Genomic DNA, 57,671 nt, shown 5'->3' on the forward strand with positions numbered 1-57,671 from the left:
TCAACATTGGAAGCCATAATGACGGAACAACAAAACCAATCCGCCGTGGTTGAAGAGACCAGGGAGGCCGTGGACAAGACGCCACAGCCAGAGAATAGCGGAAAGAAAAACGGCGGTAATAAAACCAGCCTCGTCCTTAGCGCGGTGGCTATCGCCATTGCCCTCGCCGCTGGCGTGGGCCTGTTTAGTTTGAATAAACAGCAAGTCTCCCGGCAGAACGAAACCAGTACGGTGCTTGGCGACCAGGTCGCCGCGCTGCTTAAAGCGCAAGAGAGCCAGAAAAATGAATTCGAAAGTCTGCTTAAACAGCAGGCTGACCAACTCGCCGACGCAAAACATCAGCAGGAAGCACTGACGAAGCAGCTGGAAGAGGTGCAACAAAAAGTAGCGGTGATTTCCGGCAGCGATGCCAAAACCTGGCTGCTGGCACAGGCCGACTTCCTGGTGAAATCCGCCGGGCGTAAACTGTGGAGCGATCAGGACGTCACCACCGCCGCCGCGCTGCTAAAAAGCGCCGACGCCAGCCTCGCCGATATGAACGATCCCAGCCTGATTAGCGCCCGCCGCGCCATCACCGACGATATTACCTCGTTGTCAGCGGTCAGCCAGGTGGACTATGACGGTATTATCCTCAAGGTCAACCAGCTCGCGAACCAGATTGATAACCTGCGTCTCGCCGACAACAATGACGACGACTCCCCGATGGATTCCGACAGCGAAGAGCTCTCCAGCTCCATTGGCGAATGGCGCGTCAATCTGCAGAAAAGCTGGCAGAACTTTATGGACAGCTTTATCACCATTCGTCGTCGCGACGAAACGGCGGTACCGCTGCTGGCGCCGAACCAGGACGTCTACCTGCGCGAAAATATTCGCTCTCGTCTGCTGGTTGCTGCCCAAGCGGTCCCGCGCCATCAGGAAGAAACCTACAAGCAGGCGCTGGATAACGTCTCGACGTGGGTGCGGGCGTATTACGATACCGAAGATGCCACGACCAAGGCCTTCCTTGAGGATGTCGATAAGCTGAGCCAGCAAAGCATCACGATGAGCGTGCCGGATAATCTGCAGAGCCAGGCCATTCTTGAGAAGCTAATGCAAACGCGGGTCCGCAGCCTGATGGCACAGCCTGCCGTCACCCAGAGCAGCGCACCGGCTCCAGCAGCCCCTGCCCCATCGGCACCTGCGCCAGCATCTGAACCGGCACCTGCACACGCGGCACAAGGAGAGTAACGCATGTTGAAAATTCTCTTACTGTTCGCGCTGTTGATCGCCGGGATCGTGGTCGGTCCGATTATTTCCGGGCACCAGGGATACGTGCTGATCCAGACCGATAACTACAATATTGAAACCAGCGTCACCGGGCTGGTCATCATCATGATCCTCACGATGGTGGTGTTGTTTGCTATCGAATGGCTGTTCCGCCGTATTTTCCGCACCGGCGCGCATACCCGCGGCTGGTTCGTTGGTCGTAAGCGCCGTCGCGCACGTAAACAGACCGAGCAGGCGCTGCTCAAACTGGCGGAAGGCGACTACCAGCAGGTTGAGAAGCTGATGGCGAAAAACGCCGATCATGCTGAACAGCCGGTGGTGAACTACCTGATGGCGGCGGAAGCGGCACAGCAGCGTGGCGATGATGCCCGGGCCAATCAGCATCTGGAACGCGCGACTGAGCTGGCCGGGGACGATCTCATCCCGGTTGAGATCGCTCGCGTACGTCTGCAGCTGGCCCGCAATGAGAATCTTGCGGCGCGCCACGGCATTGATAAATTGCTGGAAATTACCCCCAGACATCCGGAAGTACTGCGTCTGGCTGAGCAAGCCTATACCCGCACCGGGGCGTGGAATTCCCTGCTGGATATCATCCCGTCCATGGCGAAAGCCAACGTCGGCGATGAAGAACACCGCGCTGCGCTGGAGCAGCAGGCCTGGGTTGGCCTGATGGGGCAAACTCTGGCCGACCGCGGTAGTGATGGGCTGCGTGAATGGTGGAAGAGCCAGAATCGCAAAACCCGCAGCCAGGTGACGTTGCAGGTGGCGATGGCGAACCTGCTGATTGAGAGCGACGATCACGATACCGCACAGCAGATTATTATCGACGGTCTGAAAAAGCAGTATGACGACCGCCTGGCGATGCTGATTCCGCGCCTGAAGACCAATAATCCTGAGCAGCTGGAAAAAGTCCTGCGTCAGCAGATCAAAACCGTCGGCGACCGTCCATTGCTGTGGAGCACCCTGGGGCAATCCCTGATGCGTCACGGCGAGTGGCAAGAAGCCAGCATTGCGTTCCGTGCCGCGCTGAAACAGCGTCCGGATGCGTTCGATTATGCCTGGCTGGCCGATACGCTGGACCGGATGCATCAACCGGAAGAGGCGGCATTAATGCGCCGTGATGGCCTGCTGTTGACCCTGCAGAACAATCCGCAAGCGTAACCGCCCTTTTGCTATCGCCTCTTCTGGGGGCGATAGCGCTCTCCTCAGCACCCGCTTTTTACTCTCTCTTGCTTGATTCTTGCTTTTGCCATCGGCTGCCAATCCCTGAAATAAAAAAACGCCTGCACTGAAATCAGGGCAGGCGTTAAAACAGGTCTGTTTGACAACAAATTGGGTGCTTCACTCAACGTAATGTCCATGGTGTTTGATGAGGCTAAACGCGACATCTGTCAGTGGACGATAAGCACCATTAAACGGCTCTGCATCATTCCTGAGTTTATGAGGCACTAAGGCGAACATAAGAGATGGAATGAGCATCTACCCGGTTATTATCGCACAGGATCGGGGGAAAATGTATCTGTCCGCACAATGAATTGAGACTATTCCGGGCAATAAGTCGCATCACGATAAGTGAAATATAGATAGCGATATCATGGGGATAGATGATTTTTCTGCGAGCGCAGAAAACAAAAAACCCCGCCGAAGCGGGGTTCAAAATTGGTCGGCGAGAGAGGATTCGAACCTCCGACCCACTGGTCCCAAACCAGTTGCGCTACCAAGCTGCGCTACTCGCCGATGTACTGCTTTTTTGAATTTTTAGTTCAATTCTTTAAAGTCGTGGTGCGAGGGGGGGGACTCGAACCCCCACATCCTAAGGACACTAACACCTGAAGCTAGCGCGTCTACCAATTCCGCCACCTTCGCAATTCACAACTCTATCAAATAATGGGGTGGCTAATGGGATTCGAACCCACGACAACTGGAATCACAATCCAGGGCTCTACCAACTGAGCTATAGCCACCACTACAAATCTTTTCACGCGGCCCTGTTGAAACAGTCCACCGCAGCTCAAGCACCGGGTTAAATGGTGCGCCCGACAGGATTCGAACCTGAGACCTCTGCCTCCGGAGGGCAGCGCTCTATCCAGCTGAGCTACGGGCGCTTAGCGCCGTTGCGGGGTCGGATATTACGGACTTCCCCCCCCGCTGTCTAGTGCCTTTTTAAATAAAATTACTGTTTGGTCACGCTTTGTTCATTTTGGCGTTTATTCCGCCGTTTTCTCGGTATTCCCCTGCCTGGCGAAGCCAAATACCCGATAAATGAGCGTCACCAGGGCGAGGAAAAGAATACCGACGAACAGCGACATACGGGTATCGTCGTTAAAACCCATGCCGATCAGCACACAAATCAGAAACGCCATCGTGAGATAGTTCGCCCACGGGAACAACAGCGAACGGAAAGGATGGCTGGCGATAGCCTCCTGATGGGTGTGGCGGAAACGGATCTGGCTAATCAGGATCACGAACCACGGCACCATCCCCGGCAGCACGCTGGCGCTGTAGACATAGACGAACACCCGCTGCGGGTTAGGGATAATATAGTTCAGGCAGGAGCCGACCAGCAGAATCAGAATCGACAGCGCGACGCCCACGGCCGGTACGCCGTTGCGTGAGACTTTACCAATAGCCGCCGGCAGCTGACGGTTCTTCGCCAGCGCATAGAGCATCCGTCCACAGCTGTACATACCGCTGTTACAGCCGGACAGCGCTGCCGTCAGCACCACAAAGTTGATAATCCCTGCGGCAGCCGTAATGCCGATTTTCGCGAAGGTCAGGACAAACGGACTGCCGCCCGTACCAATCTGGTTCCACGGGAAAATAGTGACAATAACGAAAATGGCACCCACATAAAAAATCAGGATCCGCCACAGGACTTTCCCCACCGCGCTACGCAGCGTGACCTGCGGGTTCTTCGCCTCACCTGCGGTGATACCAATCAGCTCAACGCCCTGATAGGACGCCACCACAATACACAGTGCCGTCAGAAAGCCCTTCCAGCCGCCGGCGAAGAATCCGCCGTGCTCGCTGAGGTTCGAGAAACCAATGGCGTGACCGCCGTTACCGAAGCCAAAGAAGATCACCCCCAGCCCCACCACAATCATCACGATAATGGTGGTGACTTTGATCATCGCAAACCAGAATTCGATTTCACCGTACAGGCGCACCGCTGCCAGGTTCGCCAGCGCCACCAGCCCGACGGCAATCAACGCCGGTATCCATTGCGCCATCTCCGGGAACCAGAACTGCACATAGACCCCGATGGCCGTAATCTCCGAGATCCCCACCGCCATCCACATAAACCAGTACGACCAGGCGGTAAGGTAGCCGAAGAACGGACTCATATAGCGGTGCGCGTATACGGCGAATGAACCGGTCACCGGCTCAAGGAACAGCATCTCGCCCATCGAGCGCATGATAAAGAAGACAAATATACCGGCGATGATATACGCCAGCAGGACGGAAGGACCGGCCCACTTCAGCGTACTTGCTGCTCCCATAAATAACCCTACGCCAATCGTCCCGCCAAGGGCGATCAGTTCAATATGCCTGGCCTCCAGCCCGCGCTGGAGTTCCACTTTTTTCTCTGTCATATAGCCTCTTGTGTTTGCCTTGCCTCCGGTTTTTATCCCTCATCCAGCGTGCTGGATAGCGCCGCACAAATGATCGACGCCACCGGGGAGTGACGGGTTTGTCACCTTGATAGCTCCCCAATGGTGTGGTGCATATACCGGTTATTTTTATGAATGAGTGAAAGGAAATAGCCTTGCCAGCGCGATGGCACCGGGTGCCCGTCGCGCGTTAAGCCTGCGAATGGTTAATGAATTTTGAGGAAATGGCAAATAAAGTATCAGACGAGTTAACTATTCACGCAGAATATGTACACAAACTCGTCGGACAGTGGTGGAATATCAGAGTTGACCGGTGTAATACCAACGTAAATATCGCAGCAGGCGGATCTGTCGTTTAATTCGGCTCGGCTGGGATACCAGACGATAAAACCACTCCAGGCCAAGGTTCTGCCAGAACCGCGGCGCCCGCTGGACATGGCCGGTGAAGACGTCATAGGTGCCGCCTACGCCCATGTACAACGCCTCGGGATAAACTTCACGGCAGTCACGCATCAGGATCTCCTGGCGCGGTGAACCCATCGCGACGGTGACGATTTTGGCTCCGCTGTCGCGGATCTGCTCAAACAGCGCCTGACGTCGATCGGCGGCGAAATAGCCATCCTGACTGCCCACGATATTGACGTTCCAGCGTGCACGCAGCTGTGCTTCAGTCTGGGCCAGTATTTCCGGCTTGCCGCCCACCAGGTAGACCGGTGTGCCCTGCGCGCCCGCGCGCTCCATCAGCGCTTCCCACAGGTCGGCCCCCGCCACGCGCGACACCTGCGCCTGGGGGTATTTTTTCCGCAACGAGCGTACTACGCTGATGCCGTCGGCGTATTTAAACTCCGCGGCCTCAATCAGCGCCCGGACCTCGGGGTTGTCCTCAACCGCCAGCATTTTCTCCGCATTGATCGCCACCAGCGTCCCCTGGCGAATCGTGCCGTCGGCGTAAAGATAATCCAGAGCGTGCTGCATATTACGCCAGCCGATAAGTTGTAAGCCTCTCAGCAGATACAACGGTGCCGAAATGGTCTCAGTCATGTCCATCCTTATCTGACCTGAGGTTGTGAAAGCGGTTTGACCCGCCGATGAATCAACCCCGCACTATCCAGCAGCCAGTACAGCAGTTTCGCCGCCAGTAAACAGATGCCAAAGATCACGAGGAAAAACACCACGCGTGAGCCAAATGAATCCAGCCCTTCGCGCGCCAGCACTATCATGTTGAAGATAGCGCCAAAACAGAAGCTATGCAGAATGGCCGCTTTATAGCGGTTAGTCTCCCGGTTGCCCAGTTCATACAGCCAGTCGAACCATTTGATGATAAGCCCGACCGCCACCGCGCCCAGCGGCACAAACCATACGCCGCCCATCACCACCAGCGAGCCGATCAGCGTGGGGGAAATAGCCAGGCCAGAGTGGTTGTTCAGCACTTCCCAGGTAAAGTAGTTGGCGGTGTTGAGCACCATCGATGGCCGACCATGCCACATCCAGCTGGGAATAAAGACGTAGAAGTCGCGGATCATCGGCGCCAGCCCCTGGAATTCGATCTTATCGTAGTTCTGCAGCAGCAGCGCCAGGTTCTCCCACGGCGAGAAGGTATCGCGGGTCAGGTACAGGAAGGTATAAAACGCCTCATCGCCGCTGACGTTCATCCCATAGCGTTTGAGCGCCAGCCAGAACATCCCCACAATCCCCAGGACGCCTGCCGCCGCCAGCATCCACAGGCTTATCCAGCCACGAATGATGCCGATAAATAAGAAGATAGCGAAAGCGATAATAATGTTGGCGCGGGTGCCGCCGACAATTGCGTAGGTCAGCAGGCCAAACGCCACGGTGCTGATCAGGAAGAAAATCCACGCCTTATAATCCTGGCGCAGGAAGTAGACCACCAGCATCGCCGGAATAAAGAAATAGAAAAATCGCTTCAACGCCACACCGGAGACTTCGCTGGAGAAGATCTGGCTGTAAGAGTTGAGCCGGAACAGCAGGAAGCCGTTATGGGCAAAGAAAATCCCAAGGCATAACAGGGCAATACCCAGCAGAATGCCCCAGGCCAGATGGGTTTCCACGCGGTTCATGGTAAACAGCGGGCGGCGCTGGCTATCGTCGGTGGCCGAGCGCAGACGGGTCTTATAGGTCACGTAGTAGACCGCGTAGAAGCACACCGACACCAGCAACGTTTGCAGCAGCACGTCCGGCGGGGCGACGCTCACATCAAAGCGGAACACCAGAATGCTGGTCAGCGGGAAGCCAAAGAAGAACGTCAGCAAAAACAGCAGCGAGAAAAACACGTTGAAGTTAAAGCGCACGCGGCGAAACTCAAAGTAGGTCAGGGTAGCGATAAACAGCGTCGACAGTAGCCAGACCACCAGCAGTCCGCAAAATGGCATTAATGTCATGAGTTGACCCCCGCCGCAATCCGCAACGCCTGCTGCCAGCCCGCGAGATAGTTCGGCCGGAAGAAAGCAATCTGGTTCTTATCAACGCCAGCCAGCTGGCGCTGCGCCTCGCGTACGACGGCGACATCCAGCGTATCGCCGGTAAACAGTACCGGGATATGCTGCTCCGTCATATCCTGCCAGAACGGATTTTCCCGGTTCAGTACACAGGGGATACCCGCCTGAATCAACAAACATAATGTCCCGATACCTTGCTGGCGGGCAAACAGGAAGTAGCCCAGATCGCAGCGACGCAGCAGGTCCAGATAATCATGAAATTCTAGCTTTTCGCTCAGTATCTGCAGGTGCGCGGCGCAGAACAACGCCGCCCCTTCCGCCTGCACTTCACGAATATAGTCCGCATTGTTTTCCGGATACCCCATCGGCAGGATCACGTTCACCGTATCGCCAAACTGCTGATGAATAGCCCGCAACGCTGCAATATGCTCGTTGCTGCGATCGCCCGAGTTACCCACCAGGATGGTCAGCGTCTGGGACTGCGGCGCGCTATCGGCCAGCGAATTAAGCGTCGGGTCCATACGCGTCGGGAAATAGAGCAGCTCGCCAGGCACGCGCGGATGGCGGCGGGCAAACCAGCTCAGATCGCCCCGGGTGGCAAACACACGCCCGACTCTGCCCTGCGCCAGGCGTCGCAGCGGGTAGAATAGACGGAACTTCAGGCTCGACGAATTCTCATACAGATCGGCGCCCCAGATATGCCAGTTAAACTGGGCGGGACGGATGCCTCCGCTCAGCAGAGCCAGCCACAGCCCGGTATTAAACTGACCGTGGAAAAAAAAGCGCTGCTGACGATTGGTCTTTGCCTTAGCAATGACCGCCTGCGCCAGCGACTTTTTCCCGGAATAGCAGGTGATCGACAACGCCGGATACGCCTCGCGCATTCCTGTTGCATCACCGACGACCATAAACTGACGCGCCTGCTCGTCATGCGCGGCCAGCTCGTCGTTAAAAAACCGCAGAACGGTCTGGTTGTGGTGCGGGATATCCGATCCCAGTACATGTATCAGTGCTGTCATGCCCGTCTACGCCAGAGTAAAAACACGCCACTACAAAGGGCGAAATAAACAATATAAGTTGCCATATACGCCTGCGCCGCGCCAATTGCACCATTCGCTGGGATCAGCCAGTGCGAGAAGGCGGTCAGCAACGTAAACTGGCTGATTTCCGTTAGTATATAAAAGCGCAGTGATGCTTTCGCGATCACCAGATAACCATAAACATAGGCACCCACCTTAAGCACATCGCCCACCAGTTGCCAGGCAAACAGGTCGCGCATCGCCGTAAAGCGGTCTGAAAATAGCAGCCAGATGGCAAAATCGCGTAGCAACCAGACGGTTAAGCTCGCCGCAGCCACTGCCGGGAGGACAAATTTTAAGGATTTGCCGATCTCGCGGGTAATCGCCGATTTGTCCGTCAATCGCGAGAGCGTCGGCAGCAGGTAGACGCTAAACGATGCGGTAATAAACTGCAGATAGGCATCGGAAATGCTGCTGACCCCTTGCCAGATCCCGACCGCTTCCCAGCCATAGCGCTCCGCCAGCAGATTACGCATCATCACGTAGGCCACCGGCAGCGTCACCGAGGTCATCAGCGCCATCAGGGTAAATTTGGAAAGCTGTCCCGCCAGGCTGTTATCCCAGCGTGGCCGCAGCGCGCTGAGCGGAATGGTCCCACGCCGCCATAACACAATGGCCGCCGGCACCACCACCAGCGCCGGTACCAGTGCCAGCCCAAGCAGCGCTCCCTGATAGCCAGCAAAATGGTAGCAACCATAGTAGGCCACGACGCCAATCAGGCTACCGGCGATCAGCGACAGGGCATTCCCCGCCGCATCGCGAAAACCTTTCATCAACGCCAGCAGCAGGTTGGCCCACGCAATCCCCATCTGAACCAGCGCCACAAGGCGAACCAGCCCCTGGTATTGGGTGTGGCCAAACAGCCCCTGGCTAATCGGTGCCGCCGCCAGCAAAAAGATGAGTGCCAGCAGCGTCGAGAAGCCGAGCACCATCGCCGAGGCGGTGCCGACCACGTTATTGAGCTGCTGCCGATCGTCGTGGTGTTGCGCGACCAGTTTGGTCACGCCATTGAAAATACCTGCCCCTGCCAGCACGCCAAGCACGGTGACCAGCTGGCGGAAGTTACCCGCCTGGCCGACCCCTGCTGGTCCATAGGAGACCGCCAGCAGTTTAACCACCAGCAGCCCGGCGCCAATTTTAACCAGCGTAGACGCGGCGGTCCACAGTGAAGCTTTAGCCAGCGACATATCAGGAGAAATAGCTCAGGAGCGAGTTAATCACCGTACGTTGGTTGGTCGACGTCAGGTTGTAGAACAGCGGCAGGCGCAGTAGACGCTCGCTTTCCTGAGTGGTATGACGATCCTCACCGCGGAACTCGCCGAATTGCTCGCCCGCCGGGCAGCTATGCAGCGGAATGTAGTGGAACACCGCCAGGATTTCCGCCTCTTTCAGCCAGGCAATCAGGTTGCTGCGATCGTCGATATCGCGCAGCTTAATATAAAACATATGCGCGTTATGCCCGCAGTCAGCAGGAATGACGGGCAGATCGATGCGACCGGCCTGGGCCAGCGGCAGCAGCGCGTCGTAATAGCGTTGCCATAACGTCAAGCGCTGCTGGTTAATCTGTTCAGCCGCCTCCAGCTGCGCCCACAGGTAGGCCGCCTGCAGATCGGACATCAGGTAGCTGGATCCGATATCGCGCCAGGTGTACTTATCCACCAGCCCACGGAAGAACTGGCTGCGGTTAGTGCCCTTCTCGCGGATAATTTCTGCGCGCTCGATCAGCTGACGATCGTTGATCAGCGTCGCCCCGCCTTCACCACCGGCGGTATAGTTTTTGGTTTCATGGAAGCTGAAACAGCCGATATGGCCGATGGTACCCAGCGCGCGACCTTTATAGGTCGACATCACACCCTGCGCGGCATCTTCAACCACGAACAGATTGTATTTGCTGGCAAGGGCCATAATGGTGTCCATCTCGCAGGCCACGCCGGCATAGTGCACCGGCACAATCGCCCGGGTTTTCTCGTTAATCACGGCTTCAATCTTCGTTTCGTCGATGTTCATGGTATCGCGACGAATATCAACGAAGACGATTTTTGCCCCGCGCAGCACAAAGGCGTTGGCGGTCGAAACGAAAGTGTAGCTTGGCATAATCACTTCATCGCCCGGCTGGATATCCAGCAGCAGCGCCGCCATCTCCAGCGAAGCGGTGCAGGAAGGCGTCAGCAGCGCTTTTGCCGTTCCGAAACGTTGCTCCAGCCATTGCTGGCAGCGACGGGTAAATCCGCCATCGCCACACAGCTTGCCGCTGCCCATCGCGGATTGCATATACTCAAGCTCGGTACCGACGACCGGCGGCGCGTTAAATGGGATCATGTTGTCACCTGTATAACCAGTACGCGGTGTTTTCCACATTCGCACCGCTGAGAATATAACGTTTAAGCGCGGCGGTATTGCCCATCTGGGTTGCCACCCGCAGTGTAGAGAGTTGACGATGTTCAGCCCAGCGCCGTGCGGCCTGCATCAGTTCCGCGCCGGCACCGCGACCGGCCAACAGGCCAATCCGGGCGTCCGTCTCGTTGAGTTGTCGCAGTGAAACAAAAGCGCGAATATCGCCATCGGCGGCGCGAAAAATCAGGCACTGGTTATCGAACGTGCCGCGTACCGCGTTTTCAATCCATTGCGCATAGAACCGGCCGCTGACGTCTGCCGCGTACCAGGGCGCGCGAAAGCGGCTTTGAGAAAACGCCTGGGCCGCCAGCTCGCGCAACCGGGGAATGTCCACCACGGTCGCCACATCACCGCATGCGCCGTCAGGAGCACCGACCGGCAGCGCCAGATCGATCTCGCCTTCCACCAACTGGAAGCCCAGTTGCTGGAGCGCATCCAGCTGTTCGCTGTTATCTGCCGCGATCTTTGCTTGCAGACGTGACCAGCCCGCCAACGCTTGCGCGGTCAGCGGTGGGGCATCGTCACGGAAACGGACTATCGCACTATGAATGCCAAAGAAGCGATTTTCCCATTCCAGGGGTTCAATACTGGCATGGAGAGACATGAGAGGTATCCCGGACAGGGTGGTCAGGGCCAGCGCCCGAAAGACAACGCAGACTGCCGTCGCTGACCAGTATTGGACTCACCGCCATACCCCTTTGGTATCGACAATATAGGTCTGCGTCACGCTGTCGCCGCTGATGGCTTTAAACTCATTATGGTCCACCAGCATCACCAGCACATCGGCACTGGCTAACGCATCCTCCAGCAAGGCCAACGAACACAGGCCATCCAGCTGCTTCGGCAGCTGGTGAATATTGGGTTCAACCACCCAGGTGTCACCGCTGTGCCAGTGGGCAATTTGCTTCGCGATAGCCATCGCCGGGCTTTCACGCAGATCGTCGATGTTGGGCTTAAACGCCAGGCCAAAGCAGGCGATTTTCAGTTCGCTGGCACGCTTGTTACTGGCTGCCAGGCAATCCGCGACCTGCGCTTTCACCTGGTTGATAACCCAGTCAGGCTTATGATCGTTGACTTCACGGGCGGTGCGGATGAGTCGCGCCTGCTGCGGGTTCTGCGCCACGATAAACCACGGGTCGACGGCGATACAGTGCCCACCAACTCCCGGGCCCGGCTGCAGGATATTGACGCGCGGATGGCGGTTCGCCAGGCGAATCAGCTCCCAGACGTTAATTCCCTGATCGGCGCAGATCAGCGACAGTTCGTTGGCAAAGGCGATATTGACATCGCGGAAGCTGTTTTCGGTCAGCTTACACATCTCGGCGGTGCGGGAGTTGGTCACCACGCATTCGCCTTCAAGAAAGATTTTATACAGTTCGCTGGCGCGCGCAGAACACACCGGTGACATACCGCCGATAACACGGTCGTTTTTGATCAGCTCGACCATCACCTGCCCCGGCAGAACGCGCTCCGGGCAATAGGCAATGTTGACGTCTGCAGCTTCACCGGCCTGCTGCGGGAAGCTCAGGTCCGGGCGCATTTCTGCCAGCCAGGCGGCCATCTGTTCGGTGGCCCCTACCGGAGAAGTCGACTCCAGAATCACCAGCGCCCCTTTCTGCAGCACCGGCGCAATAGATTTTGCCGCCGACTCCACAAAAACCATATCCGGCTCGTGCAGGTCTTTAAATGGCGTAGGAACCGCAATCAGGTAGGCATCCGCCGCAACCGGCGTGGTCGTGGCGCTTAAATAGCCCTGCTCGACCGCGGTTTTGACGACGCTCGCCAAATCCGGTTCAACGATATGAATCTCCCCACGGTTAATGGTCTCCACGGCATGTTGATTAATATCAACGCCGACCACCCGCTTCTGCCGGGAGGCGAACGCGGCAGCGGTTGGCAAGCCAATGTACCCAAGGCCAATCACTGAAATGGTAGAAAAACTCATAGCGTTACCTGATTATTATTTTTAAGTGCGGACAAAATTCGGTGACATGCCTGACCATCGCCATAAGGATTATGTGCCCGGCTCATGGCCTGGTATGCGGCATCATCCTCGAGCAGATGCGTGACTTCAGCAACGATGCGCTGACGGTCGGTCCCCACCAGACGCACGGTGCCTGCGGCAACCGCCTCCGGGCGCTCCGTCATGTCGCGCATCACCAGCACCGGTTTCCCCAGAGAGGGTGCTTCTTCCTGAATACCGCCTGAGTCGGTGAGGATCAGCCAGGCGTTATCCATCAGCCAGACAAACGGCAGGTAATCCTGCGGTTCAATCAAAATCACGTTATCAACGTGGCCGAGAATACGGTTTACTGGCTCACTGACGTTCGGGTTCAGGTGAACCGGATAGACAATTTGTACTTCGGGATGACTGGCGGCGATCTCGGCCAGCGCCTGGCAGATTTGCTCAAACCCGCGGCCAAAGCTCTCCCGACGATGGCCGGTGACCAGAATCATCTTCTTGCCATTCGCCAGGAAAGGATAACGCTGCATCAGCGTAGTACGCAGCGCTTCATCACCCAGCGCCCGATCGCGAACCCAGAACAGTGCGTCGATCACCGTATTACCGGTCACCGTGATCTGGCCCGGCGCGATGTTTTCTTTAAGCAGGTTTTCCCGCGAGGTTTCCGTTGGCGCGAAGTGCCAGGTCGCCAGGCGCCCGGTCAACGTACGGTTGCCCTCTTCTGGCCAGGGTGAGCTCAGGTCGCCAGTACGCAGACCGGCTTCAACATGCCCGACCGGGATCTGCTGGTAAAAAGCGGCCAGACTCGCGGCCATTGTCGTGGTGGTATCGCCATGCACCAGCACGACATCGGGTTTAAACGACTCCAGAACCGGCTTCAACCCCTCGAGGATACGGCAGGTAATTTCAGTCAGGCCCTGGCCTGGCTGCATGATATTGAGGTCATAATCCGGAACAATAGAAAAAAGTTTTAGCACCTGATCGAGCATCTCGCGATGCTGCGCGGTGACGCACACTTTGGCCTCAAAGTGAGGATCCTTTGCCAGTGCGTGAACCAGAGGTGCCATTTTTATGGCTTCGGGTCTTGTGCCAAATACCGTTAGTACTTTCACATCGATTCTCTTCGATTAGGTGATGAAGTCCATTTACCCTTCATCACTGGACCCGGCGACGCGATAATGCAACGCCTGCACCAATGAGCGCCCCTACGATTCCCCACATCACCATGAGGAATACACGCCGCGGGCTATCACGTTTTACAGGTTCTTCCGGCGTTCGCAAATACCGGTAAGTCTGAAAACGTGGGTCTAAGGTCGGCCCAACGTTGAGCGTATTCAGCATGGCACGACTTTGGTCATAGTCGAGATCGTATTCCGGACCAACCGCCTGCAAATTTTCCAGTCGAGCCTGCAGCATCGGCCTGCCGAGTAAAAACAGTTCGGAATCCGGCAGCTGGTCCGCCGGAATATCCGTTTCGCTACGGGAAATATTGTGCTGCTGTGCGACTTTCAACGCCTCTTCCACGCTGTGGGTGCGGCGGTTGAAAATTTCACGCGCCACTTCTTCCTGGCGTTTCACCTGCGCTTTCATCTGTACGGTACGAGCCGCCCAGGCACCGCGTAGTTCATCGTTCAGATGCCCTGCGGCACGTTGGCTGGCGAACGCGACATACTGGCGCAGCAGATTATTGGCATCCGGCGCGGTTTCCGCCGTCAGCTTCACGCTGTCGTTGACGTTTTTCAACGGGTCGCCGGGCATAAACTGAATGTTATTGATCAGCTCATCCAGCAGTGCGGCATCGGCACGGGCATTGCCCGACTGACGCTGCTTGTAGTAATCCGTTTGCAGCCAGAAATCGCGGCGGGTATCCCAGGAGCCCTGCTGCATGATGAACTCTTTGTAGGCCTGATCCATCGCCGAAGGCTGGTCGACCGGTACAAGGTTGGCTTTAATATCCAGATTGCGTAAGAACTGCTGCTGAGAATAGTAACCACCCAGCATATTGACGGTCGGCCGATCGGTTATCGCCGTTGCACTCCACTCCTGGCGAGCAAAGAAGGCGTAAACCAGAACGATCAGCGCAAATAGCACGGCCATGCCGACTATCCAGATTTTTTCTGCCCATAAGGCGCGAAACAGCCCGCGAATATCCAGCTCATTCTCAACGTTCACTGCTTGTGCTCCCGGTAATGGTTGAGTCATCACGTCCCCAGTTCTACTTGGTTAATTTTGGATTATTGCCGCTGTGCCGCCGAATTCTACGTCTGATGCGCTTAACCAGTCGCGCCACTTTCCATGCGCGTTTGATACAGTAGCCATAAAGGAAAAAGGCCAATAAAAAGAGGATTAACATCACCCATTCAGGAACGATGCGGGTGTATTCCGCCGCTACGCCCACCAGCGCCAGTATTGCCGCTGCCAGAGTAATCAGGACAAACGCCTGCCGGGAAGTAAACCCGGCACGCATGATCAGATGATGAATGTGCTGGCGATCCGGAGAGAACGGACTCATGCCCTTACGCAGGCGACGATACATAATCGCCACCATATCCATGAGCGGAATCGCAATAATCCACAGCGCGGTCACCGGGCTTATCGGGTGCGTTTTGCCCTGGGTTGTTTCCAGCAAAATCCAGATAATGGTGAAGCCAATCATGGTGCTGCCGGCATCACCCATAAAGACTTTATAACGACGGCCAAGGGCACCGAGGTTCAGTAAAATATAGGGCAAAATGGCGGCAATCATCGCAAAACACCACATTGCCAGGCTGTACTGACCGTCGAACCACAGAATCATACCGGTAGCGGCGAAGGAGACCGATGACAAACCACCGAGCAGGCCGTCGATGCCATCGACCATATTAAACGCGTTGATCGCCGCCCAAACGGCGAAGAGGGTGAGGAAGAAGCCAAACGGGCCAAGGACCAGCTCCCACGAGCCGAAGATAAAGCCCAGGCTACTCAGATGCAGATTTCCTGCCATCATCATCACGACGGCAATGGCGGCCTGGATAACCGCGCGAATTTTTACGCTGATATCAAACCGGTCATCCAGCGCCCCCACCAGCACAAGGATCCCGGCACATGCCAGGTATAAGGATGCATGGGGAATGTAATAATCGGCGATAGCAAAGGTAAAACAAATGCCTGCGTAAACTGAGATGCCACCCACTAACGGAACCAAACCCTGGTGCCGTTTTCGATAGTTAGGTTTATCCACTAACCCGACTTTTTTTGCCGCTTTGCGAGCAACAAAAATAAAAAGGGTAGTGAATAAAAAAATACTGATTAATTCAGTAATAGCAGTGAGTAAATTCACAACACATGTGCTCTCAGCATGGTTAATCCGGGAAGTATAACGACGATGTCTCAACTCCTGAAGGGGTAAAGCAGAACATTACAAATTTATTGTATAGATTTTAGTCTGTTAAAGTTGTCTCTGCCTGGAGTGGTACGCTAATCATACGATAATACCAGTTTTATTTTCCCTTCCTGGATCATACAAATCCCAAAAACAAAACGCCACGCGGTTGCGTGGCGTTTTTTTGGCTTTGTTAACTTACGAACGCTTCATCATGTCAAAGAAGTCATCGTTAGTTTTGGTCATCGCCAGCTTATTGATGAGGAACTCCATCGCGTCGATTTCACCCATTGGATGGATGATTTTGCGCAGGATCCACATCTTCTGCAGCTCTTCCTGAGTGGTGAGCAGCTCTTCTTTACGGGTACCGGAACGGTTGTAGTCGATAGCCGGGAAGACGCGTTTTTCAGCAATCTTACGAGAGAGGTGCAGCTCCATGTTACCGGTGCCTTTAAACTCTTCGTAGATAACTTCGTCCATTTTGGAACCGGTATCGATCAGGGCCGTCGCGATGATGGTCAGGCTACCGCCCTCTTCAACGTTACGTGCAGCACCGAAGAAACGCTTCGGACGGTGCAGGGCGTTGGCGTCCACACCACCGGTCAGCACCTTACCTGATGCCGGGACCACGGTGTTGTACGCACGGGCCAGACGGGTAATGGAGTCGAGCAGAATGATTACGTCTTTCTTATGCTCAACCAGGCGTTTCGCCTTCTCGATAACCATCTCAGCAACCTGAACGTGGCGAGATGCTGGTTCGTCAAAGGTCGAAGCTACCACTTCACCTTTAACCAGACGCTGCATCTCGGTCACTTCTTCCGGACGTTCGTCGATCAGCAGCACCATCAGCACACAGTCAGGGTGGTTGTACGCGATGCTCTGCGCGATGTTCTGCAGCAGCATGGTTTTACCCGCTTTCGGCGGCGCGACAATCAGACCACGCTGACCACGACCGATCGGCGAGGCCAGATCCAGTACGCGAGCGGTTAAGTCTTCAGTAGAACCGTTACCACGTTCCATACGCAGGCGAGAGTTGGCATGCAGCGGCGTTAAGTTCTCGAACAGGATCTTATTGCGCGCATTTTCCGGCTTGTCGTAGTTAACTTCGTTAACTTTCAACAGAGCAAAGTAACGCTCACCCTCTTTAGGAGGACGAATCTTACCGGAAATGGTGTCACCAGTGCGGAGGTTGAAACGGCGGATTTGGCTAGGGGATACGTAGATGTCGTCGGGACCGGCGAGGTAGGAGCTGTCTGCTGAACGGAGGAAACCAAATCCATCCTGCAGTATCTCCAGTACGCCATCGCCAAAGATATCTTCGCCACTCTTCGAATGCTGCTTGAGGATGGCAAAAATAATATCCTGCTTACGCATACGGGCCAGGTTTTCCAGCCCCATATTTTCGCCGAGAGTAATCAGCTCAGAAACCGGCGTATTCTTTAATTCGGTAAGATTCATAATGGTGTGGGTTCTTAAACTCGGGGTAGAACTCGAACTTAATGTTGTGAATGGTATGGCAGGAACTTCCATGCCTGTTAACGGCCTTCATCTCGTGCCTGTACGTTGCCTGGTCACAGGAAAGAACACAGAGCTGGAACGACAAACGGAAAGAGTGATAAGCCCGGAATTTGTAGCTTCTCGCGCATTGCTGCGGGACGCTTTGGGTAAAACAAGATTCAAACAAAGGTATGTTTAAAACGAAGTCTGAAGTTAACTTAGCACGACTCTAGCCGGGCGTCCAGAGTTCCGCTAAAAATAGGGCCCCGGACGCCGGAATGGCAAACCGCTTACGCCAGGTTGGCGTCGAGGAAATCTTTCAGTTGGCCTTTAGACAGTGCGCCAACCTTGGTTGCCGCGACTTCGCCGTTCTTAAACAGCAGCAGGGTTGGGATGCCGCGAATGCCATATTTTGGCGCCGTACCCGGGTTCTGATCGATGTTCAGTTTAGCAATGGTCAGTTTGCCCTGATACTCTTCAGCGATCTCATCCAGAATCGGGGCGATCATTTTGCACGGACCGCACCACTCTGCCCAGAAATCGACGAGGGTTAGCCCGTCAGCCTTGAGTACGTCCGTGTCAAAACTGTCGTCAGTCAGGTGAATAATTTTATCGCTCATATTTAACTCCACAGGAATAAGCCTGGTGTGTTGGTGTCGCAGACATCAACGACGTGCCGATGCTACGTTATACACGTTAATCTTCAGGATGCCTCTTTATACTGGCAGCTGTGCGACCCGGTCCCTCATGGACTTCGTCTCGCAGGCGCCAAAACAAACCGTCATCAACCCGTTTCGGGTAGATTAATCCTCCTCGGCTCGCTGAGTAGTCTAAGCTTTCGAGGATTCATTCGGTTGCCGCAGATGCAGCCTAAGTCATTTCGCGTATAGCCAACGAAAGGTTGACGTTATTTCAACGGATACGCTTTCTTAATGCAATAGTAAGCTGATATTCTACCACACTATGAGCAAAACACATTTAACAGAACAGAAGTTTTCCGACTTCGCCCTGCACCCGGCAGTGATTGAAGCCCTTGAAAAGAAAGGCTTTCATAATTGTACGCCCATTCAGGCCCTCGCGCTTCCACTAACACTGGAAGGTCGTGATGTCGCCGGGCAGGCGCAAACCGGTACCGGTAAAACAATGGCGTTCCTGACGTCAACGTTTCATTATCTTCTCACTCACCCGGCTAAAGAAGACCGCCAGGTCAACCAACCGCGCGCGCTGATCATGGCACCGACGCGTGAGCTGGCGGTACAGATTCACGCTGACGCAGAACCTCTGGCGCAGGCGACAGGCCTGAAGCTGGGTCTGGCGTATGGCGGCGACGGCTACGATAAGCAGCTGAAAGTCCTGGAAAGCGGCGTCGACATTCTGATCGGCACGACCGGTCGTCTGATCGATTACGCAAAACAGAATCACATTAACCTTGGGGCGATTCAGGTCGTCGTACTGGATGAAGCCGATCGCATGTACGATCTCGGCTTTATTAAAGATATCCGTTGGTTGTTCCGTCGCATGCCGCCAACCAACCAGCGTCTGAACATGCTGTTCTCCGCGACCCTTTCTTACCGTGTCCGCGAACTGGCGTTCGAGCAGATGAACAACGCCGAGTATGTTGAAGTCGAGCCGGAACAAAAAACGGGTCACCGTATTAAAGAAGAGCTGTTCTATCCTTCCAACGAAGAAAAAATGCGTCTGCTGCAGACGTTGCTGGAAGAAGAGTGGCCGGACCGCGCTATTATTTTCGCTAACACCAAACATCGTTGCGAAGATATCTGGGGTCATCTGGCCGCGGACGGTCATCGCGTTGGCCTGTTAACCGGCGACGTCGCACAGAAAAAACGCCTGCGTATTCTTGAAGATTTTACACGTGGCGATATCGACATTCTGGTGGCGACAGACGTTGCTGCACGTGGTCTGCATATCCCGGCCGTTACGCATGTCTTTAACTTTGACCTGCCGGACGACTGCGAAGATTACGTTCACCGTATCGGCCGTACCGGTCGCGCGGGCGCTAGCGGTCACTCCATCAGCCTGGCCTGTGAAGAGTACGCGTTGAACCTGCCGGCGATTGAGACCTACACCGGTCATTCCATTCCGGTCAGCAAGTACAACCCGGACGCACTCATGACCGACTTGCCTAAGCCGCTGCGCCTGTCGCGCCCGCGCACAGGTAATGGCCCGCGTCGCAATGGTCCGCCTCGTAACCGTCGTCGTTCAGGTTAAAGATTTATGCCATACACAAGATCCTTCAGGATGCATCAAGGCGGCAAGAGAGTGAATCCCGATGCGCTTACACCGGTAAGTGATTCGGGCGCGAAAACGCCGTCAACACAGAGGCAACTTGAAGGATGAAGTGTATGAGTTCCACCTCGCTTTATGCAGCTATCGATCTTGGTTCCAATAGCTTTCATATGTTGGTTGTACGCGAGGTGGCCGGGAGCATCCAGACGCTCAGCCGCATCAAGCGCAAAGTGCGTCTGGCCGCTGGCCTGAACAGTGATAATGCGCTCTCCGCAGACGCGATGGAGCGTGGATGGCAGTGCCTGCGCCTGTTTGCCGAACGCCTGCAGGATATCCCTCCGGCTCAAATTCGCGTGGTGGCAACCGCCACGTTACGCCTGGCCGTCAACGCCGATGAATTTTTAGCAAAAGCGCGGGAAATCCTCGGCTGTCCGGTACAGGTGATCAGCGGTGAAGAAGAAGCACGACTGATCTATCAAGGCGTGGCGCATACCACCGGCGGTGAAGATCGCCGACTGGTGGTCGATATCGGCGGTGCCAGTACCGAACTGGTGACCGGCACAGGCGCCCAGACCACGTCGCTCTTTAGCCTGTCGATGGGGTGCGTGACCTGGCTGGAACGCTACTTCGCCGATCGTAACCTGACGAAAGAAAACTTCGAACTTGCAGAAGATGCCGCACGCGAGGTTCTGCGCCCGATTACCGACACCCTGAACTACCACGGCTGGAAGGTGTGCGTTGGCGCATCCGGCACCGTGCAGGCGCTGCAGGAAATCATGATGGCGCAGGGCATGGATGAGCGCATCACCTTAGCCAAACTGCAGCAGCTCAAACAGCGGGCGATCCAGTGCGGGCGTCTGGAAGAGCTGGAAATCGAAGGCTTAACCTTAGAGCGTGCGCTGGTTTTCCCAAGCGGCCTGGCCATTCTTATTGCCATCTTCAGCGAACTGAATATTCAGTGCATGACCCTCGCGGGCGGCGCACTGCGTGAAGGTCTGGTCTACGGCATGCTGCATCTGTCCGTCGATCAGGATATCCGCAGCCGTACGCTGCGCAATATTCAGCGCCGCTTTATGATCGATACCGAGCAGGCCCACCGGGTGAGCCATCTCGCGGCCCATCTGGTGAATCAGTTGGACGACAGCTGGGAGCTGGAATCATTGAGCCGCGAGCTGCTGGCCAGCGCCTGCGCGCTACATGAAATCGGCCTGAGCGTGGATTTTAAACGCGCGCCGCAGCATGCCGCCTATCTGGTGAGCAATCTTGATCTGCCCGGCTTCACTCCGGCACAAAAAAAGCTGCTCGCCACGTTATTGCTCAATCAAACCAACGCCATCGACCTCTCTTCACTCCACCAGCAAAACGCGGTAAAGCCGCGAGTGGCAGAGCATTTATGCCGCTTGCTGCGTCTGGCGATCCTGTTTGCCAGCCGCCGTCGCGACGATCTGCTGCCGATGATTACGCTGGCTGCCAAAGATGAAAATCTGACACTAACCATGCCGCAGGGCTGGCTGGAGAATCATCCGCTGGGCCGGGAGATGGTAGAACAAGAGTGCCAGTGGCAAAGCTACGTTCACTGGCCGCTGCTGGTCAAAGAACAGTAATTGGGTCTTGTCCGGTCTCGCATAAAGCGATAGCTCATTTCAGAGACCGGCCACATCCTGAGCGGCACTAAATAGTCACCGACCTGTCAATTTCACTCTGAAATCAAAATTAAAGTAATTACTCAGGCAAAACGCGGTTCCATGCTCAAGCACCTCCCCATGAGCGTTGCGGCTTTTCAGCGTAATTTGCATCAACGGTACCCCGTGCGGTAAGTCGAGCAAATTTAGCTCCTCACCCGAAGGGATATGCACCGTCAAGGAGTAATCCTGAAGATCGGGAAAAATATTGTTTTCAGCCCAGTAGGCATACAGCGAGCCTTCGAGTAAATCCGGGCGAGGCAAGAAACGTTCAGGGATAAACATGGTTTCGATGGAAACCGGTAGGGCATCGACTAAACGCACGCGCTTTATTTTCGCCACTCGATCTCCAACAGCGATCTCCAGCTCGCGGGCCAGAAACTCATCAGCCGCCAGCTTTTCCCTCACCAGCCACCGATTGGATACCGTTCCTGAATTTTGTAGCTGAGCAGAAAATCCGCCGCTGGCAAGGTTATAGCTTACCGGCAAATTCACCTCGGTACCTTTTCCGTGTCGCTTAATAACCAGTCCGGCTTCCAGCAGCGCATCGAGTGCCTTAACCACCGTCACCCGCGATAGCTCGAGGGTCTGCGACATTTTGCGCTCGGAGGGCAAAATACTTCCGTGAGTCAGCAAACGATCCGTCATTGCGGCTTCAATAGCCTGTTTTAATTGAATATAAAGCGGCGCAGGCGCCTCGGCATTCAGGCGGCCTTTTATATACTCAAGCAGCGGTTGCGACATAATTTAGTGGCCTTAAGGGATTAATCACCAGTGGATTTATCATAGTGGATCCATACTGGAATCTATACCCTCATCATAACCCCTCTCCACACTCTCCCGGATCCCAATTTGCGATCAGAATGCGCCATCGATCACAGAGTGACTATAAAGGACTTTAACTGGACTTAATCTGGATCTATTTTTAGTGCAAATTTTATTCATTTATGACCGGGAGTCGTCGATGTCTGATATTCGCCCTACCTATACAGCCGAACGCCGCATCCTTGGCTGCCTTTATGGGCAAGCCATAGGAGATGCGATGGGAATGCCTTCCGAGCTGTGGCCCAAACGTCGAGTCATCAACCATTTTGGCTGGATTGAACGCTTTCTTCCTGGACCGAAAGAGAATATAGCGGCCTGCGAATTTAGCGCTGCGGAGTTCACCGATGATACGCACCAGTGCATCGCATTAATGGATGCGCTGAATGAAACCAACGGCGTAACCGATCCACTAGTCATCGCCAGACATATTCTGTTGTGGGCCAGACGCTGTCAGGCGTTTGAGAAAAATATACTCGGCCCGACCTCGAAAGCCTCCTTACTTGCGCTTGAACAGGGGCAGCCGCTTGATGAGATCGCGGCGAACGGCGTGACCAACGGAGCGGCGATGCGTGTAGCGCCGATGGGTTGCCTATTGCCAACCCGAGACAGGGCGTTTTTCATTACGCAAGTACGGCTATCCTGTCTACCGACGCACAAATCAGATATCGCGATTGCCGGCGCGGTGGTGATTGCCTGGGCCATCAGCCGCGCCATTGAAGGTGCCGGATGGCCGTTAATCAAAACGGAGCTGGCATCGCTCGCAAATGAAACCCAGCACCAGTATGAGTCCACTTTTAGTCCACTCCTCGGAAATCGTCTCCGTTTAGCGTTAGAGATGATGAGCAGAGAGACTGACCACCTGACTGGTATCGAACGTATTTACGAAGATATCGGTGCCGGCATGGATATCATTGAATCCGTCCCGGCCGCGATTGCGCTGGTTGAGTTGGCCAAAACACAGCCCATGAAATGCGCCATGCTGGCGGCAAACTTAGGCGGTGACACAGATACCATAGGCGCGATGGCAACCGCCATCTGCGGCGCGCTGCACGGCATAGAATCTTTCCCTGAAGAACATATACAACAGATTAATCAGGCCAACAGCATTGACTTCGCGCCTTACGCACAGCGGCTTGCAGGCTACCGCTTCGCATAATTCACAGAGGGCATCAATATGGACAGCAAAGCTTCATACGATGGCAATATCCAAACTGCGGATCCCGGAATGGCGGAGTTAGGGATCGATTTGGTTCCCCCGGTCCACCAGACCCAAAAGCCGGTACAGCTATTTTTCGTCTGGTGCGCCGCGAATATCGGTATTCTGGGGGTCGTTTACGGCGCAGTTATTGTGTCATTCGGCCTCTCATTCTGGCAGTCGATTCTTGCCGCCGTGGCGGGTGTTGCCTCCTTTGCGCTGGTCGGCGTCACCAGCATTGCGGGAAAAATCGGACGAACGACAACATTGACGCTGTCCCGCGTCATATTTGGCAAACGCGGCAATATCGCGCCCACCAGCTTTTGCTGGGTCAACCTAATGGGCTGGGAATCGGTCAACATCATTACCGGTACGCTTACCCTCGTCGCGCTGTTCGCCGCCATGGGTTTTGAAGAGAGCCTGACCACCACAGCACTATCGCTTTTCCTGTTTGGCGGATTGACCGTGCTGGTCAGCGTGCTTGGCCAAAATGCCGTGCTGATGATGCAAAAATGGATCACCCGTATATTTGGCGCCATGACGCTACTGGTAGTGATTTATTTGCTGTTCACCGCGGACTGGCAGGCTATCCTCGATCTGCCTTCAGGTAGCTGGTTGACCGGTTTTCTCCCGGCAGTCTCTATTATCGCCGCAGGCACCGGCATTAGTTGGGCTATCGCCGGTGCTGACTATAGTCGGGATCAGCGTCCTGATTCCGGTGAAAAGCGCATTTTTCTCGCCGTTGTTAGCGGTGCCGCCCTTCCCTTACTGCTGCTGATGCTCACCGGGATACTGCTTACCGCCCAAATCCCTGATTTAGCGTCCAGTGAAAACCCGATTTCCGCGATCGGCAAACTGCTGCCTTCGTGGATGGCAATCCCCTATCTTGCCGCGGCTACCGCTGGGGTCGTGACCATCGCAGTATTGAGCCTCTATTCCGCTAGCCTTAATCTGTTAAGTATGGGTATTAAGCTACAGCAGCGTACCGCCGTAGCCATCGACGCCGTGCTGGTTCTGGGGGTCGCGCTCTACGTGCTGTTTGTTTCGAAAGATTTTCTCGGGCCGTTTATTGCGTTTCTGATTTTCTGCGGGGTATTTCTGGCCGCCTGGGCCGCTATTTTTATTGTCGACTTCTACCGGATTCGCCGCCATGTCGGATACTCGGAAGCTGATTTATTCAGGGAAAGCGGCGCGAACCGAACCGCGCTGAGCTGCTGGCTTGTCGGCGCGCTGGCTGGACTAATGGTATCCAAAACCGGGTTTATCGACGGGCCTTTTGCGGTCGGGATTTTCGCAGACTCCAGTCTGGGATTATTCGTCTCTTTTGTTCTGAGCCTGGTGCTGTATCTCGCTTTTGGAACCAGGAAGGAGGTTTGCCATGACAATAACCGCTGATCAGCTATCGCCACAGCGGCCGATCGTCGTTATTGGCGCTGCTTTTGGCGACATTATTCTCCATCTCGATGCGCTGCCGCAAAGCGGTGGCGATGTCTCAGCCCGGGACGGCGGACGGCAAATTGGCGGCTGCGCGTTTAACGTCGCCCGGGCGCTCGCACGTCTCGACCTGGCCCCGGTTAATGCGATACCGGTAGGCAATGGCGACTGGGGGCAAGCCGTTGCGCAAAAAATGGCGCTGGAGAATCTACCTGTCCTACTACGCCACCCTACCCACGATAACGGCTGGTGTCTGGCTCTCGTCGAGGCCAATAAAGAGCGGACGTTTATCACCGTTGAGGGCTGCGAGCAGCACTGGAGCGCCGGATTACTGGCGCAAATTCCGCAGCCAAAGGAGGCGATTATTTACGTCTCGGGCTACGAGCTGGCCAGCGAAGCGCTGCGCCAGTGGATTCTGGGCCTTACGGAAGATAAAACCCTGTTTGTCGATTTTGGCCCTCGTCTGGGCGATCTGGATATTGGCTTTATTAAGGCGCTGTTGCGCAAACGTCCCGTGCTTACCCTGAACCGCGGCGAACTCAGTATACTAAGCGCACGTTTGTATGGGCAGGATAGCGTCACGCTTGATTCAGCCTCGCGGCTCGCCAGCGACTGGTGGCTTCGGGCCATTTGTCGGTTTGATAAAGACGGCGCGTGGGTGGTTGAACCCAACGTGGAGCCGCTGCATATCCCGGCATGCCGCGTGGAAGTTCACGATACGATTGCCGCAGGAGACAGCCACTGCGCGGGAACGATTGCCGGGCTGGCCTGCGGGATGAGCCTGCGTCAGGCGACGCGGCTAGGCAATGAGGTGGCGGCTATCGTCGTGACCAGGCCTGGCTCAGACGGCGCGCCTACCCGCCAGGAGCTACGCCAGTTCCAGCTTCGACAGGAAAATAACCGCTAACCGCTATTTACGCGCTTTCGCCAGCATCGCCCGGATGTTGGCGACGTTCGCCTGACCTTTATGCATACGCTCTTCCGCAGAAATAACTTTGCGTTCCTGCTCCCAAATCAGGTCGTCCTGCGGCAGTTCCAGCAGGAAGCGACTCGGTTCCGGGCGCACCAGCTCTCCGTACTGACGGCGTTCTTTGCACAAGGTAAAAGTCAGCTCTTTCTGCGCACGGGTGATACCAACGTAGGCAAGGCGACGCTCTTCATCTACGTTATCTTCATCGATGCTGCTCTGATGGGGAAGCAATCCCTCTTCCATGCCTACCAGGTACACATAGGGAAATTCCAGCCCCTTCGAGGCATGCAGGGTCATCAGCTGCACCTGATCAGACTCTTCATCTGACTCGCCGCGTTCCATCATATCGCGCAGCGTGAAGCGGGTGACGACCTGAGTAAGCGTCATCGGCTCATCAATATCGCTGCCTTCCAGCATTTCGGTCATCCACGTGAACAGGGTATTGACGTTTTTCATCCGCATTTCAGCGGCTTTCGGGCTGGGCGAGGTCTCATAAAGCCAGGATTCATAATCCACACCGCGTATCAGGTCACGGACAGCCGCAATTGGCTCACGCTCTGAAAGCTGCTGGATCTCCCGCAGCCACTGGGTGAAGCGGGTTAAAGACTCATAGCCGCGCCCGCTCAGCGTCTGGGTCAGCCCCATATCGAAGCTGGCGGTAAACATGCTTTTATTGCGCCCCATCGCCCATTCGCCCAGCTTTTTAAGCGTCGCCGAACCAATTTCACGCTTTGGCGTATTCACTATGCGCATAAAAGCGCTGTCATCATCAGGGTTGGTCAGCACGCGCAGGTAGGCCAGCAGGTCTTTAATTTCCGGGCGCGAGAAGAATGACGTGCCTCCAGAAATTTTGTACGGGATGCGGTTTTGCATCAGCATCTTTTCGAAAACCCGCGACTGGTGGTTGCCGCGATAAAGGATCGCGTAATCCTTATATTCGGTTTTATTAATAAAGTGGTGAGCGATCAGTTCACCGGCGACACGTTCCGCTTCATGATCTTCATTGTTAGCGGAGAGCACCTTCAGCTCTACTCCATAGCCCAGCTCGGAAAACAGTCGTTTCTCGAAAACATGCGGGTTATTGGCAATCAGGATGTTAGCCGCCTTCAGGATACGCCCGGAAGAACGGTAGTTCTGCTCCAGCTTGATCACCTGTAGCGCCGGGAAATCCTGGCTAAGCAGCACCAGGTTCTGTGGCCGCGCGCCGCGCCAGGAGTAGATCGACTGATCGTCATCTCCCACCACGGTAAAGCGTGCCCGCTGCCCCACCAGCAGTTTCACCAGTTCATACTGGCTGGTGTTGGTGTCCTGGTATTCATCCACCAGCAGATAGCGAATTCTGTTCTGCCAGCGCTCCCGCACCTCTTCGTTGCGCTGCAGCAGCAACGTCGGCAGCAGAATCAGATCGTCGAAGTCGAGTACATTACAGGCTTTCATATGCGCGTCGTACAGCCCGTAGCAGTGAGCAAAGATCCGATCCCGCTCTCCTTTTGCGCCAGCAGCCGCCTGTGAAGGCGTTTGCAGATCGTTTTTCCAGTTGGAGATCGTGGAGATCAGCTGCTGAAGCACCACTTTATCGTCTTCGATAATCCCTTCGGTGAGCTCTTTTAACAGCGCTACCTGGTCGGTATCGTCGAACAGCGAAAAGTTAGATTTCATGCCTAACGCGGCGTACTCACGTTTGATGATATCCAGCCCCAGCGTGTGGAACGTAGAGATCATCAGGCCGCGCGCCTCTTTGCGTCCCAGCGTTTGCCCGACGCGCTCTTTCATCTCACGCGCTGCCTTGTTGGTAAAAGTCACCGCCGCGATATGGCGCGCCTGATAACCGCAGCCGCGGATCAAATGGGCGATTTTATTGGTTATAACGCGGGTTTTACCGGAACCGGCACCCGCCAGCACCAGGCACGGTCCGGTAACGAATTCGACGGCTTGTTGTTGGCCAGGGTTTAAACGCATGGGAGTATTTTGCTCAATCTTCGAACGGGGTGGGGATTGTAGCAGAAAGAGGGGGAGAAGGAGTAACAGACTACCCTTGCGGGTAGCCTGAAAATCGGTCTATCAGGAAGCCGTCGCGGCTAGTGGCGTATAGCCGTTGCGCTGCGCGCTCTTGATCCAGCTGTAGGATCCCATCACCGCAATCGCCGTCAGCAGGACATATTCTAGCGACATGGCGTAAACGCCCTGCACCGCGTAGATAACCACGCTAATCACGTCGACAAACACCCACAGTAGCCAGTTTTCGACGAACTTGCGCGTCATCAGTACCATGGCCGCAATCGACAATACCAGCATGGTCGAATCCCAGAACGGGAAGGCGTCGGGCTGGAGGTCAGGCATAGCGACCTGCATACCAAATGTTTGCAGCAGGGCAATCATGATGCGGGTAAGCGCCGAGAAAACAGGGTCGATAAACAGCGTCATCAGAACAATCGCCACCGCGCAAACGCCTGCTAATACGAGGGTTTGCTGGCGGGAAAGCCAGCGTACCTTGAGCGCGGCTTCCTGCGCCTCGTTTTGCCGACTCCATGCATACCAGCCGTATATGTTGGCGGCGAAGAAAAATACCTGCAGCAACAGGCTGGCATAGAGCTGAATCTGAAAGAAAATCGCCGCAAACAGCGTGACGTTAATCAGGCCAAACAGATAGTTGATAATTTTTTCCCGACTAGCGCACCAGATGCACAGCAGACCAAACACGGTACCAATGGCTTCAATCCACGATAGCGCGTAGCCGCCTTCGCCAAGAGGAATATTGACCATCACATTGTTAATGCTAAAAAAGTCCATCACTGACCTCCTTGCTGGCTAGCGGAATAAATGACGCGGAGCGCCAGGGTAATTTGCCGTTCTTCGCCCTGCTGACACAGCGCTTCCTGCTGAACATAATCATTAATACTGCTATCCAGACAACCGTTGTGCGCAACCACCACGTTGAGTAATGACGCCGTACGTAACCCACGCAGTGCGCCGATAGTCATCAGAGCAGCGCTCTCCATATCCGCCCCAAGAACGCCCAGCGCCGACCACTGCGCATCAAGCACCTCTTCCCGGTCGGTATAAAAACTGTCGTGGCTGCGCACCAGACCGCAGATAGCGGGGATATTCATCTGGCGCGCCTTCGTCATCAGTTCCCAGGTTAAATGCGGGTCGGCGCAGGCCGGATAGCCCGCGGGCGCATAGGTACGGCTGGTTCCGTCATCCATAACCGCGGCATGAGCGATAATCACGTCGCCGAGCGCAAGATTATCCTGCAATGCTCCGCAACTGCCGATGCGAATTAGTGTCGTTACGCCGATCTGGCGTAGTTCTTCAATAGCAATCGCCGTGGACGGTCCACCGATTCCGGTAGAGAGTACTAAAATCTCGACGCCCTGATACCAGCCGCGCGCGGCGCGAAACTCCCGGTTTTGACCAAGAGGTTCTGGGTTATCAAGAAATTTAATGATGCGGTCGACCCGCTGCGGGTCGCCCGGTAGCAGCGCATACCGTGCGCTGGTCATTTCCTGGCTCAACTGGATATGAGGTTGCAGCGACATTCCCCCACCTCCTTTACTCTTACGGTTATCCGATATCAGCCTCCTGCTTTAGTTTTTCAGGGGCTAACAGCACAATGCGTTCACCATCGGTATCAATGATCTGTAACGCTTTCAGGTCATGCAAAATACGATTAATACTGCGGGTCGTCGCCGCGAACTCCTGGCTAAGATTCTGCTTATCCAGCAAGATTTCACTCGCCCTATCCTGTTGATAGCGCAGCCATAACGCCTGGCATACCCGCTGATGCAGCGAGTAAAGATTGTCGCTGCTGGCCTTTTTCGATAGCTGGTAATATTGCTGACTAAAGAAGCGCAGCATCCGCTGGTTAAAATGGTTATCTAATACCAGCCAGCGGCAGAAATGTTCCTGCGACAAACTCAGAAGCTGCACATGCCCTACCGCTACCACCGAGCAGATGTAATGACGCGACTCAAAGATCTCGAGCTCTCCCAGCATGTCGCCTTTACGGTAGCGGGCCTGACGGTAACGACGCCCATCTTCGGCTTCATAGAAAACATCCACCTCACCGGCAATAATCAGCGAAAAATGCTGACACACTTCCCCTTGCCGGCAGATAAAAGCACCGCGCGGGATCTCTTCAAAGCACCAGCGCTGCATGATTTCCAGAGGGCAGTATTTCAGTAATTCATAGAGCTGCGGATCGCTAACAATCTCACCAAGCCCGGTAAGCCAGCCGACTGAAAATTCAGGTTTTTTCATTGTATCCATGTTATATCACTCCACGGCTTCAGGGGCAGGACGGCTGTCCCCGGCAAGAGGGAATACGGCGGATAAAAATGTCGCCCATCTCCCGCTTCCATACATCAGGCGAGACATCTGTCCCGCGATGGCGAAGAGTATATGTCCGCGGCTAAGGTGGGTGGTAAAGTAACGGGACATCTTTGAGACGTGAGAACAAAATAATGGCAAAGAGCGCAGCAGCCCTGCATATCCTGGTAAAAGAAGAGAAGCTGGCGCAAGAGATCCTCGCCAAACTGGAACGTGGCGTGAGCTTCGATCATCTGGCAAAGCGCTATTCAAAGTGCCCATCTGGCCGCAACGGTGGCGATCTTGGTGAATTTAACCGGGGCGTCATGGTTGGCCCGTTTGACAGCGCCGTCTTCAGTTGCCCACTGCTCAAACCCTACGGACCGGTAAAAACTAAGTTCGGCTACCACATCATTAAGGTGCTGTATCGCCGCTAGCGCATGCTAGTATTGCCGTCTGATTCATAGCAACTTATCAAGGCACGATCATGGCAAAAACAGCGGCAGCAATGCACATTCTGGTGAAAGAAGAGAAACTGGCCCTCGACCTGCTGGAGCAGATCAAAAACGGCGCCGATTTCGAGAAGCTGGCGAAAAAACACTCTACCTGCCCGTCAGGTAAAAAAGGCGGCCATTTAGGTGAATTCCGTCAGGGCCAGATGGTTCCGGCGTTTGATAAAGTGGTCTTCTCCTGCCCTGAGCTGGAACCAACCGGCCCGCTGCACACCCAGTTTGGCTATCACATCATCAAAGTCCTGTACCGCAAGTAATAACGACCGAACCACTCTGCCTGAGAGTGGTTCACGATGATTGATGCAAAAACAAAAAACCCGGCAGCGCTGACGCATGCCGGGTTTTCGTTTATTGACGTCTCGTATTCAGAGCGGAGCGTTAGCCCGCAACAGCAATACGTTTCATGTCAGTCATGTAGCCGCGCAGTTTGTGGCCAACGGATTCGATCGGGTGGTTACGAATCGCGTCGTTCACGTCACGCAGCTGGGCGTTATCTACCGCGCCTTCCGCGATCGCTTTGCCGAGGTCACCGGTCTGCAGAGTGGTCATGAACTCTTTCAGCAGCGGTACGCAAGCGTAAGAGAACAGGTAGTTACCGTATTCTGCGGTGTCGGAGATAACTACGTTCATTTCATACAGACGCTTACGCGCGATGGTGTTGGCAATCAGCGGCAGCTCGTGCAGTGATTCGTAGTAAGCGGACTCTTCAATGATGCCGGAATCAACCATGGTTTCGAACGCCAGCTCAACGCCCGCTTTCACCATAGCGATCATCAGAACGCCTTTATCGAAGTACTCCTGCTCGCCGATTTTACCTTCGAACTGCGGAGCGGTTTCGAACGCGGTTGCACCGGTCTCTTCACGCCAGGTCAGCAGTTTCTTATCGTCGTTAGCCCAGTCAGCCATCATGCCGGAAGAGAATTCACCGGAGATGATGTCATCCATGTGTTTCTGGAACAGCGGCGCCATGATCTCTTTCAGCTGCTCGGACAGCGCATAAGCACGCAGTTTCGCCGGGTTGGACAGGCGATCCATCATCAGGGTGATACCGCCCTGCTTCAGCGCTTCGGTGATGGTTTCCCAGCCGAACTGAATCAGTTTTTCTGCGTAAGCCGGGTCGGTGCCTTCAGCCACCAGCTTGTCGAAGCACAGCAGAGAACCAGCCTGCAGCATACCGCACAGAATAGTCTGCTCGCCCATCAGGTCAGATTTTACTTCCGCAACGAAGGAGGACTCCAGTACGCCGGCACGGTGACCACCGGTCGCCGCAGCCCAGGCTTTAGCGATAGCCATGCCTTCGCCTTTCGGGTCGTTTTCCGGGTGAACAGCGATCAACGTCGGTACGCCGAAACCGCGTTTGTACTCTTCACGCACTTCGGTACCCGGGCACTTCGGTGCGACCATCACGACGGTGATGTCTTTACGGATCTGCTCGCCCACTTCCACGATGTTGAAACCGTGAGAGTAGCCCAGCGCAGCGCCATCTTTCATCAGCGGCTGTACAGAACGAACAACGTCAGAGTGCTGTTTGTCCGGCGTCAGGTTAACCACCAGATCAGCCTGCGGGATCAGATCTTCATAAGTCCCAACGGTAAAACCGTTTTCCGTCGCTTTACGCCAGGAAGCTCGTTTTTCAGCGATAGCTTCTTTACGCAGTGCGTAGGAGATATCGAGGCCAGAGTCACGCATGTTCAGACCCTGGTTCAGACCCTGGGCGCCGCAGCCGACGATGACCACTTTTTTACCCTGAAGGTAGCTGGCGCCATCGGCGAATTCGTCGCGAGCCATAAAACGACATTTACCCAGCTGTGCCAGCTGCTGGCGCAGGTTCAGTGTATTAAAGTAGTTAGCCATGGTGATACTCCGTGATGTTGTACGTCTTATTGTTCGGTTCGCTTGCCGTATTGTGGTTAGCGAGAATGAACCCACTATATGACAGGAAATTCATTGCGGAAATTGATATATTCACAACGTCACATTGCAATATCTGCAATGTAAAATCGTGGAGTGCGGCCAGTGGATTTACGCGATCTGAAAACCTTCCTGCATCTGGCGGAAAGCCGTCATTTTGGCCGCAGCGCGCGGGCGATGCACGTCAGTCCCTCGACCCTGTCCCGGCAAATCCAGCGCCTGGAAGAAGACCTTGGCCAGGCGCTGTTTGTCCGCGATAACCGCACGGTCACGCTCACCGAAGCGGGCGAAGAGCTGAGAACGTTTGCCCAGCAGACGCTGTTGCAGTATCAGCAATTGCGCCACACCATCGATCAGCAGGGCCCGTCGCTGTCCGGCGAGCTGCATATTTTCTGCTCCGTCACCGCCGCCTACAGCCATCTACCGCCTATTCTCGACCGCTTTCGCGCCGAGCACCCTTCGGTAGAAATTAAGCTCACCACCGGCGATGCCGCCGACGCCATGGAAAAAGTGGTGACGGGTGAAGCTGACCTCGCGATCGCCGGCAAGCCGGAGACGCTGCCGGGCGCAGTGGCATTTTCGATGCTGGAGAATCTGGCGGTGGTGCTGATAGCCCCGGCCTTACCTTGCCCGGTACGTAGTCAGATTTCGGTGGAGAACCCCGACTGGTCAACGGTGCCATTTATCATGGCCGATCAGGGCCCGGTGCGTCGGCGCATCGAACTGTGGTTCCGGCGGCAAAAAATCAGCAATCCGTCAATTTACGCCACCGTGGGTGGCCATGAGGCGATGGTCTCGATGGTCGCACTGGGCTGCGGCGTAGCCCTGATTCCCGAAGTGGTGCTGGAGAACAGCCCGGAACCGGTACGCAATCGCGTAATGATTTTAGAGCGCAGCGATGAAAAAACGCCGTTTGAGCTGGGCGTGTGCGCACAAAAAAAGCGGCTGTATGAGCCGCTTATTGATGCTTTCTGGTCTTTGTTGCCTAACCACTAACCCGCAAGAAAGAAGCGAAATGCCGGGTTATGCGTTTCATCGTGGCAGTCATAGCCCAGCTCATGCAGTCGGGTTTCAAAATCCGGCTCATGATCGCCAAGCTCAAAACCGGCCAGCACGCGACCATAGTCGGTCCCATGGCTGCGGTAGTGGAACAGCGAGATGTTCCAGTGGGTACCTAACGTATGCAGGAACTTAAGCAGCGCCCCTGGCGACTCTGGGAATTCGAAGCTGAACAGCCGCTCCTGCAGCGGTTTTGACGGCCGCCCGCCGACCATATAGCGCACATGCAGCTTCGCCATTTCGTCATCGGAAAGATCGACCACGCTATAGCCGCCTTCCCGCAGCAGATCCAGAATCTCTTTGCGCTCTTCCAGACCGCGGCTCAGACGGACACCGACGAAGATACAGGCGTCCTGAGCATCAGCGAAACGGTAGTTGAATTCGGTGACTGAACGCCCGCCCAGCAGCTGGCAAAACTTCAGGAAGCTGCCTTTCTCTTCCGGGATGGTGACCGCCAGCAGCGCTTCGCGTTGTTCCCCCAGCTCGCAGCGTTCGGAAACGTAGCGCAGGCCGTGGAAGTTAACGTTGGCGCCGGACAACACGTGTGCCAGTCGTTCGCCGCGAATATCATGCTGAGCGATATATTTCTTCATCCCCGCCAGCGCCAGCGCGCCGGACGGTTCTGCTACGGCACGGACATCTTCGAACAGGTCTTTCATCGCCGCGCAAATCGCATCGCTGTCGACGGTGATAATATCGTCGAGATACTCCTGGCAAACCCGGAAGGTCTCGTCACCGATGCGTTTCACCGCCACCCCTTCGGCAAACAGCCCGACGCGCGGCAGGTCCACCGGATGCCCGGCTTCCAGCGCAGCTTTCAGGCAGGCAGAGTCTTCCGCTTCGACCGCAATCACCTTGATCTGCGGCATCAGTTGCTTGATCAGAACCGCGACGCCCGCGGCAAGACCGCCGCCGCCGACCGGAACAAAAACGCGGTCCAGATGGGCATCCTGCTGCAGCAGTTCCAGCGCCATCGTGCCCTGCCCGGCAATCACCATCGGATGGTCAAAGGGCGGCACCCAAGTGAAGTTCTGCTGTTGCGCCAGCTCAATGGCTTTTGCTTTCGCTTCGTCAAAATTGGCACCGTGCAGCAGGACTTCGCCACCAAAGTTACGCACCGCGTCGACTTTGATATCCGCCGTCGCAACCGGCATCACGATCAGCGCCTTCACGCCAAGGCGCGAGGCGGAGAAAGCCACGCCCTGAGCGTGGTTACCTGCGGAAGCGGTGATCACACCCTGCGCTTTCTGCGCTTCCGTCAGCCCCGCCATCATCGCGTAGGCCCCGCGCAGCTTGAAGCTATGCACCGGCTGGCGATCTTCTCGCTTCACCAGGATCACGTTATCAAGACGCGAAGAGAGCTTTTCCATTTTCTGCAGCGGCGTAATCTGCGCCGCTTCATAGACCGGTGCCCGTAGCACCGCCCTGAGATATTCCGCCCCCTCAGGGGCGGCAGACAGGGGTTGTGACTCGGCCATGATTAACCCCCAAGTTTGGATTTATCGCGTACCGCGCCCTTATCGGCGCTGGTTGCCAGGCTGGCATAGGCGCGGAGTGCAAAAGAGACCTGACGTTCACGGGATTTCGGCGTCCACGCCCGATCGCCACGAGCCTCTTGCGCTTCGCGACGTGCGGCAATCTCGGCATCGCTCAACTGCAGCTGAATCCCACGGTTCGGAATATCAATGGCAATCATATCGCCATCTTCGATAATCGCGATATTGCCGCCGCTGGCCGCTTCCGGTGAAACGTGACCAATCGACAGGCCTGATGTGCCGCCGGAGAAACGTCCGTCAGTGATCAGCGCACAGGCTTTGCCCAACCCCATGGATTTCAGGAAGGTTGTCGGGTAGAGCATCTCTTGCATCCCCGGACCACCTTTCGGCCCTTCGTAGCGAATAACCACGACGTCGCCCGCCACTACTTTGCCACCGAGGATCGCCTCAACGGCATCGTCCTGGCTTTCGTAGACTTTGGCAGGCCCGGTGAATTTCAGGATGCTGTCATCCACGCCGGCCGTTTTCACGATACAGCCATTTTCTGCAAAGTTGCCGTACAGTACAGCCAGGCCACCGTCTTTGCTGTAAGCATGTTCCAGCGAGCGGATGCAGCCTTCAGCGCGATCGTCATCCAGGGTATCCCAGCGACAATCCTGCGAGAACGCCTGGGTCGTACGAATACCTGCCGGGCCAGCGCGGAACATTTTTTTCACCGCGTCGTCTTTGGTCAGCATGACATCGTATTGATCGAGCGTTTGCGGCAGGGTCAGACCTAAGACGTTTTTCACGTCTCGGTTCAACAGCCCGGCGCGATCCAGCTCGCCGAGGATCCCCAGCACGCCGCCCGCACGGTGAACATCTTCCATATGGTATTTCTGCGTGCTCGGCGCCACTTTACACAGCTGCGGCACCTTGCGTGAAAGCTTGTCGATATCGCTCATCGTGAAGTCGATTTCAGCTTCCTGCGCGGCTGCCAGCAGGTGCAGTACGGTATTGGTGGAACCGCCCATGGCGATATCCAGCGTCATGGCATTTTCGAACGCCGCTTTACAGGCAACATTACGCGGCAGCGCGGATTCGTCATCCTGCTCGTAGTAGCGTTTGGTCAGTTCAACAATGCGTTGTCCCGCATTAAGGAACAGCTGCTTGCGGTCGGCGTGCGTTGCCAGCAAGGAACCGTTACCCGGCTGCGACAGACCCAGCGCTTCGGTCAGGCAGTTCATCGAGTTGGCGGTGAACATCCCGGAGCAGGATCCGCAGGTCGGACAGGCGGAACGTTCAACCTGTTCACTCTGTTCGTCGGAAACTTTCGGGTCAGCCCCCTGAATCATTGCATCAACCAGATCGAGCTTGATGATCTTGTCAGAAAGCTTGGTTTTCCCGGCTTCCATTGGGCCGCCGGAGACGAAAATAACCGGAATATTGAGGCGCAGGGAAGCCATCAGCATCCCCGGGGTGATTTTGTCGCAGTTGGAGATACAGACCATGGCATCAGCACAGTGCGCGTTGACCATGTACTCAACCGAATCGGCAATCAGTTCACGGGATGGCAGTGAATAAAGCATACCTCCATGGCCCATGGCGATCCCATCATCCACTGCGATGGTGTTGAATTCTTTCGCAACTCCGCCTGAGGCTTCAATCTGCTCTGCAACCAGCTTACCCAGATCGCGCAGGTGTACGTGACCCGGAACAAACTGGGTAAAGGAGTTAACGACGGCGATAATCGGCTTACCGAAATCGGCGTCAGTCATCCCGGTTGCGCGCCACAGCGCGCGGGCACCCGCCATATTACGGCCATGAGTGGTGGTGGCGGAACGGTACTTAGGCATGCTTTAGTTACTCCCAGTTTCTGTGAAATGGGGCGCTGCGTGTCGCCCCATCTTTTAATGCTTAGTGGTTAACCTGATCCAACCAGCCCCATTTATCCTCGGTTTCACCGGTGAAGAGGCCAAAGAATGCTTGCTGAATACGTTTGGTCACCGGGCCGCAGCGGCCTTCGCCAACCTGGATACCATCAACGCTACGCACCGGCGTAATTTCTGCCGCCGTGCCCGACATGAAGACTTCATCCGCCAGATACAGCGATTCGCGGGACAGCACTTGCTCGCGGACTTCAATATCCAGGTCTTTCGCCAGTTTGATAATAGCGTCACGGGTAATGCCCGGCAGTGCGGAAGAGGTGAACGGAGGCGTGAACAGAATGCCGTCTTTCACTTCAAACAGGTTTTCACCCGCGCCTTCGGAGATATAGCCGTTCACATCGAGGGCGATCCCTTCCTGATAGCCATGACGACGGGCTTCACTGCCAACCAGCAGCGAGGACAAATAGTTACCGCCGGCTTTCGCGGCAGTAGGAATGGTGTTTGGCGCGACACGGTTCCAGGAAGAAACCATCGCATCGATCCCCTGATCCAGCGCTTCAGCGCCAAGATAAGCTCCCCACGGGAACGCCGCGATGATCACGTCAGTGTTGTATCCCGCCGGCGGGTTCACGCCCATGCCCACATCGCCAACAAAGATCAGCGGACGGATGTAAGCGCTGGTCAGGCCGTTTTTACGGATCACTTCACGGCAGGCTTCCATCAGCTCATCAACGCTTTGAGAGACCGGGAAACGGTAAATTTTGGCTGAATCATGCAGACGCTGCATATGTTCGCGATGGCGAAACACCACTGGCCCTTTGTGCGAGTCGTAGCAACGGATGCCTTCGAATACAGAAGTACCGTAGTGAAGCGCATGGGACATCACATGAACCTTGGCTTCGCCCCACGGAACCATCTCGCCATTGAACCAAATGTAATCAGCTTTTTTCGTCGTCATTTTTCTTCCCTTGCGCTTAGGCGCGGATTTGTTGTGATGTTGGTTGCTGGATCTCGACACAGGCGACGTCGACCAGCTTACTTAATTGACTAAACAGTAATTCGACGGGACGCTGGCTGGCAACGGTCAATTCGATATTTATGTTGCTGGCGTCTGCGGCGGTTTCCATATTCATGGAGCAAACCTGAAAACCGCGGTGGCGTACCACGCGCAGCACGCGTTCTAAGGTTTCCGGGTTAAAGCGAGCCTGTAAAGCGACCTGATGTTGCATCATGATAATTTCTCCAGCATTTCTGCATTACTGGCACCGGGCGGTACCAACGGCCAGACATTCTCAAGTTCATCAATTGAGACATGAAGCAGGTATGGCCCCTGGCTCGAAAGCATGGTGTCGAGAGCCGCTTCAACCTGGTCTTTACGGGTGATGTGCTGGCCTGGAATGCCAAAGGCGCTGGCCAGCGTGACGAAATCGGGGTTATCGGTCAGAGTCGTTTCGCTATAGCGCTCTTCGAAGAACAGCTGCTGCCACTGGCGAACCATCCCTAAGCGCTGGTTATCCAGCAACAGAATTTTCAACGGCAGCTGTTTGCGCTTCACGGTGCCCAACTCCTGAACGTTCATCATGAAGGAGCCGTCACCGGAGACGCAGATAACCGTATCGTTCGGCCGCGCAACCTGAGCCCCTACCGCAGCTGGCAGGCCGAAGCCCATCGTGCCTAAGCCACTGGAGGTGATAAAGTTCTCCGGGCGGGTGTAGGTCATGTGCTGCGCTGACCACATCTGATGCTGACCGACGTCGGTGGTTACAACGCTGTCGGCCGGTTTGCGATCGGACAGCTGTTTGAGCAGCAGCGGCGCGTAAATACCGTCGCCAGGATGATCGTAGCGCCATGCGTGTTCGGCGCGCAGGTCCTGGTTGTACTGACGCCAGGCATCGATCGCCAACGGCCGCTGTAACGCCGGCAGCAGCGTATTCAGATCGCCCGTTAAGGCGACGTGAGCCTGACGCAGCTTGTTCAGTTCCGCCGGATCGATATCCAGATGGATAACTTTCGCATGCGGCGCAAAGGTGTTCAGCTTCCCGGTCACGCGATCGTCAAACCGCGCCCCGACGGCGATGAGCAGGTCGCACTCCTGTACCGCCAGATTGGCCGCTTTAGTCCCGTGCATCCCCAGCATTCCCAGGTAGTACGGATACTCCGCATCAACGGCGCCCAGGCCTTTCAGTGTGCAGGTTACCGGCAGTTGCGTGACGCCGATAAAGTCGCGCAGAGCGGGAACCGCCTGTGCCATACCAACGCCGCCGCCGACGTACAGCATCGGTTTTTGCGCGGTTGCCAGCATTTGCAGAGCCTGTTCGACTTCGGCATGAGGGAAGGCGATATCATCATCGACGGTGGAAAACCACGGGTCGAGTTCGCCTGTTGCCAGCTGGATATCTTTTGGGATATCAACCAGAACCGGGCCAGGACGGCCTGAGTTGGCGACCTGGAAAGCCTCGGCGATCACTCGCGGCAGCTCCTCCAGAGACTGCACCAGGAAACTATGTTTGGTACAGGCCAGTGACAGTCCCAGAACATCCACTTCCTGGAAAGCGTCCGTGCCGATAAACGGCGCGGCGACCTGGCCGGTGATGGCAACAACAGGGATAGAGTCCAGCAACGCGTCCGCCAGACCGGTAATCAGGTTCGTCGCACCCGGGCCTGAAGTCGCGATGCAGACGCCGGTTTTACCGGTGGCACGGGCATAACCAATCGCCGCCATGGCTGCGCCTTGTTCATGCCGGCACAACAGGTGTTCCACGCCGCCGTCATACAATGCATCGTAAACCGGCATAATTGCGCCACCTGGATAGCCAAAAACTGTGTCGACTCCCTGTGTTCGCAAAGCATGTACTACCCACTGTGCCCCGTTCATAGTTAGTTCCCCGTCATAGATCGGAAGAAACAGAATTTTATGCTGTTAGTCATTGTCTGCTCCTCACTCATCATTTTTAAGTTATAAAAAAACCCCCGGACCTTTCGGTGCGGGGGTCTTAGTTCGTTAAGGCTTGATTACTAAGCCTTTCCTCGTCCAAGTGCAGCCCCGCACGGTGGGATAATAATCACCACCACGCTAATCACGACCAGGCTAATCACTCGTAGAAGGGCTGTCATTTTCTGTTCTTTCTGGCTTCTTGTTCGAAGGAATACCTAAAGAGTTATCACAGTCATCGCATCAAACACAAGATTTTTTTATGCCTCACTTTCTGATCATGCTAACAATTTTAGGTAAAACAATTGTTTTTAATAAGAAAAGTATAAAGTGAAAAAAATTCAATTTATTGCCATTTTTTATGACGACGCGATGATTACTCTCTGAAGAGTCCACCACCATGATGTCTGACCGCGAAGCACATTCCATATTGAATGAAATGTAACGATATTCGGCAAATTCGCTGGAATACGTCGTCTAAAACACGCTTATTGCAGGTTACCAACGCTTTTTCACCCGACATAATACCGGCACTCAGGAGGCATTATGTCACTCGCGATCGTTTACACACGGGCTGCTTTCGGTATCAGCGCCCCGCTTATTACTATCGAAATACATATCAGTAATGGGCTTCCCGGGTTGACCATGGTGGGTCTTCCTGAAACCACGGTGAAAGAGGCGCGGGACCGGGTACGCAGCGCGATCATTAACAGTGGCTATACGTTCCCGGCCAAAAAGATCACCATTAACCTGGCCCCGGCCGATCTGCCAAAAGAAGGTGGTCGGTACGATCTGCCTATCGCTCTCGCGCTTCTGGTGGCATCGGAGCAGCTTAATACCACCAGGCTGAATCAATACGAGTTTATCGGTGAACTCGCGCTTACAGGGGCGCTACGTGGCGTTCCTGGCGCTATCTCCAGCGCAATGGAGGCGATAAAAGCCGGGCGGCAGATTATCGTCGCCGAGGACAACGCAGCAGAGGTGGGGCTCATTGAAGGTAGCCAATGCCTTGTCGCCAGGCATTTACAGGAGGTGTGCACTTTCCTGGAAGGCCAGCACACGTTGTCCTGCCCTCTCCCAGAGGCAGAACTCCTTCCGCAGGGGCTTCCTGACCTGAGTGATGTCATTGGGCAACAGCAGGGGAAACGTGCGCTGGAAATTGTCGCCGCGGGTGGGCATAACCTGCTGTTGATCGGCCCTCCGGGAACAGGAAAAACTATGCTCGCCAGCCGACTGCCGGGTATCCTGCCACCATTAAGCAATCAGGAGGCATTAGAAAGCGCCGCGATCCTGAGCCTGTTCAGCTCTCAACGCGCTGCGAAACAGTGGCGGCAACGGCCGTTTCGCAGCCCGCATCACAGCGCCTCACTCACGGCAATGGTGGGAGGCGGATCAATCCCTGCTCCAGGTGAGATCTCTCTGGCCCATAACGGGGTGTTATTTCTGGATGAACTCCCGGAGTTTGAACGTAGAGTACTCGATGCGCTGCGCGAGCCGATTGAGTCAGGAAAGATACACATTTCACGGACCCGGGCGAAAATTGACTATCCGGCGCATTTCCAGCTTATTGCAGCGATGAACCCCAGCCCCACCGGGCACTATCAGGGCCACCATAATCGGGCTTCTCCCGAACAAACCTTACGTTATCTGGGGCGTCTGTCAGGACCGTTTCTCGACCGCTTCGATCTGTCGCTGGAAATCCCCCTACCACCGCCCGGCGTACTCAGCCAGGAAGGTGCTGTGTCAGAAGATAGCGCCAGCGTGCGCAAGCGAGTGCTGGCGACACGTGAAAAGCAGCTCTCCCGGCAGGAGAAACTGAATGCCGATCTGGAAAATAGCGAAATGAAAATCTGGTGTCCACTCCACCACCAGGACGCAATCTGGCTGGAGCAGGTATTAACACAGCTGGGACTCTCTATCCGCGCCTGGCAGCGCTTACTTAAAGTTGCCCGGACAATCGCCGACACCGGCGATGAACCTCGTATCGAGCGCTGTCACCTTCAGGAAGCCCTTAGTTATCGGGCAATAGAACGGATGCTGACTCATTTGCAGAAACTGATGACATAAAAAAAGGGCTTTCGCCCTTTTTCTTAATCGTCGCTTTCGGTGTAATCTTCAGCGCCTTCAACCTGCGGCTTACCGCCGGACAGGGTATGAAAACGCTTAGGCCGCTTAATGCGTGCCATATACTTAATCCAGACGCGCTCCATTTCCGTTGCTGGCTCACGCTCACCTCGGCATACCGAAACAAACTGTTTTTCATCTTCGGTGACAGGTTCGCGTTTACCCAGTTCCAGTTCGTTAAGAGCATAACCATGCTGTTCCAGCAGTTGTGCTTCTTTGATGGTGAAATCACCATGACGGGAGAACCCGCGCGGATAATGTTTATTATCGAAAAAACGATTAGTCGTCATAAAGCTTTCCGCCATCCTACACGCTCCTGATTCTTTGGCCGAGCTATTTATGGCGCGGAGTATTAGTTACGCTTGACAGAGTGTAAAACAAAAGATTTAAATCATTACGACAAATAATTTTGCGGAGAAGAGTGTGGATACGGAATTGCTCAAAACTTTCCTTGAGGTGAGTAGAACTCGCCACTTTGGGCGAGCAGCGGAGGCGCTTTATCTGACGCAGTCAGCGGTCAGCTTTCGTATTCGCCAGCTGGAAAACCAGCTTGGCGTTAACCTTTTTACCCGTCATCGCAACAACATCCGTCTGACGTCTGCCGGAGAAAAACTGCTTCCTTACGCCGAAACGCTGATGAATACCTGGCAGGCGGCGCGAAAAGAGGTTGCGAACGCTTCCCGGCATAATGAATTCTCGATTGGCGGTAGCGCATCCTTATGGGAATGCATGCTTAACGGGTGGCTGGGGAAACTCTACAAAGAGCCCCATAACCTGCAGTTTGAGGCGCGGATTGCACAGCGGCAATCGCTGGTTAAACAATTACATGAACGGCAACTTGATCTGCTGATCACGACAGAATCGCCGAAAATGGACGAATTAAGCAGCCAGTTGCTCGGTAATTTTACTCTGGCACTCTACTGCGCCTCGCCGTTTAAAAATAAGAGTGAATTGAATTATTTGCGCCTGGAATGGGGTCCGGACTTTCAACAAAATGAGGTCGGACTGATTGGTAGCGATGACGTTCCCCTGCTGACCACCAGTTCCGCCGAGTTGGCCTATCAGCAACTGGCGGCGCTAAATGGTTGTACATGGTTACCTACGCGCTGGGTGAAGGATAAAAGCGGGCTACACACGGTGACGGATAGCACAACGCTGTCGCGCCCTCTGTACGCTATCTGGTTACAGAATAGCGATAAGCAGGCACAGATCCGCGAGATACTCAAAACCAGCATACTGGATTAACTAAACACACGCCTCCAGGGACGGAGGATGTGGGGGGAGATCTCTGGAAGGGAAACGACAGGCAAAAAAAAATCCTTTGCCTAAGCAAAGGATTATATATGGCAGGGGCGGAGAGACTCGAACTCGCGACACCCGGTTTTGGAGACCGGTGCTCTACCAACTGAGCTACGCCCCTAAATTTTCTACTATTAAGCCTGCTAATGTAGCAGGCTTAATTTTAATAAGTGGCGGAACGGACGGGACTCGAACCCGCGACCCCCTGCGTGACAGGCAGGTATTCTAACCGACTGAACTACCGCTCCACCGAATTTCTTTACAACAACCGGTTTATTGCCCCGGTTTCACTGCTAATTTGATGCCTGGCAGTTCCCTACTCTCACATGGGGAGACCCCACACTACCATCGGCGCTACGGCGTTTCACTTCTGAGTTCGGCATGGGGTCAGGTGGGACCACCGCGCTATTGCCGCCAGGCAAATTCTGTTACCAGGATGCTAAAAGCACCCCAGTTAATCTGTATCAGGCTGAAAATCTTCTCTCTGCTCACCAAAACAGCTTTGGCGTTGTAAGGTTAAGCCTCACGGTTCATTAGTATCGGTTAGCTCAACGTATCGCTACGCTTACACACCCGACCTATCAACGTCGTAGTCTTCAACGTTCCTTCAGGACTCTCAAGGAGTCAGGGAGAACTCATCTCGGGGCAAGTTTCGTGCTTAGATGCTTTCAGCACTTATCTTTTCCGCATTTAGCTACCGGGCAATGCCATTGGCATGACAACCCGAACACCAGTGATGCGTCCACTCCGGTCCTCTCGTACTAGGAGCAGCCCCCCTCAATTCTCCAGCGCCCACGGCAGATAGGGACCGAACTGTCTCACGACGTTCTAAACCCAGCTCGCGTACCACTTTAAACGGCGAACAGCCGTACCCTTGGGACCTACTTCAGCCCCAGGATGTGATGAGCCGACATCGAGGTGCCAAACACCGCCGTCGATATGAACTCTTGGGCGGTATCAGCCTGTTATCCCCGGAGTACCTTTTATCCGTTGAGCGATGGCCCTTCCATTCAGAACCACCGGATCACTATGACCTGCTTTCGCACCTGCTCGCGCCGTCACGCTCGCAGTCAAGCTAGCTTATGCCATTGCACTAACCTCCTGATGTCCGACCAGGATTAGCTAACCTTCGTGCTCCTCCGTTACTCTTTGGGAGGAGACCGCCCCAGTCAAACTACCCACCAGACACTGTCCGCAACCCGGATTACGGGTCTACGTTAGAACATCAAACATTAAAGGGTGGTATTTCAAGGTTGGCTCCATGCAGACTGGCGTCCACACTTCAAAGCCTCCCACCTATCCTACACATCAAGGCTCAATGTTCAGTGTCAAGCTATAGTAAAGGTTCACGGGGTCTTTCCGTCTTGCCGCGGGTACACTGCATCTTCACAGCGAGTTCAATTTCACTGAGTCTCGGGTGGAGACAGCCTGGCCATCATTACGCCATTCGTGCAGGTCGGAACTTACCCGACAAGGAATTTCGCTACCTTAGGACCGTTATAGTTACGGCCGCCGTTTACCGGGGCTTCGATCAAGAGCTTCTCCTTGCGGATAACCCCATCAATTAACCTTCCGGCACCGGGCAGGCGTCACACCGTATACGTCCACTTTCGTGTTTGCACAGTGCTGTGTTTTTAATAAACAGTTGCAGCCAGCTGGTATCTTCGACTGATTTCAGCTCCATGAGCAAGTCACTTCACTTACCATCAGCGTGCCTTCTCCCGAAGTTACGGCACCATTTTGCCTAGTTCCTTCACCCGAGTTCTCTCAAGCGCCTTGGTATTCTCTACCTGACCACCTGTGTCGGTTTGGGGTACGATTTGATGTTACCTGATGCTTAGAGGCTTTTCCTGGAAGCAGGGCATTTGTTACTTCAGCACCGTAGTGCCTCGTCATCACACCTCAGCGTTAACAGAAGTCCGGATTTACCTAAACTTCCCGCCTACATGCTTAAACCGGGACAACCGTCGCCCGGCTAACATAGCCTTCTCCGTCCCCCTTCGCAGTAACACCGAGTACAGGAATATTAACCTGTTTCCCATCGACTACGCCTTTCGGCCTCGCCTTAGGGGTCGACTCACCCCTGCCCCGATTAACGTTGGACAGGAACCCTTGGTCTTCCGGCGAGCGGGCTTTTCACCCGCTTTATCGTTACTTATGTCAGCATTCGCACTTCTGATACCTCCAGCAACCCTCACAGGCCACCTTCAACGGCTTACAGAACGCTCCCCTACCCAACAACACATAGTGTCGCTGCCGCAGCTTCGGTGCATGGTTTAGCCCCGTTACATCTTCCGCGCAGGCCGACTCGACCAGTGAGCTATTACGCTTTCTTTAAATGATGGCTGCTTCTAAGCCAACATCCTGGCTGTCTGTGCCTTCCCACATCGTTTCCCACTTAACCATGACTTTGGGACCTTAGCTGGCGGTCTGGGTTGTTTCCCTCTTCACGACGGACGTTAGCACCCGCCGTGTGTCTCCCGTGATAACATTCTTCGGTATTCGTAGTTTGCATCGGGTTGGTAAGTCGGGATGACCCCCTAGCCGAAACAGTGCTCTACCCCCGAAGATGAGTTCACGAGGCGCTACCTAAATAGCTTTCGGGGAGAACCAGCTATCTCCCGGTTTGATTGGCCTTTCACCCCCAGCCACAAGTCATCCGCTAATTTTTCAACATTAGTCGGTTCGGTCCTCCAGTTAGTGTTACCCAACCTTCAACCTGCCCATGGCTAGATCACCGGGTTTCGGGTCTATACCCTGCAACTTAACGCCCAGTTAAGACTCGGTTTCCCTGCGGCTCCCCTATACGGTTAACCTTGCTACAGAATATAAGTCGCTGACCCATTATACAAAAGGTACGCAGTCACCTGACAAATCAGGCTCCCACTGCTTGTACGTACACGGTTTCAGGTTCTTTTTCACTCCCCTCGCCGGGGTTCTTTTCGCCTTTCCCTCACGGTACTGGTTCACTATCGGTCAGTCAGGAGTATTTAGCCTTGGAGGATGGTCCCCCATATTCAGACAGGATACCACGTGTCCCGCCCTACTCTTCGAGTTCACAACGTGTGCATTTTAGTGTACGGGGCTATCACCCTGTACCGCCGGACTTTCCAGACCGTTCCACTAACACACGCGCTGATTCAGACTCTGGGCTCCTCCCCGTTCGCTCGCCGCTACTGGGGGAATCTCGGTTGATTTCTTTTCCTCGGGGTACTTAGATGTTTCAGTTCCCCCGGTTCGCTTCGTTAAGCTATGTATTCACTTAACGATAGTGTGACGAATCACACTGGGTTTCCCCATTCGGAAATCGCCGGTTATAACGGTTCATATCACCTTACCGACGCTTATCGCAGATTAGCACGTCCTTCATCGCCTCTGACTGCCAGGGCATCCACCGTGTACGCTTAGTCGCTTAACCTCACAACCCGAAGCTGTTTCGTAAAACAGTCCGCGTTGCGAAAATTTGAGAGACTCGAACACACCATTTTTCCTTTCTTATTACGGAGAAAGGAAACAGTGTGTCGTTTCAATTTTCAGCTTGATCCAGATTTTTAAAGAGCAAAACTTCGCAGCATACCTTTTCAGGTATGCTCTGAAGTTTTCTTGTTATTCAGCAGTAAAGGATGGTGGAGCTATGCGGGATCGAACCGCAGACCTCCTGCGTGCAAGGCAGGCGCTCTCCCAGCTGAGCTATAACCCCATCGTAATACTCATCTCTCGTACCGGTAATTCAGACTGAAACAAGGCGTGGAAGGGCGAAGCATACTGACGTATGCGAGTCGTTTCACAACGCAGTATCAGGATGAATTTGGTAGGCCTGAGTGGACTTGAACCACCGACCTCACCCTTATCAGGGGTGCGCTCTAACCACCTGAGCTACAAGCCTGCAGAGATGTTTTACTGCTTATTTTTCATCAGACAATCTGTGTGGACACTACAAAGGCAGGTTCTTTCAGGTAAGGAGGTGATCCAACCGCAGGTTCCCCTACGGTTACCTTGTTACGACTTCACCCCAGTCATGAATCACAAAGTGGTAAGCGCCCTCCCGAAGGTTAAGCTACCTACTTCTTTTGCAACCCACTCCCATGGTGTGACGGGCGGTGTGTACAAGGCCCGGGAACGTATTCACCGTAGCATTCTGATCTACGATTACTAGCGATTCCGACTTCATGGAGTCGAGTTGCAGACTCAATCCGGACTACGACATACTTTATGAGGTCCGCTTGCTCTCGCGAGGTCGCTTCTCTTTGTATATGCCATTGTAGCACGTGTGTAGCCCTACTCGTAAGGGCCATGATGACTTGACGTCATCCCCACCTTCCTCCAGTTTATCACTGGCAGTCTCCTTTGAGTTCCCGACCGAATCGCTGGCAACAAAGGATAAGGGTTGCGCTCGTTGCGGGACTTAACCCAACATTTCACAACACGAGCTGACGACAGCCATGCAGCACCTGTCTCAGAGTTCCCGAAGGCACCAAAGCATCTCTGCTAAGTTCTCTGGATGTCAAGAGTAGGTAAGGTTCTTCGCGTTGCATCGAATTAAACCACATGCTCCACCGCTTGTGCGGGCCCCCGTCAATTCATTTGAGTTTTAACCTTGCGGCCGTACTCCCCAGGCGGTCGACTTAACGCGTTAGCTCCGGAAGCCACTCCTCAAGGGAACAACCTCCAAGTCGACATCGTTTACAGCGTGGACTACCAGGGTATCTAATCCTGTTTGCTCCCCACGCTTTCGCACCTGAGCGTCAGTCTTTGTCCAGGGGGCCGCCTTCGCCACCGGTATTCCTCCAGATCTCTACGCATTTCACCGCTACACCTGGAATTCTACCCCCCTCTACAAGACTCAAGCCTGCCAGTTTCAAATGCAGTTCCCAGGTTGAGCCCGGGGATTTCACATCTGACTTAACAGACCGCCTGCGTGCGCTTTACGCCCAGTAATTCCGATTAACGCTTGCACCCTCCGTATTACCGCGGCTGCTGGCACGGAGTTAGCCGGTGCTTCTTCTGCGAGTAACGTCAATCACTAAGGTTATTAACCTTAATGCCTTCCTCCTCGCTGAAAGTACTTTACAACCCGAAGGCCTTCTTCATACACGCGGCATGGCTGCATCAGGCTTGCGCCCATTGTGCAATATTCCCCACTGCTGCCTCCCGTAGGAGTCTGGACCGTGTCTCAGTTCCAGTGTGGCTGGTCATCCTCTCAGACCAGCTAGGGATCGTCGCCTAGGTGAGCCATTACCCCACCTACTAGCTAATCCCATCTGGGCACATCTGATGGCATGAGGCCCGAAGGTCCCCCACTTTGGTCTTGCGACGTTATGCGGTATTAGCTACCGTTTCCAGTAGTTATCCCCCTCCATCAGGCAGTTTCCCAGACATTACTCACCCGTCCGCCGCTCGTCACCCGAGAGCAAGCTCTCTGTGCTACCGCTCGACTTGCATGTGTTAGGCCTGCCGCCAGCGTTCAATCTGAGCCATGATCAAACTCTTCAATTTAAGTTTGATGCTCGTGAATTAAACTTCGTAATGAATTACGTATGTTCACTCAGAGACTTGGTATTCATTTTTCGTCCGAGGACGTTAAGAATCCATGTCACTTTGAGTGCCCACACAGATTGTCTGATAAATTGTTAAAGAGCAGTGCAACGCGGCTTTCGCTCACCGTTGCGAGGTCCCGTATAATACGTTTTCCTCATTCAGAGTCAAGCATTTGTTTTCGCTTTTCTCTGTCAGAATTTCCGGAGAAACCCTGCTGACCCGGCGGCTTGCGTGCCGTTGTTCCGTGTCAGTGGAGGCGCATTATAGGGAGTTCTGAGACGTTGACAAGCCCTGTTTTAAAAAAACTTTTCAACCGTCTCTTTTTTGTGCAAAACGCCCTTAAAGCGGCAGTTTTTCCAGCGCCTCAAAGCCATAACGCTGTAAAACGGGTAAAAGTTGCTCGGTTCCGGCAGTCAGCGCCATGCAATAGGCAATATTAGGGTCACTGGATTTTGCATCTGGTGCTTCGTGCTCCAGCAGCCAGACGGTACGACGGGCAATTGCGGCTCCGGAATCAATCATTCGCGTGCCTTCCGGCAAGACCTGCTGCAGTTCTTCCTGTAACAGCGGGAAATGCGTGCAGCCCAGCACCACTGTATCGGGCGGCTCTGACATCCGCAGCCAGGGACGCAGAATACGACGTAACTCATCCAGCGGGACCGGCTCGCCCTGCAGCTTCGCTTCTGCCAGCTCAACCAGTTCCGCAGAACCCAGCATCTCTATCTTACATTCATTGGCAAAGCGGCTGATCAGCTCACGCGTATAAGGACGCTTGACCGTACCGCGGGTGGCTAACAGGCCGACGATACCGTTCGCCGTGAGTCGCGCCGCAGGCTTAATCGCCGGCACCACGCCCACCACGGGAAAGCCGAATTTGTCACGCAGTGCGGGAAGAGAGACGGTACTGGCGGTATTACAGGCAATGACGGCTAGCGCCAGTGGATAACGCTGCTGAACCGCGGTGACAATCTCGAGTACGCGTTCAACGATAAATTCTTCACTCTTTTCCCCGTAAGGAAAAGCAACGTTATCGAAAGCGTAGATGTAATGTAGATCCGGCAGCAGCTGCCGGATCTCATTATAAACCGACAACCCACCGACACCGGAATCAAACACCAGTACGGTGGGACGTGGATCAGAAGGTGTAGCTGCCAGACAAGTAGTATTCTCGTCCTGCAGTTTGGTAGCCATAAGCTGTCTCGTAATCTTTATCGAACAGGTTGGCTATTTTACCACGAACTGTCAGGCGATCGGTGATCGGATACGCGGCAGAAACGTCAACCGTGCTGTAGCTTGGCAAAATTCGCTGCGTCGTATTGTACTGAGACGTATTGTTGTCGTAGCGCTTACCGTAATACTGCCACGAGATATCCATATCGACCTTGAACATCGTCCAGTCGATCTGGTATTTAGCCTGGCGTTTAGAACGTCTGGCCAGGACTTCACCATTGTCGTCATTGCGCGGATCGACATACTGCAACGTCACACGATGGCTGAAGATGCCGGTATCAATATTACCCGTCCACTCCACACCTTTAATAGTCGCGGAATTGATATTGTCATACTCGCCATCATAGGTAACAGGATCCGAGTAATAGGTAATCAGATTCGAAATCTTGTAGTGATACGCCGACAGTCGCCAGTCCAGCGGACCGGTGAGTCCTTCAAGCCCGGCTTCCCACTGCTTAGACTCTTCAGGCTTCAGGTTCGGGTTTGAGTTGATACCAAAGCGGGCGGAGCCGAACTGTTGCCCCAGAGAAGGCGCGAGGAAGCCGGTGCCGTAGCCCAGGGTGACGCGATAGTTCTCCACGAACTCCCAACCGGCGGTGGTTTGCCAGGTGCCGTGCCAGCCAAACTGCTCGTCGTGGTCCTCGCGACCGGAAGCCTCGAGCGTCACGTCGCCAAACTGCTGTTGCCCGGTCAGATACAGACCCGTGTTATCACGCTTATAGGTATCCGATATCACCGTGTCCGACGAGGTCAGTCGCTGCTGCTGCCAGTCCACACCGGCGCTCACCGAGCCGTGACCAACAACAAGATTGTTTCCCCACTGCAGATTACGCTGCGTCATGCGATCGAGCGTCGTACCGTCATTGTAACGGCCGTAAATGCTACTGTAGTTGTAGTCTTTCACCTTCTGGTAGCTGGCGATCAGTTGTGAAGAGTAGATCCCGGAGCTGTAGGTCAGGCCCGCATCCCAGCTCTGGTTATAGAGCTGTTCTTCATCTGCGCTGTACGCCGCGCTGTAGGGCGCACTTCCCAGATCGTAATCGGAGTTGTTGGTATAGCTACGACCGCGGAAGAAGCCGTCGAAGTTATCGTTGAATTTATGTTCGAGGCTGCCCCAGAACGCTTTACTGCGGAAGCCGTCGCGATCCTGGTCATGGCTCCAGCTGGAGTCAGGCTGAACGTTAAAGCCTTTATTGCCCTCATAGGAGCCCGCCACAGTGGCAACCGTATCGCCGAAGCGATGACGCAGAGTGCCATCGTATTGCTGATAGCCTTCCGACCCGATACCCGCAGTGACCTTAGATTCTTCTTTATCAGAGTGGGTAATGACGTTAATCACCCCGCCCATCGCGCCGGAACCATAAATCGCGGAGCGCGGACCACGGATGTACTCTACCCGTTGCACCAGCGAGAGCGGTATTTGGTTGAGGTCAGGGTTATTGGTGATGCCAGGGCGAGGCGTAGGAACGCCATCGATCAGCACCAGCACCTGTTTGGCTTCCGTACCGCGAATGAACAGCGACGAGCTCTGCCCCATTCCGCCATTCTGGGCAACATCCACCCCAGGCAGTCGACGCATAACGTCATTTAAATCCTTAGCCTGCCAGCGATCGATATCTTCCCGGGTCACCACCTCAGTCGGCGCAAGCACCGTATTGACCGGCTGTTGAAAACGATTTGCTGTCACCACTAACGTGTCTGAATTGCTGTCTTGCGCCCAGCCAGAAAATGCCGTGACGGAGAGTGCCGTCATCAGCGAAGCTTTTTTAATCATTGTAAAAGCATCCGTAACATATAAAGGATGCCGCTGGCTTCATCAGTAGCACGCGATGATAGAAACCAAATGCGACGTATTCCGGCAGGTCTTCGGGCTCGGGGTGTGTTATGGATGAAGACTTCCCACCAACTATCGGCAGTGTCTGCATAATGCGTTCATCCCACCTTCCTTACCGCTGCGCGTCAGCCCCAGATTTGCACTGGATTCCCTTTTAACTCACAGGACCGGTTACACAATGCTATAATTAGAAACATATAGATGTCCAGACTTCTATAATTATATTTGAAACCTTATCCGGGCTGGACATCCCCTGCGCTTTCCCTACAATCCCCGCGTAATTATTTTATTCAGGATGCATCATGACCCCCGAACATCTTCCGACCGAACAATATGAAGCGCAGCTGGCAGAGAAAGTCGTCCGTCTGCAGAAAATGATGGTGCCTTTTGCCGCGCCGGTTCCGGAGGTGTTTCGTTCGCCGGTCAGCCATTATCGAATGCGTGCTGAGTTTCGTCTGTGGCACGATGGCGACGACCTGTACCACATCATGTTTGATCAACAGACCAAATCCCGCATTCGCGTTGATAGCTTCCCGGCGGCCAGCGAGCTTATCAATCAGCTGATGACCGCCATCCTCGACGGTGTTCGCAACAACCCGGTTTTGCGCCATAAGTTGTTCCAGGTCGACTACCTGACGACCATGAGCAACCAGGCCGTGGTATCGCTGCTGTACCACAAAAAGCTCGACGATGAGTGGCGTCAGCAGGCCACCGCCCTGCGCGATGCGCTGCGGGCGCAAAACCTGAACGTGCACCTGATTGGCCGGGCCACTAAAACCAAAATCGAGCTCGACCAGGACTACATCGATGAGCGTCTGCCGGTCGCGGGCCGGGAGATGATCTACCGTCAGGTTGAAAACAGCTTCACCCAGCCGAATGCCGCCATGAATATTCAGATGCTGGAATGGGCGCTGGATGCCACCAAAGACGCTACGGGGGATTTACTGGAGCTGTACTGCGGCAACGGCAACTTCTCGCTGGCGCTGGCGCGCAATTTTGAGCGCGTACTGGCAACCGAGATCGCCAAACCGTCCGTCGCGGCGGCCCAGTACAACATTGCGGCTAACCATATTGATAACGTGCAGATTATCCGCATGGCGGCAGAAGAGTTTACTCAGGCCATGAACGGCGTGCGAGAGTTTAATCGCCTGCAGGGTATCGACCTGCAAAGCTATCAGTGCGAGACCATTTTTGTCGATCCGCCGCGCAGCGGTCTGGACAGTGAAACCGAGAAGATGGTGCAGGCGTATCCACGGATCCTGTATATCTCCTGTAACCCGGAGACCCTGTGCCAGAATCTGGAAACCTTAAGCCAGACTCACGACGTCACACGCCTGGCGCTGTTCGATCAGTTCCCGTATACCCATCATATGGAATGCGGCGTGCTGTTAACGAAGAAGTAAGAAGCAAGAAATGAACCCGGCAACGCGATGTTTGCCGGGTGAGTCCGACGGCCGGATTACTCTGCCGCCGTGTCCTTACGGTTGCGGATCCGGTAGCCAATCCAGAACACGGTGATCACCGACAGCACCGCCGGGAAGAAGTTAGACCCGATATCCGGATACTCCGCACGCACCACGGTGCTGTACAGCAAAACGCCCAGAATAAAACAGGCGGCAGCCAGGCCCGGCAGCCCCACGGGCATGCTGCGATTCTGATAGCGCTGGTGCAGACAGTATACCGTCAGCAGTAACGACAGAACCGGGAAGATGGAAAAGGGAACAATCGAGCTGAACAGGGCTGCGAAGGTTCCATTAATGGACAGGCCAGCGATCAGCGCCAGCAACAACGTACCTTTATCTTGAACTGAGTGTTTCATTGCTCGTCCTTCACGTTATTCGGAATGATGTGACATTTTTTCTTGTTCGCGGCGATACCAATAGTACGCCCCTTTCGAGATCATTCTGAGCTGCAGTACCAGTCGTTCTTCCAACTGCCGACGTTGTTCAACACCGACATCCAGCGCTTCTGCGCCGGCACTAAACACGATGGTGACCATAGCTTCAGCCTGCGCTTCGGTAAAGGCGCGTGGCATGTGGTTTTCGATTTCTAAATAGTCGGCAAGTTCCGCGATGAAATGTTGAATTTCGCGTGCGACAGCGGCGCGAAACGCCGCGGAAGTGCCAGAACGTTCCCGCAACAACAGGCGGAATGCGTTAGGGTTATTGCCGATAAATTCCATAAATGTGGAGACGGAGGTGCGAATCACACTACCGCCTTTAGCGATACGCTGCCGCGCCTGGCGCATCAGCTGGCGGAGCATGAGCCCACTCTCGTCGACCATCGTCAGACCTAGCTCATCAACATCACGAAAATGGCGATAAAAGGACGTGGGGGCAATCCCCGCCTCGCGCGCGACTTCACGTAAACTCAAGCTGGCGAAACTCCGCTCAGCGCTAAGCTGGCTGAATGCCGCTTCGACCAGCGAACGCCGGGTTTTCTCTTTTTGTAGCGCTCTTACGCCCATCACGATGTCTGAATCCTTCCAATAGCCCTGCTGGCACTATACCAGAGATTAAAACTAATCGGTTTACACTGCTTTGTGAATGATTGTTTACGAGCCGATTCTGCTTTTATGCCGCAAAAAAGCACAACGATAATTGGGTTAAAGCCCGGCGAATGTTATCATCGTGTTTATTTTATGTATAAAACAGGTGAGTAATGCCATGTCGCACTCTTGGGATTATGATGCAATCGTGATTGGGTCCGGCCCTGGCGGTGAAGGCGCCGCCATGGGACTGGTTAAACAGGGAGCGCGCGTCGCCGTTATCGAGCGCTATCATAACGTCGGCGGCGGCTGTACCCACTGGGGTACCATCCCGTCAAAAGCGCTCCGCCATGCAGTCAGTCGTATTATCGAGTTTAACCAAAACCCTCTCTACAGTGACCACTCCCGCCTTCTTCGTTCTTCTTTTGCCGACATTCTTAACCATGCCGACAGTGTGATTAATCAACAAACCCATATGCGTCAGGGTTTCTATGAGCGCAACCACTGCGAAATTTTGCAGGGCAACGCCCACTTTGTTGATGAGCACACCCTCGCGCTGGAATGTCACGATGGTACCGTCGAGACCATCACCGCGGAAAAATTCGTCATTGCCTGCGGCTCACGCCCATACCATCCTGCTGATGTTGATTTTTCCCATCCGCGCGTGTACGACAGCGATTCGATTCTCAGCCTGCAGCACGAACCACGCCACGTGATCATCTACGGCGCTGGGGTTATTGGTTGCGAATATGCATCGATTTTCCGCGGCATGGAGGTGAAGGTCGACCTGATCAACACCCGCGATCGTCTGCTGGCGTTCCTCGATCAGGAGATGTCCGACTCTCTCTCCTATCACTTCTGGAACAGCGGAGTGGTGATTCGCCACAACGAAGAGTATGAGAAAATTGAAGCCGTCGATGACGGCGTGATCATGCATTTGAAATCGGGCAAAAAACTGAAAGCCGACTGCCTGCTGTACGCCAACGGCCGTACCGGTAATACCGATTCCCTGGCGCTGGAAAATATCGGCCTGAAAACCGATAGCCGCGGCCAGATCAAAGTCAACAGCATGTACCAGACGGCTCTGCCGCATATCTATGCCGTTGGTGACGTTATCGGTTATCCGAGCCTGGCGTCCGCCGCCTACGATCAAGGCCGCATCGCCGCGCAGGCGCTGATTAAAGGCGAGGCCTCTGCCCACCTGATTGAAGATATCCCGACCGGTATCTACACCATTCCGGAAATCAGTTCCGTGGGTAAAACCGAGCAGCAGCTGACAGCGATGAAGGTGCCATACGAAGTGGGCCGTGCGGCGTTTAAACACCTGGCACGCGCGCAAATCGTCGGCATGAGCGTGGGAACCCTGAAGATCCTGTTCCATCGTGAAACGAAAGAGATCCTGGGCATTCATTGTTTTGGTGAACGCGCGGCCGAGATTATTCATATCGGCCAGGCGATTATGGAGCAGAAAGGTGGTGGCAACACCATTGAGTACTTCGTCAACACCACCTTTAACTACCCGACCATGGCGGAAGCCTATCGGGTTGCCGCGTTAAATGGCTTAAACCGCCTGTTTTAACTCTTTGTCGAAATGGCCATCCATGGTGCCGCGGATGGCCTCCGCCAGATGCTCGTAGCGACTACGCAGCGGTGAACCGGGACGATATACCAGACCGATGGTGCGTCTTGGTTCCGGCTTAATGCACGGAATATAGACCACGCCATCGCGTTTTCTCTCCTGCGGCACCGCTAACGCCGGCAGCAGCGTGATACCGCTACCTGCGGCCACCATGTTGCGCAGCGTTTCAAGACTGGTCGCGCGGAAATGGGTATCTTCATCCGCACCGGCCTCAAAACAGAAGCCCATCGCCTGATCGCGCAGGCAGTGGCCATCTTCCAGCATCAGCAGCTTTTCCCCGGCCAAATCAGACATCGGCACGCGATCGCGATTTGCCCACGGGTGATCTTCGTAGATAGCCAGCATCATCGGCTCATCAAACAGCGGGACCTCAATAAAGGCCTCGCTCTCTTTCACCAGCGCGAGGATCGCGCAGTCCAGCTTACCGCTGTCGAGCTGAGCCAGCAGTTGATGCGTTTGTGCTTCATGCAGATACATTTCCAGTTTTGGAAAAGTCTGGTGCAGCATCGGTATTATTTGCGGCAACAGATAAGGGCCAATTGTCGGAATCAGGCCAATATGCAGCGGCCCGGACATGGTCTCACCTTGTTGACTTGCCATTTCCTTGAGCACTTTGACTTCGCGTAACACGGTACGCGCCTGATCCACCAGCAACAGTCCGGCCTGGGTAAACAGAACCTTACGGCTGGTGCGCTCCAGCAACATGACCCCTAGTTCATCCTCCAGCTTGCGGATTTGTCCGCTTAGCGTGGGTTGGCTGACGTGGCAGGAGTCCGCCGCGCGCCGAAAATGGCGGTGCTCGGCTAGCGCAACCAGGTATTCAAGATCGCGAATATTCATTATTCATCCTCCGTCGCCATGATAGTTCATGGCGATAGATAGCATAGCAACGAACGATTATCCCTATCAAGTTTTCTGTTCAATAATAAGCCCAGAAACGAGGCCGACGTCAGAAAATCAACGATGGCCTCATCATATTCCCTGACCGAACAACTAAAGCCAACGTGAACTTTTGCGGACCTTGTGTCCGCTTTTTTTTGCATAAAAAAAGCCCGGGCATGGCCCGAGCCTCTTTGACGACTCACTCAGTTAGAGTGACCCGTGAAAATCGCGCATTCACACCAGACGCTGTTTGGCGTCGTCAATTGCTTTAGCGACCTGCTGCGGTGAGACACCGCCTTTTGCCGAACGCTTATCCAGACAAGACTGCAGCGACAGAATCGGATAGACATCATCGGCAATCACGCTGCTAAATTTCTGCAGGTCGGCCAGCGCCAGATCTTCCAGCGGCTTGCCCTGGGCGATCGCTTCTACTACCGCTTCACCGACGATATGGTGCGCTTCGCGGAACGGAACCCCTTTCGCTACCAGGTAATCCGCCAGCTCGGTGGCATTGGCATAGCCCTGCTGCGCCGCTTCTTCGCAACGCGGACGCTTAACCTGAATACCGTCC

46 protein-coding genes, 8 tRNA genes, 3 rRNA genes and 1 riboswitch (1 of these 58 only partly in view) are annotated in these 57,671 nt (G+C 54.7%); of the genes, 14 read left to right on the plus strand and 43 right to left on the minus strand.

Annotation, left to right across the window (positions count from 1 at the left end):
• Window positions 1-18: 18 nt before the first annotated feature.
• Together hemX and hemY are read left to right on the plus strand one after the other, a co-directional pair.
• Complete coding sequence (gene hemX / locus ACMYSN_RS13960) at window positions 19-1,227, plus strand: uroporphyrinogen-III C-methyltransferase (RefSeq protein ID WP_462495230.1); 1,209 nt, start codon at window positions 19-21, stop codon at window positions 1,225-1,227.
• Window positions 1,228-1,230: 3 nt separating this feature from the next.
• Entirely contained in the window at window positions 1,231-2,427 is a 1,197-nt protein-coding gene (hemY, locus tag ACMYSN_RS13965) for a protoheme IX biogenesis protein HemY (protein WP_123758117.1), read from the plus strand.
• A 499-nt stretch (window positions 2,428-2,926) separates the two neighbouring features.
• On the opposite strand, the gene ACMYSN_RS13970 is transcribed toward hemY, so the two are convergent.
• From ACMYSN_RS13970 to trxA, 17 genes are all read right to left on the minus strand, one after another.
• Window positions 2,927-3,003: transfer RNA gene (locus tag ACMYSN_RS13970), tRNA-Pro, on the minus strand.
• Between the two features lie 43 nt (window positions 3,004-3,046).
• Window positions 3,047-3,132 (minus strand) — tRNA-Leu (locus tag ACMYSN_RS13975).
• A 22-nt stretch (window positions 3,133-3,154) separates the two neighbouring features.
• Window positions 3,155-3,230, minus strand: a tRNA-His gene (locus ACMYSN_RS13980).
• A gap of 64 nt (window positions 3,231-3,294) precedes the next feature.
• Window positions 3,295-3,371 (minus strand) — tRNA-Arg (locus ACMYSN_RS13985).
• Window positions 3,372-3,473: 102 nt separating this feature from the next.
• Window positions 3,474-4,859, minus strand: a complete 1,386-nt coding sequence (gene thrP, locus ACMYSN_RS13990) for an amino acid permease (protein WP_462495231.1) — start codon at window positions 4,857-4,859, stop codon at window positions 3,474-3,476.
• A gap of 318 nt (window positions 4,860-5,177) precedes the next feature.
• Window positions 5,178-5,918, minus strand: a complete 741-nt coding sequence (wecG, locus tag ACMYSN_RS13995) for a lipopolysaccharide N-acetylmannosaminouronosyltransferase (RefSeq protein ID WP_187042257.1) — start codon at window positions 5,916-5,918, stop codon at window positions 5,178-5,180.
• Between the two features lie 8 nt (window positions 5,919-5,926).
• Window positions 5,927-7,276: a common antigen polymerase gene (gene wzyE, locus ACMYSN_RS14000; protein WP_462495232.1), complete on the minus strand. Its 1,350-nt coding sequence runs from the start codon at window positions 7,274-7,276 to the stop codon at window positions 5,927-5,929.
• Window positions 7,273-8,352 (minus strand): TDP-N-acetylfucosamine:lipid II N-acetylfucosaminyltransferase, encoded by a 1,080-nt coding sequence (locus ACMYSN_RS14005; RefSeq protein WP_462495233.1) that lies wholly within the window; start codon window positions 8,350-8,352, stop codon window positions 7,273-7,275. Before ACMYSN_RS14005 ends, wzyE begins: the two co-directional genes overlap by 4 nt.
• Window positions 8,349-9,599 (minus strand): O-antigen translocase, encoded by a 1,251-nt coding sequence (wzxE, locus tag ACMYSN_RS14010; protein ID WP_462495234.1) that lies wholly within the window; start codon window positions 9,597-9,599, stop codon window positions 8,349-8,351. Before wzxE ends, ACMYSN_RS14005 begins: the two co-directional genes overlap by 4 nt.
• A gap of 1 nt (window position 9,600) precedes the next feature.
• Complete coding sequence (rffA, locus tag ACMYSN_RS14015) at window positions 9,601-10,731, minus strand: dTDP-4-amino-4,6-dideoxygalactose transaminase (protein WP_462495235.1); 1,131 nt, start codon at window positions 10,729-10,731, stop codon at window positions 9,601-9,603.
• 4 nt (window positions 10,732-10,735) lie between these two features.
• The gene (gene rffC, locus ACMYSN_RS14020; RefSeq protein ID WP_462495236.1) at window positions 10,736-11,410 is read right to left on the minus strand and encodes a dTDP-4-amino-4,6-dideoxy-D-galactose acyltransferase; all 675 of its coding nucleotides are present in this window, start codon (window positions 11,408-11,410) and stop codon (window positions 10,736-10,738) included.
• A 78-nt stretch (window positions 11,411-11,488) separates the two neighbouring features.
• Window positions 11,489-12,751: a nucleotide sugar dehydrogenase gene (gene wecC / locus ACMYSN_RS14025; RefSeq protein WP_462495237.1), complete on the minus strand. Its 1,263-nt coding sequence runs from the start codon at window positions 12,749-12,751 to the stop codon at window positions 11,489-11,491.
• A complete protein-coding gene (gene wecB / locus ACMYSN_RS14030) occupies window positions 12,748-13,881 on the minus strand; it encodes a UDP-N-acetyl glucosamine 2-epimerase (protein ID WP_462495238.1) in 1,134 nt (377 codons plus the stop codon). The genes wecC and wecB overlap by 4 nt, the downstream gene beginning before the upstream one ends.
• Before the next feature lie 43 nt (window positions 13,882-13,924).
• Window positions 13,925-14,971, minus strand: coding sequence for an ECA polysaccharide chain length modulation protein (wzzE, locus tag ACMYSN_RS14035; RefSeq protein ID WP_462495239.1), 1,047 nt, complete (start codon window positions 14,969-14,971; stop codon window positions 13,925-13,927).
• Window positions 14,972-14,984: 13 nt separating this feature from the next.
• Window positions 14,985-16,088, minus strand: coding sequence for a UDP-N-acetylglucosamine--undecaprenyl-phosphate N-acetylglucosaminephosphotransferase (wecA, locus tag ACMYSN_RS14040; RefSeq protein ID WP_462495240.1), 1,104 nt, complete (start codon window positions 16,086-16,088; stop codon window positions 14,985-14,987).
• 240 nt (window positions 16,089-16,328) lie between these two features.
• On the minus strand, window positions 16,329-17,588 hold the full coding sequence (gene rho, locus ACMYSN_RS14045) for a transcription termination factor Rho (RefSeq protein ID WP_002883293.1): 1,260 nt from the start codon (window positions 17,586-17,588) through the stop codon (window positions 16,329-16,331).
• 329 nt (window positions 17,589-17,917) lie between these two features.
• Window positions 17,918-18,247, minus strand: a complete 330-nt coding sequence (trxA, locus tag ACMYSN_RS14050) for a thioredoxin TrxA (RefSeq protein ID WP_123758129.1) — start codon at window positions 18,245-18,247, stop codon at window positions 17,918-17,920.
• A 343-nt stretch (window positions 18,248-18,590) separates the two neighbouring features.
• Between trxA and rhlB the strand changes: the two genes are divergently transcribed.
• Together rhlB and gppA are read left to right on the plus strand one after the other, a co-directional pair.
• Window positions 18,591-19,856 (plus strand): ATP-dependent RNA helicase RhlB, encoded by a 1,266-nt coding sequence (gene rhlB, locus ACMYSN_RS14055; RefSeq protein ID WP_123758130.1) that lies wholly within the window; start codon window positions 18,591-18,593, stop codon window positions 19,854-19,856.
• Between the two features lie 125 nt (window positions 19,857-19,981).
• The gene (gene gppA, locus ACMYSN_RS14060; RefSeq protein WP_462495241.1) at window positions 19,982-21,478 is read left to right on the plus strand and encodes a guanosine-5'-triphosphate,3'-diphosphate diphosphatase; all 1,497 of its coding nucleotides are present in this window, start codon (window positions 19,982-19,984) and stop codon (window positions 21,476-21,478) included.
• Between the two features lie 75 nt (window positions 21,479-21,553).
• Here gppA and ACMYSN_RS14065 read toward each other — a convergent pair whose 3' ends face one another.
• A complete protein-coding gene (locus tag ACMYSN_RS14065; protein ID WP_462495242.1) occupies window positions 21,554-22,300 on the minus strand; it encodes a GntR family transcriptional regulator in 747 nt (248 codons plus the stop codon).
• A 220-nt stretch (window positions 22,301-22,520) separates the two neighbouring features.
• On the opposite strand from ACMYSN_RS14065, the gene ACMYSN_RS14070 reads away from it, so the two are divergent.
• The 3 genes from ACMYSN_RS14070 to ACMYSN_RS14080 are packed head-to-tail and all read left to right on the plus strand — an operon-like array spanning window position 22,521 to window position 25,917.
• On the plus strand, window positions 22,521-23,537 hold the full coding sequence (locus tag ACMYSN_RS14070; RefSeq protein WP_462495243.1) for an ADP-ribosylglycohydrolase family protein: 1,017 nt from the start codon (window positions 22,521-22,523) through the stop codon (window positions 23,535-23,537).
• A gap of 18 nt (window positions 23,538-23,555) precedes the next feature.
• Entirely contained in the window at window positions 23,556-24,971 is a 1,416-nt protein-coding gene (locus ACMYSN_RS14075) for a purine-cytosine permease family protein (RefSeq protein WP_462495244.1), read from the plus strand.
• Window positions 24,955-25,917 carry a carbohydrate kinase family protein gene (locus ACMYSN_RS14080; protein WP_462495245.1) on the plus strand — a complete coding sequence of 321 codons (963 nt, stop codon included), beginning with the start codon at window positions 24,955-24,957 and terminating at the stop codon, window positions 25,915-25,917. The genes ACMYSN_RS14075 and ACMYSN_RS14080 overlap by 17 nt, the downstream gene beginning before the upstream one ends.
• A 3-nt stretch (window positions 25,918-25,920) precedes the next feature.
• Here ACMYSN_RS14080 and rep read toward each other — a convergent pair whose 3' ends face one another.
• The 4 genes from rep to ACMYSN_RS14100 all read right to left on the minus strand — a co-directional run bounded on the left by rep (window position 25,921) and on the right by ACMYSN_RS14100 (window position 30,249).
• A complete protein-coding gene (gene rep, locus ACMYSN_RS14085; RefSeq protein WP_462495246.1) occupies window positions 25,921-27,939 on the minus strand; it encodes a DNA helicase Rep in 2,019 nt (672 codons plus the stop codon).
• A gap of 102 nt (window positions 27,940-28,041) precedes the next feature.
• Window positions 28,042-28,770: a nicotinamide riboside transporter PnuC gene (gene pnuC, locus ACMYSN_RS14090; RefSeq protein ID WP_462495247.1), complete on the minus strand. Its 729-nt coding sequence runs from the start codon at window positions 28,768-28,770 to the stop codon at window positions 28,042-28,044.
• Entirely contained in the window at window positions 28,770-29,519 is a 750-nt protein-coding gene (locus ACMYSN_RS14095; protein ID WP_462495248.1) for a nucleoside phosphorylase, read from the minus strand. Before ACMYSN_RS14095 ends, pnuC begins: the two co-directional genes overlap by 1 nt.
• 25 nt (window positions 29,520-29,544) lie before the next feature.
• Window positions 29,545-30,249 (minus strand): Crp/Fnr family transcriptional regulator, encoded by a 705-nt coding sequence (locus ACMYSN_RS14100; RefSeq protein WP_462495249.1) that lies wholly within the window; start codon window positions 30,247-30,249, stop codon window positions 29,545-29,547.
• Window positions 30,250-30,443: 194 nt separating this feature from the next.
• On the opposite strand from ACMYSN_RS14100, the gene ppiC (ACMYSN_RS14105) reads away from it, so the two are divergent.
• Together ppiC (ACMYSN_RS14105) and ppiC (ACMYSN_RS14110) are read left to right on the plus strand one after the other, a co-directional pair.
• Window positions 30,444-30,725: a peptidylprolyl isomerase PpiC gene (gene ppiC / locus ACMYSN_RS14105; protein WP_434586912.1), complete on the plus strand. Its 282-nt coding sequence runs from the start codon at window positions 30,444-30,446 to the stop codon at window positions 30,723-30,725.
• A 50-nt stretch (window positions 30,726-30,775) separates the two neighbouring features.
• The gene (gene ppiC / locus ACMYSN_RS14110; protein ID WP_123758134.1) at window positions 30,776-31,057 is read left to right on the plus strand and encodes a peptidylprolyl isomerase PpiC; all 282 of its coding nucleotides are present in this window, start codon (window positions 30,776-30,778) and stop codon (window positions 31,055-31,057) included.
• Between the two features lie 121 nt (window positions 31,058-31,178).
• On the opposite strand, the gene ilvC is transcribed toward ppiC (ACMYSN_RS14110), so the two are convergent.
• Window positions 31,179-32,654 (minus strand): ketol-acid reductoisomerase, encoded by a 1,476-nt coding sequence (gene ilvC, locus ACMYSN_RS14115; protein WP_123758135.1) that lies wholly within the window; start codon window positions 32,652-32,654, stop codon window positions 31,179-31,181.
• 162 nt (window positions 32,655-32,816) lie between these two features.
• On the opposite strand from ilvC, the gene ilvY reads away from it, so the two are divergent.
• The gene (gene ilvY / locus ACMYSN_RS14120; RefSeq protein ID WP_123758136.1) at window positions 32,817-33,707 is read left to right on the plus strand and encodes an HTH-type transcriptional activator IlvY; all 891 of its coding nucleotides are present in this window, start codon (window positions 32,817-32,819) and stop codon (window positions 33,705-33,707) included.
• Here ilvY and ilvA read toward each other — a convergent pair.
• The 6 genes from ilvA to ilvL all read right to left on the minus strand — a co-directional run bounded on the left by ilvA (window position 33,704) and on the right by ilvL (window position 40,248).
• The gene (gene ilvA / locus ACMYSN_RS14125) at window positions 33,704-35,248 is read right to left on the minus strand and encodes a threonine ammonia-lyase, biosynthetic (RefSeq protein WP_123758137.1); all 1,545 of its coding nucleotides are present in this window, start codon (window positions 35,246-35,248) and stop codon (window positions 33,704-33,706) included. The genes ilvY and ilvA overlap by 4 nt on opposite strands.
• Before the next feature lie 2 nt (window positions 35,249-35,250).
• Entirely contained in the window at window positions 35,251-37,101 is a 1,851-nt protein-coding gene (gene ilvD, locus ACMYSN_RS14130; protein ID WP_434586914.1) for a dihydroxy-acid dehydratase, read from the minus strand.
• 61 nt (window positions 37,102-37,162) lie between these two features.
• Window positions 37,163-38,092, minus strand: a complete 930-nt coding sequence (locus tag ACMYSN_RS14135; protein WP_462495250.1) for a branched-chain amino acid aminotransferase — start codon at window positions 38,090-38,092, stop codon at window positions 37,163-37,165.
• A gap of 16 nt (window positions 38,093-38,108) precedes the next feature.
• Window positions 38,109-38,366, minus strand: coding sequence for an acetolactate synthase 2 small subunit (gene ilvM / locus ACMYSN_RS14140; protein WP_123758140.1), 258 nt, complete (start codon window positions 38,364-38,366; stop codon window positions 38,109-38,111).
• Window positions 38,363-40,009, minus strand: a complete 1,647-nt coding sequence (gene ilvG / locus ACMYSN_RS14145) for an acetolactate synthase 2 catalytic subunit (RefSeq protein ID WP_462495251.1) — start codon at window positions 40,007-40,009, stop codon at window positions 38,363-38,365. The genes ilvM and ilvG overlap by 4 nt, the downstream gene beginning before the upstream one ends.
• 140 nt (window positions 40,010-40,149) lie before the next feature.
• Window positions 40,150-40,248: an ilv operon leader peptide gene (ilvL, locus tag ACMYSN_RS14150; RefSeq protein WP_001311244.1), complete on the minus strand. Its 99-nt coding sequence runs from the start codon at window positions 40,246-40,248 to the stop codon at window positions 40,150-40,152.
• A 364-nt stretch (window positions 40,249-40,612) separates the two neighbouring features.
• Between ilvL and ACMYSN_RS14155 the strand changes: the two genes are divergently transcribed.
• Complete coding sequence (locus tag ACMYSN_RS14155; protein ID WP_462495252.1) at window positions 40,613-42,133, plus strand: YifB family Mg chelatase-like AAA ATPase; 1,521 nt, start codon at window positions 40,613-40,615, stop codon at window positions 42,131-42,133.
• A gap of 23 nt (window positions 42,134-42,156) precedes the next feature.
• On the opposite strand, the gene ACMYSN_RS14160 is transcribed toward ACMYSN_RS14155, so the two are convergent.
• On the minus strand, window positions 42,157-42,495 hold the full coding sequence (locus tag ACMYSN_RS14160) for a MaoP family protein (RefSeq protein WP_004869479.1): 339 nt from the start codon (window positions 42,493-42,495) through the stop codon (window positions 42,157-42,159).
• Between the two features lie 118 nt (window positions 42,496-42,613).
• Between ACMYSN_RS14160 and hdfR the strand changes: the two genes are divergently transcribed.
• On the plus strand, window positions 42,614-43,435 hold the full coding sequence (gene hdfR, locus ACMYSN_RS14165; protein WP_174510344.1) for an HTH-type transcriptional regulator HdfR: 822 nt from the start codon (window positions 42,614-42,616) through the stop codon (window positions 43,433-43,435).
• Between the two features lie 99 nt (window positions 43,436-43,534).
• Here the strand turns inward: hdfR and ACMYSN_RS14170 are convergent.
• The 9 genes from ACMYSN_RS14170 to btuB all read right to left on the minus strand — a co-directional run bounded on the left by ACMYSN_RS14170 (window position 43,535) and on the right by btuB (window position 52,031).
• A tRNA-Trp gene (locus ACMYSN_RS14170) sits at window positions 43,535-43,610 on the minus strand.
• A 50-nt stretch (window positions 43,611-43,660) separates the two neighbouring features.
• Window positions 43,661-43,737, minus strand: a tRNA-Asp gene (locus ACMYSN_RS14175).
• Between the two features lie 55 nt (window positions 43,738-43,792).
• Window positions 43,793-43,908, minus strand: a 5S ribosomal RNA gene (rrf, locus tag ACMYSN_RS14180).
• A 93-nt stretch (window positions 43,909-44,001) separates the two neighbouring features.
• A 23S ribosomal RNA gene (locus ACMYSN_RS14185) occupies window positions 44,002-46,907 on the minus strand.
• A 206-nt stretch (window positions 46,908-47,113) separates the two neighbouring features.
• Window positions 47,114-47,189 (minus strand) — tRNA-Ala (locus ACMYSN_RS14190).
• A 109-nt stretch (window positions 47,190-47,298) separates the two neighbouring features.
• Window positions 47,299-47,375: transfer RNA gene (locus ACMYSN_RS14195), tRNA-Ile, on the minus strand.
• Window positions 47,376-47,446: 71 nt separating this feature from the next.
• Window positions 47,447-48,985: ribosomal RNA gene (locus ACMYSN_RS14200) — 16S ribosomal RNA — on the minus strand.
• Together the 16S, 23S and 5S rRNA genes with 4 tRNA genes alongside form the textbook arrangement of a ribosomal RNA operon.
• Window positions 48,986-49,366: 381 nt before the next feature.
• Entirely contained in the window at window positions 49,367-50,218 is an 852-nt protein-coding gene (gene murI / locus ACMYSN_RS14205; RefSeq protein WP_462495253.1) for a glutamate racemase, read from the minus strand.
• Window positions 50,163-52,031, minus strand: coding sequence for a TonB-dependent vitamin B12 receptor BtuB (btuB, locus tag ACMYSN_RS14210; RefSeq protein WP_462495254.1), 1,869 nt, complete (start codon window positions 52,029-52,031; stop codon window positions 50,163-50,165). The genes murI and btuB overlap by 56 nt, the downstream gene beginning before the upstream one ends.
• 67 nt (window positions 52,032-52,098) lie before the next feature.
• A riboswitch (cobalamin riboswitch) is annotated at window positions 52,099-52,278 on the minus strand.
• Window positions 52,279-52,393: 115 nt separating this feature from the next.
• Here btuB and trmA point away from each other — a divergent pair.
• Entirely contained in the window at window positions 52,394-53,494 is a 1,101-nt protein-coding gene (trmA, locus tag ACMYSN_RS14215; RefSeq protein ID WP_123757987.1) for a tRNA (uridine(54)-C5)-methyltransferase TrmA, read from the plus strand.
• Between the two features lie 56 nt (window positions 53,495-53,550).
• Here trmA and ACMYSN_RS14220 read toward each other — a convergent pair whose 3' ends face one another.
• Both ACMYSN_RS14220 and fabR read right to left on the minus strand, forming a co-directional pair.
• Window positions 53,551-53,910, minus strand: coding sequence for a YijD family membrane protein (locus tag ACMYSN_RS14220; RefSeq protein ID WP_032690067.1), 360 nt, complete (start codon window positions 53,908-53,910; stop codon window positions 53,551-53,553).
• A 15-nt stretch (window positions 53,911-53,925) separates the two neighbouring features.
• Complete coding sequence (gene fabR / locus ACMYSN_RS14225) at window positions 53,926-54,561, minus strand: HTH-type transcriptional repressor FabR (protein WP_123757989.1); 636 nt, start codon at window positions 54,559-54,561, stop codon at window positions 53,926-53,928.
• A gap of 196 nt (window positions 54,562-54,757) precedes the next feature.
• Between fabR and sthA the strand changes: the two genes are divergently transcribed.
• Window positions 54,758-56,158 (plus strand): Si-specific NAD(P)(+) transhydrogenase, encoded by a 1,401-nt coding sequence (gene sthA, locus ACMYSN_RS14230; protein WP_123757990.1) that lies wholly within the window; start codon window positions 54,758-54,760, stop codon window positions 56,156-56,158.
• Here sthA and oxyR read toward each other — a convergent pair.
• Together oxyR and argH are read right to left on the minus strand one after the other, a co-directional pair.
• Window positions 56,141-57,058 carry a DNA-binding transcriptional regulator OxyR gene (gene oxyR, locus ACMYSN_RS14235; protein ID WP_462495255.1) on the minus strand — a complete coding sequence of 306 codons (918 nt, stop codon included), beginning with the start codon at window positions 57,056-57,058 and terminating at the stop codon, window positions 56,141-56,143. The two genes, sthA and oxyR, sit on opposite strands and share 18 nt — an antisense overlap.
• A gap of 276 nt (window positions 57,059-57,334) precedes the next feature.
• Window positions 57,335-57,671: the end of an argininosuccinate lyase gene (gene argH, locus ACMYSN_RS14240; protein WP_462495256.1), read on the minus strand. 1,037 nt of this gene lie beyond the right edge of the window; 337 of the gene's 1,374 nt are visible here — the last part of the coding sequence; its start codon lies off the right edge, out of view — the gene reads right to left on this strand; its stop codon occupies window positions 57,335-57,337.

Source organism: Klebsiella sp. R445, assembly GCF_051131755.1.
GTDB classification, from domain to species: domain Bacteria; phylum Pseudomonadota; class Gammaproteobacteria; order Enterobacterales; family Enterobacteriaceae; genus Klebsiella; species Klebsiella lignicola.

Excerpts from the sequence above, each read along its gene's own strand:
- ACMYSN_RS14100 (WP_462495249.1), bottom strand. The coding sequence starts at position 30,249 with ATGGATACAATGAAAAAACCTGAATTTTCAGTCGGCTGGCTTACCGGG.
- wzxE (WP_462495234.1), bottom strand. The coding sequence starts at position 9,599 with ATGTCGCTGGCTAAAGCTTCACTGTGGACCGCCGCGTCTACGCTGGTT.
- ACMYSN_RS14070 (WP_462495243.1), top strand. The coding sequence starts at position 22,521 with ATGTCTGATATTCGCCCTACCTATACAGCCGAACGCCGCATCCTTGGC.
- rffA (WP_462495235.1), bottom strand. The coding sequence starts at position 10,731 with ATGATCCCATTTAACGCGCCGCCGGTCGTCGGTACCGAGCTTGAGTAT.
- rep (WP_462495246.1), bottom strand. The coding sequence starts at position 27,939 with ATGCGTTTAAACCCTGGCCAACAACAAGCCGTCGAATTCGTTACCGGA.
- rho (WP_002883293.1), bottom strand. The coding sequence starts at position 17,588 with ATGAATCTTACCGAATTAAAGAATACGCCGGTTTCTGAGCTGATTACT.
- ilvM (WP_123758140.1), bottom strand. The coding sequence starts at position 38,366 with ATGATGCAACATCAGGTCGCTTTACAGGCTCGCTTTAACCCGGAAACC.
- ACMYSN_RS14220 (WP_032690067.1), bottom strand. The coding sequence starts at position 53,910 with ATGAAACACTCAGTTCAAGATAAAGGTACGTTGTTGCTGGCGCTGATC.
- rhlB (WP_123758130.1), top strand. The coding sequence starts at position 18,591 with ATGAGCAAAACACATTTAACAGAACAGAAGTTTTCCGACTTCGCCCTG.
- ACMYSN_RS14005 (WP_462495233.1), bottom strand. The coding sequence starts at position 8,352 with ATGACAGCACTGATACATGTACTGGGATCGGATATCCCGCACCACAAC.
- hemX (WP_462495230.1), top strand. The coding sequence starts at position 19 with ATGACGGAACAACAAAACCAATCCGCCGTGGTTGAAGAGACCAGGGAG.
- ilvA (WP_123758137.1), bottom strand. The coding sequence starts at position 35,248 with ATGGCCGAGTCACAACCCCTGTCTGCCGCCCCTGAGGGGGCGGAATAT.
- wzyE (WP_462495232.1), bottom strand. The coding sequence starts at position 7,276 with ATGACATTAATGCCATTTTGCGGACTGCTGGTGGTCTGGCTACTGTCG.
- sthA (WP_123757990.1), top strand. The coding sequence starts at position 54,758 with ATGTCGCACTCTTGGGATTATGATGCAATCGTGATTGGGTCCGGCCCT.
- trmA (WP_123757987.1), top strand. The coding sequence starts at position 52,394 with ATGACCCCCGAACATCTTCCGACCGAACAATATGAAGCGCAGCTGGCA.
- ACMYSN_RS14160 (WP_004869479.1), bottom strand. The coding sequence starts at position 42,495 with ATGGCGGAAAGCTTTATGACGACTAATCGTTTTTTCGATAATAAACAT.
- gppA (WP_462495241.1), top strand. The coding sequence starts at position 19,982 with ATGAAGTGTATGAGTTCCACCTCGCTTTATGCAGCTATCGATCTTGGT.
- murI (WP_462495253.1), bottom strand. The coding sequence starts at position 50,218 with ATGGCTACCAAACTGCAGGACGAGAATACTACTTGTCTGGCAGCTACA.
- trxA (WP_123758129.1), bottom strand. The coding sequence starts at position 18,247 with ATGAGCGATAAAATTATTCACCTGACTGACGACAGTTTTGACACGGAC.
- ACMYSN_RS14080 (WP_462495245.1), top strand. The coding sequence starts at position 24,955 with ATGACAATAACCGCTGATCAGCTATCGCCACAGCGGCCGATCGTCGTT.
- ilvG (WP_462495251.1), bottom strand. The coding sequence starts at position 40,009 with ATGAACGGGGCACAGTGGGTAGTACATGCTTTGCGAACACAGGGAGTC.
- wzzE (WP_462495239.1), bottom strand. The coding sequence starts at position 14,971 with ATGACTCAACCATTACCGGGAGCACAAGCAGTGAACGTTGAGAATGAG.
- ilvC (WP_123758135.1), bottom strand. The coding sequence starts at position 32,654 with ATGGCTAACTACTTTAATACACTGAACCTGCGCCAGCAGCTGGCACAG.
- oxyR (WP_462495255.1), bottom strand. The coding sequence starts at position 57,058 with ATGAATATTCGCGATCTTGAATACCTGGTTGCGCTAGCCGAGCACCGC.
- ppiC (WP_123758134.1), top strand. The coding sequence starts at position 30,776 with ATGGCAAAAACAGCGGCAGCAATGCACATTCTGGTGAAAGAAGAGAAA.
- btuB (WP_462495254.1), bottom strand. The coding sequence starts at position 52,031 with ATGATTAAAAAAGCTTCGCTGATGACGGCACTCTCCGTCACGGCATTT.
- ACMYSN_RS14075 (WP_462495244.1), top strand. The coding sequence starts at position 23,556 with ATGGACAGCAAAGCTTCATACGATGGCAATATCCAAACTGCGGATCCC.
- ACMYSN_RS14155 (WP_462495252.1), top strand. The coding sequence starts at position 40,613 with ATGTCACTCGCGATCGTTTACACACGGGCTGCTTTCGGTATCAGCGCC.
- ilvD (WP_434586914.1), bottom strand. The coding sequence starts at position 37,101 with ATGCCTAAGTACCGTTCCGCCACCACCACTCATGGCCGTAATATGGCG.
- ppiC (WP_434586912.1), top strand. The coding sequence starts at position 30,444 with ATGGCAAAGAGCGCAGCAGCCCTGCATATCCTGGTAAAAGAAGAGAAG.
- rffC (WP_462495236.1), bottom strand. The coding sequence starts at position 11,410 with ATGTCTCTCCATGCCAGTATTGAACCCCTGGAATGGGAAAATCGCTTC.
- wecC (WP_462495237.1), bottom strand. The coding sequence starts at position 12,751 with ATGAGTTTTTCTACCATTTCAGTGATTGGCCTTGGGTACATTGGCTTG.
- pnuC (WP_462495247.1), bottom strand. The coding sequence starts at position 28,770 with ATGGACTTTTTTAGCATTAACAATGTGATGGTCAATATTCCTCTTGGC.
- ACMYSN_RS14065 (WP_462495242.1), bottom strand. The coding sequence starts at position 22,300 with ATGTCGCAACCGCTGCTTGAGTATATAAAAGGCCGCCTGAATGCCGAG.
- ilvL (WP_001311244.1), bottom strand. The coding sequence starts at position 40,248 with ATGACAGCCCTTCTACGAGTGATTAGCCTGGTCGTGATTAGCGTGGTG.
- hemY (WP_123758117.1), top strand. The coding sequence starts at position 1,231 with ATGTTGAAAATTCTCTTACTGTTCGCGCTGTTGATCGCCGGGATCGTG.
- ACMYSN_RS14135 (WP_462495250.1), bottom strand. The coding sequence starts at position 38,092 with ATGACGACGAAAAAAGCTGATTACATTTGGTTCAATGGCGAGATGGTT.
- ACMYSN_RS14095 (WP_462495248.1), bottom strand. The coding sequence starts at position 29,519 with ATGTCGCTGCAACCTCATATCCAGTTGAGCCAGGAAATGACCAGCGCA.
- wecG (WP_187042257.1), bottom strand. The coding sequence starts at position 5,918 with ATGACTGAGACCATTTCGGCACCGTTGTATCTGCTGAGAGGCTTACAA.
- thrP (WP_462495231.1), bottom strand. The coding sequence starts at position 4,859 with ATGACAGAGAAAAAAGTGGAACTCCAGCGCGGGCTGGAGGCCAGGCAT.